Genomic DNA, 57,271 nt, shown 5'->3' on the forward strand with positions numbered 1-57,271 from the left:
CGAGTCAGTGTTGTCCTGTATGTGGTCACATTGAAAAAGCTAACCGTAACAAGAAGATACATCTGTTTGCTTGTAAGAACTGTGGCTATAAATCAAACGATGACCGCATTGGAGCTATGAATCTGTACCGCATGGGAATCAACTATCTTGAAGATAGTCAAGTACCTGATACAGTTACGGCAGAGTAAATCTTTGTCGTAAGGGGCGGTGTCAACCGTCCCATGATGCGACCCCACGGAAGTTCCACCGACAAAATGTAGGAGTTATTGCAACGAACTACAGGGGAGTCGCAAGCCACGTACCTTTAGGTGCGTGGTAGTTGACAACCTGGCCTCAATATCTTTAATTCCTCTGCCCATCTCTTCATCGTTATGATCCATGATGTGCCCGTAAAACTCGCCCTTAGAGATCTCTGCTGGACAACGTATCTTCCTTCTCCCTTCCCAGGAGCAGGGCTGTCCTTTGTTTTCATGATTATAAGGACATGCCTGAAATATTCCCCGGAAAGCTTTTTCTCATGTTTTTCAATTGTTTTCCCTGTAGGTTTACCTTCCCTTGTAAACACTTCAATATATTCCATCGTAAAGCCCTGCCTTATTTCTCACTACTACAAATATTCATCTACATATTGCTTTTCTATGTATTCAATCACGTCTTTCCTGTTCTGAAATTCCATATATCTTGGCTCACCGTTTGAATACGTAAGATGATATATGCGATAGACTTTGTTATTCAGCAAAAATAACACATCATCATTGGAATAACACTTTGCCAAAGCTTTCACTTCCTGATAAGGCGTCAGATCAGCTTCCCTGGCAAGCTGATTCTGGAAAAAATCACAATTTAAATCTGTGCCCCAGTTGAAGTCATCACCATATTTCTCCTCAAGCCTGTTAATTTCATATATTATATCAAACATATTTTTATTAACCCTATAAACATGAATTGTTCTTCTACGTCAGATACGATGCAATCTCTTTTTCTGGCCGAATCGCTACAGAAACATTTCCCTGTAATTTGAATTTCTTGAACATGCTTTTCCCCAATAAACTGTATTATTATTTTTTCCTTGTTCGAGTCTGAAATTCTTTTGTGCTGAATATTACACTATCAAACCATAGAAAGCTTTCACTTTATCAGAAAGAGTTGGACACTCTGGATAAACATCCTTCCACTTACCATGTAAAAGCGTTCCTCCTCAAAAACTTTGATTTATCTATACTCTTTCCCAGTGATAGAATCTATAAAAACCCTTCTTTGTGAATCAAATACTAAGTCTGTTCCTACTGGCATGTCATATATTGCCAAAACTGCAGGTTCAATTTCAACAAGCCTGTCAAAATCAACCACTAGATTATTTTCTGGTACATTAATATATTCTTCTGTATCTGAATCACCAAGCGCCCTCCATCCATTATCGGCAGAATTGGCGGATTTTTCTCTGAATATCCACTTTAGTTTGGACGTCCCTTCATATAACGATCTTGTAATAATACAACCACCCAGATTATGTGTCCTCTGCGTTTCTATTTTTTCTACCTTTTTGAACTTATCGAATAATCCCATGATTCTTTACCTCACAACCTTAGGTTTAGCGATTTCTTATGCCAAAAATATTACTACACCAAACATTTAAAATCCAATATACTCAGCACTCGGAACCATATATCAAAATAAAAAAAACACTGAGTAAAGCATAGTTTTAAATATACAGTATCAATAAATAATTATGATAGAAAGAATAAAAGAAGAGGAAGAACTGATTCTATGCTAAAATATTTATCCATAAGAATTATATATAAGGAGAAATAACAATGAAAAAAGCGTATAAATCTATATTCATGCTCTTATGCGTACTGATCGTAGCAGTAGGCCTGAAATGCTCATTGAAAGCAAAGGCATTTCATAATTCTGATTCTTCTACGGGATATAACGTTAGTTATAAAGAATCATCTAATGATAACTATGAACCCGATGATCCAGTTGAAAATTTCTACTATACATTGGGATACATATCAGTACCTATTGTGATAATTGTGCTGATTGTCGTAGCTATTATCAGCTCTTCAAAGAAAAAGAAGAATCCATATTCCCAGCAGTATATGGGATATCAAGCTGGTTATGGAGCGAGTCCTTCGGCCCATCAAAATACCTATGGCCCAGCTTCCGCATCACAGCATATGAGTCCATATGGACAACCGGCGAATTCATCAGCACCAGGGGCTGCTCAACAAAGATTCTGCACAAAATGCGGATCCAGGATTGTTGGAGGTGCAGTTTTCTGCGTTAACTGCGGAACAAAAGTATAAATTAATCCTATGATGTGGGTGTTTCTATACTTTTGACACCCACATCATTTTATTGTTTTTACATGAAAGAGAGATAATCAAAATGCGAAAATCATTACTATTACTTGTCATCACTTTGCTTGGATGCGTGGTATTAGCAGGATGTAGCATCAAGGCCAAAGTAGCAAAACCTGAGTTATCAGGGGATAACCAATACGAAGCAAATCAGGCTTCTGAGCAGAATGAGGAAGACGCTACAGCACCGGATATGGCAGACTCAACAGAACCGGAAGAGGACGAGGAGAATGTGTGGGATGGAGGACCTGATTTTTCATCCCTGGCAGATGAGTTTTATGGCCTGTCCTATACTATGCAGACGGAGGATATTTTGGAAAAATATGCCATTAATTTTGTGGATGGTGGCAAGTATGCTGATTTTGAAGGCGATATCGGCGATGTGATATCGGAATATAAGAATAAAGATCTTGACGGCGACCATAAGCCGGATGTGATAAAAAGAGAAGGAAAACATTACGTATTTGAATGTACTAAGAAAGGCATATTTACAACGGATGATTACTCTGCACTTCCGAATGAGGGAGAAGTGATAGAGTTCCAGGACTTAGGAAACAGAAATGTTTGCGAGATTCTTATAACGCATTACACCTATGGAACTGCAGGTATTACTGCATGGGATACGACTCTGTATACCAGTATGTCCGGTGAGTGGACTCCGTACACTATTATTGATAAAGAAGGAATCATCAATTCAAAAGAGTTGCAGGAAGCTATTGCTGAGAAGACAGGACATCCTTACGAAGCAAATTCAGTAAGGATAGCAGGAGTGGAACTTGAAGGCGGAGTATGCCTGTTGCTGGACTTTGGTTCTAAGGACGGAGCGCTCCAGACAACAGAGTATACAGGAGCTTACCTTGACGTCTGTGATGATGGTCTTAAATCTTACGGCCTTTCAAATTACACACTGAAAACGGTATGGCCTCTTGAAACCACGGGAGAGCCCGTGGAGATGTCAAAAGAGCTTCAGCATGACCTTAACATTTTTCTGTCCAATTTTTCAGAGCAGGGTTATAACTGCGTTGGATACAATCCCGCTGAGTGGGCGCATTTTACTCTGGATTGGAAAATTCTAAATAATCCATCAGGTCTGAAATATGAGAATGGCCGCACCTGGATCGATCAGAGCAGCGTAAATCAGATACTTGGCAGGTATTTCGGGAGCAACCTGGAGGAAGGGGATTTCTTCGGCGCAGGAGAGAATAATCCATATAACGGCACTATAGAGATAAGCGAGGACAACAAAGCCTGGTATACGGAGCCTTCAGTGGACGGGGAAACCTATCTGGGAAATGCATTTTCTGTGGTGACAGATCTTCAGAGAATTCCGGGCGACAACTATGATTTCTTGCGCGCAGAGTTCACCATATATGCCGTGAATGATTTGGAATACGAGGATTACGGAGTAAGCAATACATATTATTCTCTTACTGCAGCTGAAGCAGAAAAGCTCGTAGGTGAGGGTAGGATAATACCTAAAGAGACAGGTGTAGCAATAATAGATGATGTGGTTTCGAAGCATTATGATGATGGCTACTGGCTTGATTACTATAATTTATTTGAATGAAATCACCTTAAAACCAAGATCTATGAACAAAATCGATCTATCCAGAAAAAGTGCCGCTTTATTAATAAGTTCGTCAAGTGGCGCATTTCTTGTAAAGCTCTCCTTAAGCTTTGCAAATCTCTTCTCTGTATCTGAAATTCTGAAAAACGCTGAAGTCAGGACATTCATGAGCTGGATAAAAACGGTGCGTCAAAGACAGATCTTATAACCGGATGGGTTTGCGGAAGCCCTGATGAGACTTTTGATGATTTTGAGGAATATTCTTATATAACACCTCTGATCACTGATCCGGCCTATTTTCATATGGCAGTTACAACATGGTTGTTGTCCACTACTGATGTCGTTATGGAGTACCAGATCACAGATGAGGGAAAGTTTAAGAGTCTGTCTGACAGGGGGACGATATTAGAGGGTGACAGGTACGAGATATCCCTGAAAATGCCAATGAAAAGGGTTCCTGCTGTTAATACCACAACAGGTGAAGAGACGAAGGAAACAGTAAATCTTAACTCAGGCGATACGCTTAAATTGATGTATTCAGATACTCAAAGCTACGTGGATTGTCTTACAAAGGACAATAAGCTTGTCAGGATTTATGTTTTAATGGATGAGGACATTGGCGGCTGTGTCAATACAAATGGCAAAAATATGAGTTTAAATGAAATGTTTGATGGCATGGTATATGCGGGTTAAGAGAAATAATTCTTTTTAAAGCATTAGTCCCACCAATAACTTCCGTAAATTCTATCTACGTGATCACCTGTTATCGCCACATCAAATATACCCAAAAGTGCCGGACCACCGCTAGAATAGCTGTCAGGATCAAGCTTTGCCAGTTCATCATTTTTTAGGAACCACTCAAGCACTGACTGCCCCTTTTCATAATTTCCAAAAAAGCTCATATTACATGAAGGATGAAAGGTTGTATCCTTATCAATAATAAGAGTCATCTCTTTTTCATCATCTCCCATCATTGACGTGGTACTGACGCCGCTAATAACAACTTGATCCTTTGAAAAATCCATTACATCATGGGAATACACTGTGTAGTAAATGCGATGCATCACTCTTTTTCCGGAAAACTTGATATATGCGCTGTCATAGCCCGATGTCTTAGCATTAACAAGAGCACCTTCTGCAGCTGACTCCGTCTCCGAAGTATCCTCAATTACCTCTGACATCGCTTCAAAATCACCCTTAGTCACTGCATCTGCAGCGCCCTTAGAGCAACCGGATGTGATCATAAGTGTCACCATAAGAAACGGTAATACAGCATTTTTCTTCATATATCCCCCTTCTTGAAAATACTATAATTTATAAATGTCGGTAAATATTAATTTACAGTCACGTTGACTTTCTTTGCCAGTCCGTTTTTTGCATACACATAAACCGTGCATGTTCCGGGGGCTATCCCTTTGATGTTTCCTTTCTTGTCAACAGTTGCAATAGAATCCTTTGTTGATCTGTAACGGAATTTTGCGGCATGCTTTTTAGGAAGCTCCTTACGCTTCTTATCTTCCAGCTTTATAGTTGCATTTACCTTTACGCTCGATCCGACTGCTACAGATACATTACTATTAGAAACCTTTATGGATTTAGGATTTGTGTACTTGTCACTATTCTTCCCTGCAAAATAGGCAGTAGGTGTTTTGCCAATCTCGTTACCATTATTATCATATGCCACAAGATAAAGCTTGAAATTCTTCTTGAGATCCAGCTTCTTACCTTTTAGTTTCTTTATCTTTACGGAATTTCCTTTTGTGGTCTTTACCGGTTTTGAAGGAAATTTTTTTCCAGTGTATGTTGCATATACCTTTACCTCTGATACACCGTTTACCTTGTCCCAGCTGACTTTTATCTTCCCTTCAGATTGCTTGATTTTTATGGAAGTGTTAAACCCCAGCTCCTCTTTGTTTGTGTTTTCATCAGAGTATGCCAGAGCATAAGTTGAGAAGTCACCGGCGGAAAAAGGTATGTCAGTCGCCGTTGTCCTGGCAAGAATTGATATTTTCCCTCTGTGATTCTGAAGAATAAAGAAGGTTCTCCTTATACCTGCAGGTGCATGAAATTTCTTTGGTACCTTTATGTTAAATGTTACAGTTTTACCATTTAAACTATTGAGCTCCCTCTTTCGCATATTTTCTACCTGGAAAAATGCCTTCAGATCCATGAACATTCCAATAATTGCATTTGGCGCTTCTCTTCTTACTGCATTTTCAAGTGACTGTTTTTCTGCAGCAGGTACAGTATTATCTGCATTTGTCAGTTCAAAAATAAAAGTAGCATCTGCACCGGTTGCAACTGCATCCTTCTCATCAGGGTCTGCGACTTCATAAGCCAGTTCAAATGATATTCCGCTTACGCTTGTCTCAGGGGTATCTGCATGCTGCTCAACCTTCTCATCTGTTTTTCCCTTGTTTATGGGGTTATATTCTTCTATCGAAACAACAACGCATCCATAATCACTATCTTGATAATTTCCATTGCCTACTGCTTTATACCATACATAGTAGGTGTCGGCAATCGTCCCTTTGGGTATGGCTGTGCTAAACGCTCCCCTGGCAGGAGGCGTGTTACTATCTGAACCTAAGGCATAGTACATCGTTCCATTTTCCGCGGTGCCCGCTGTCACAAGCTCCCGGGCCTGGCCATTATCTACCATGCCAGCTTTGGCCTGCGGCCATGCAGTGATTTTTGCCTTCTGCGCTTCTTCTCTCTGGAGTATCTTAACAAGAACAAACTCTGCTTTGGAATCCTCATAATAACTCACCCCATCCCTTGTTCCCTTTGCCTTAAAACAAACATAATACGTCTTTGCTTCATTGCCTTGTGGGAAATTTGTGGTCCAGGCACTATCTGCCAGGGCATCTAATTCCTGATATGTGGGCTCATCCGTAACAAGAGTATAGACCATCGTACCGTTTTCTACCTCGCCATCTCGTAGCAACAGATCCTGATACTGACCATTGTCTATCAAGTCGTAATTCGGGGTCGGGAATTTCTTGATCACTGCCTTGGGAGCTTCTACGGGATCCGGAGGATCGGGCGGCATAAAAAATGCCTTCCTTTCCTCGTCATAATTTACCTTTGACAGATCCAGCTGTATGGCGGGGCGCATACCCTGTACCGCCATACTGGGATGACCGCCACTAAGTTCCTGCACATCGCCTCGTCCTCCATGGACGCCTATCACAAGAATGTTCTGAAAGTCCGGATTACTCGATCTCGAGGCAGACTGGGTCCACCACCAGTGATACTCTCCACATTTCAATATATTACGTTTTTTCCTACGGATCTCCAGTGCTTCATCTACTGTCAAAAGACGCGGGGCTTCGACAAGTGCCGTTTTTATGCTGGCTAAATCCCTGGACATCAGATTCCTCAACTCATTTTTAATAACAGATGAAGAATACCTGCTTGAGGCACCGAACCTGCTATTCTTAAAGCAACTTGTTGAAAACAGTGTCACTGTAGTGTTGTCCTGATTGATCACATACCACTCCCTGCCGGACACTCCATCGATAGTAACGCGGTCACCTAAGTTGAATGTCTTTTGAACTGTTGCCTTTGCCGTCATCTGCGTTCCGGGCGTAAGCCCCAGCAGCAATGCGAGGGTGAGCAGGATACTCAAAAATCGTTTCTTTGTTTTCATAAGCAATTTCTCCTTGTTGGAGCTTAATTAATACCCCTTAAGTTTCATCAAATGAGCGAAAACAATTTGCGGTTTTAGTAAAGTAAATATGTAACATTATCTATTTGGCGTGAAAAATTCAGATTGACACACATAATAATTATCGCAATTATGTGTAAAGATACCATCATCCAAGCAGTGCTTTTAGATTAAAATTTCATTAAAAAATTATTAAATAGGCAACTTGATTTTATGAGTTAAAATACGTTTATTTTCGGAATCAATTGGAAAAAGAAATAAATACCTTCACTTAACACAAAAACCAGACTTCGAAAAGCCTGGTTTCTGCGGTAAAATATACAAAAAATGCCCCTATTTACTAAATCACAGTAAATAGGGGTTTTAAATACTATTCATTTATGCTATCAATTTCCACCAAGAAACTTTTCTATCTTTTCTGCGGCATCCCTGCCCTTCTGTTCCCAGTCAGTAGACCAAAGATACTCATCCACCTCCGCAACTTTTTTATTCAAGTTGCGTCATCATTTTCCAAGGTACTTATTAAGTTCCCTGACCTGCTTTTTCCATATCAGATACTCAGTAAGCCAGATCATAAGGTATCCGATAGAAAGTATAATAATGGCAATAAGAATAACATCCTGCCCAAACCAGCCAAGGAGTCTGTTCACAATTACAAAAGAAATAAAAGTAGCTAAATAATGCGTTATCGTAGCACGGGCTATACTCCAGCTTTCAAACTCATAGACAATGGAACCGCCCATAGCTATTGCTCCAAATAATCCTGAACCTATGAATTGTAAAAAAAGCATTATCCCATCTGCCAGCTCATCATTGGGAATTAAAAACGAGCTGATAGTTGCTGTGATCATAAGTCCGATAGTGAACCCTAAAAGTGTCTTGAATAAAAACTTATTTTTCAGATCCATCATTTGAACCTCCCGCCAGAGCATCTTTCACATTTTTGACCCTTCTTCGGGCCACCCAGGTGCGCTCTCCGTTTTCCAATACAACCCCGATTGTTCCAACCGCCGAAAAATCAAAATTCTTCACTTTGCGAATATTAATGGTTTCAGACTGGGAAATGCGCACAAACAGACTACTATCGAGCATTGCTTCTATTTCACGTAATGGTCTTTTTACTTCGTACGTTCTCTCAGACGTTTGAACCATTACCTTTCGTCCGGATACAAACAATCTTATTATCTGCCGCTGGGGCAGCATGACCATACTGTCCTTGAAGTATGCAGGTATCATAGGTACTTTTCTGTCCTCATATGACTGAACGGCAGCTATAATACCCTCAACATCCTCGTTTCTTTCATTATTCCTAATAGTTACAGTCAGTTTCTGACACTCTTTATCTATTATCAGCTTTAAATCAAGTAAATCAGACATTCGCTCCCACCTTCAACAGACTTATTTTCATCACATTCTTACTTTACAGAATATCATACATATTCATGAACGTGGCATCTCTAAAGCTGAACATTAGCCGGAGGATTGTTGATCACAATCCCTGGTGCCAGAACAAACAGATCTATCAGCAACAGAATTATCGTTATAATCCAAAGAATATATTCCGGTTTCTTCGTAAGTTCATATTTAAATCTTCCCTCCTTGGGCGGCTTTACCAATGTCCATGTATAGAGAAACGCCCAGAAAAGCGGAATAAATATGAATCTTACAGCTATTGAAAAGAAAATATTATTATCAAAATATCCGGCTTTCATAAGATATGAGTTCATATCTACAATGACAGAGAAAACAGATGTTGCTATAAAAGGCAGTAGATGGAGTCCCAATCCTACATGGAATCTTTCCTTTTTATCTGTCGTATCTTTTATGAAATAATATGAAAAATAGTTCAATGAAAACATAGTGAACAGAATTCCGGCACTTCCCAAGGTTCCAAGCACAATTCGCATGATCATTACAGTGCTATCAGGGAAAAGTCCAAAAACATTACCCCAGTCGCCAAAGGCCCCAAAAATACCATTAACCATGAAGTAGCCAAAGCCAAGGCACATATGCATAGCGTAATATTGGATCATAAACATCCTCATCACCGGCCCCATATTTACCTTTATGATGATAAAGAAAAGGATTATCGCGATCATCACATTGATTATGGAAGCACTTCCTCCTGCGGCCATAGCTCTGTGAAACGGAGTAAGCGCCATAAAATCAAAGTCATCAGAATTTGAAACTGCATTTGCACAAAAAACATATACCTCATGTCCGTAAATAATGTCAGTCAGAAAGTGAGTAAATTCATGAAATGGAACTGAAAGCACCATTGCCAATAACCCTGAAATAGTACAGTTTAGTAATGACAGATCTTTCTTATCACTCATGCTTTGCCCTCCAATAAGAAATCACTTCGCCATATACATCATACATAGCGCCTCCTATGAAAAACGGTCATTCAGTCTGGTCAACATACTTTATGGTTGCCATTATTTCTTCGGTAAGCTCTTCTGCATCGTCTCCGTCAAGCCAAAAAGCAAGCTCTCCAAAATCCTCATCTGTCTCAAATATGTAGTTTGCCACCCTATACTCTATACCGTCATATTTCTCTTCGGAATAATAGAGTGTAATATCTATATCATTTATCGATATTTCTTCAAATTTCTCAGCTCCATATTCTTTTGACTCAATCTCAGTATATTCTTTAAGGGTTCTGCCGTCTTTTGCATATTGGTAAACATCGAAGTCCATGAGATGCTTATCGCTTTTATAATATGCTATCATGTCATCCCTACGCTCCACGTCAGTAACATCAGCGCTATAATAATCTGAAGGAACTGAAATAACGTATCCTGTCGTTCCTATGGCAATGTCTGTTGTACCATTTTTTTCTGAAGCCTTAACATCTACTCCATGACTGAATACTGCTATTGTTGTTAATGTCAAAGCCATAATTCCTGATATCATTGAATGTTTCATAATATTACCCTCGCTTTCTGTAAATGTGGTAAGTTTTAATGATTGAACTATAACATTCAACCAAAAACCATTCAATGAATCCTGCGTATTCGGTCGTTTTAAGTGTCTATTCGGTTTTTTGTAAAAGATGAAAAAAAGAAAGCCCATATTTCAGGACTTTCTCGTGATATACTATTTCTTATGCTGCTGCCTCTGCTTTTGCTGCTGCGCCCTGTGCAATAGGAATAAAGATCATTGCTACTACATAGCACAGAATGTACATAGGAATGAATGTTCCAAGGAATGCAAAGATAAATGCCGGGAAAGGCGCTCCTGCAAATACCTGAACATTAAGAAAATTCATAACAAGACCGATGATGATTACAAAGATGAACACCACAGGTACATTTCCAAGGAATCTTCCGGGAACTGCTTCAGGATCAACCTTAAAAAGCTTGGGGAATCCCATTGCAATAAGCGGGATCGGAACAAGTGCATTTACTATGCATGCAAGCACAAAGCCTACAAGAATGTTCACAATAAGTGAAGGTGTAGTAAACATCTTGTCCGCATTTCCTGAAAAAAACATACCCCCAATAGACATTGCTGTTGCCAGCGGAATATTCATTACCAGATTAAATACAATAAAGAATTTTAAGCTTGGTTTACCCATGTTTTTCTCCTCCCAATAAATATGCTATTTTCTAATAATTCAAGCCTTTGACGGTGAAGGTGTAGGTGCACAAACAGCTGTGTAGTGCTCCTTACGAGCCTTGAACTCAGGATCCTTGAACAGGTTCATAAGTCTTCCTTCATTCTGGAAGATGTCATCCCCATGCATCTTTTTACCAGAAATTGTATCGTGTGCCTTAGGCTCGTCTGCAGGATCAAACTTGAATTTGAATGCGCCATCAACGACTTCAAGAGTTCCATGAAGACCGCAAAGCTCACATTCGCAATCTGTTGTACCGGGATGAATGTAGAAGTTGTTACCGTTGCAGTGAGGGCATGCACCAGGCTTACCCATCCACTTAGCGTGCTCGATATCACCAGCTGCTTCTACAAGGTTACGGCCAATCTGTTTCATGCGCTCAATCTTGTCATCCTGCATGATAACGTCCTTTGACCATGAGAAGTAATCATTATCAATTACAGTCCATGCAGGGCTCATTGCAAGCATTGCATGATCTGTCTCTACGCGGCATGCCCAGTCAGAACCACCGATTCCAACGAATGAAATTGCCTTCTTCTTAAGATACTTGGGATCAAGTCCGGGAAGACCCTGCTCCTTAAGCTTTCCATCAGCCATATAGAGCATTCCGATGTCATGTCCGGGACCCATTCTGTCACAAAGTACGTGGAAGAGTCCTGATCCGCCTGACTCATAAATAGGATCAACGATGAGAACACCGTCAGCCTCAGCCATCTTATCGAAAAGTGCTGCATAATCGTCCTTTTGAGAACAAATCATACCTTTGCCCATTACAAGACCTCTTGAGCAAGCTACACATCCTGAGCAATACTTAATATCCCAGTCAAATACGTGGATGAACTCGATCTCCGCCCCCATCTCTTTGGCAGCCTCAAGGGCAACGCGGCACATTGTATCGTTGTTACCGTTTTTTGTCCCACAGGACAGTCCTAAAATTTTCATGAAAACCTCCTACATTTGCATTAAAAGCTTTTTGTTATTTATTTCCATAAACTAGATAGTTTATTGGTTTTTCAATTATCAGACTCGTGATGAGCCCTACTACATGCAGTATTGGATATGTTGACCACCAGGCAGGGATCAGATTTTCCCCGATTCCCACACCTATAAGTGCCATGCAGAAGCTGACAATCGTTACGTAAATGGCGTTAATGATCAGATTTCTGCAAAACATCTCTCCAAAGCTGCCAGATTTTTGTTTACATTTATCTTCTGCAAACCATTTTCCGATTAGCCCCACCGGGATGACGATTGCAGCCACTGTGTTTATGGTGAAAGCACAGCAGCAGCCTCTTACCCAGCCTTGAAGCGTATCACCACCTGCAAGAATTGTTGCGGCGGTATTGATGGACAACGCCATACACACATTTGTTATGATGTTCCATCTAAAAAACTTCTCTTTATTCATATATTTTTTGAAAGGTGTTATTTTGTTATGTTTGTTTAGTTACTGCTTTGGGGTCTCTTGATAAGAAGCGTACATACCGTAGATATCGCAATGACTACAAGCATGATTCCGAAAATACTCATATAAGAGCCCTGTTTATCATAGATGGCACCTGCCAGAGTTCCTCCAAATGAAGCAATGAGCAAATTCAGATTTATTATTGAGAAGTTCACAGGATAGTTCTTTACTCCAAAGAAATCCATGATAAATGCTGAATTTGTAGGTGTTACACCACCATATGAAAGGCCAAAGAATATGAAGCCTGTAACTACAAGGGGAAGACTCTTTGCATTAAGTCCAGCCATTGTTATAAGCACTGAAATAAGGTACAAACCATTGTTTAGAAGCATAGTATTTTTCTGGCCGAGTCTGTCATACAGGCCTCCGAAAATTACTCTTCCGATTCCGTTAAATACAGATATCAATCCAACTATTGTTGCTATGGTTCCTGCACCAAGTCCGTCAGCGCTTTCAGTAACAATTCCGCTCGCCTGTGCGATCAGTGCAAGTGCAGCTGCACTCATAAGAATTGCCCAGATAAAATAAAGCCAGAATGATACCTTGGAAACCATCTCCTTTGTTGAAAAATCCATTCCATTCTTATTGGATGCTTCTTCTTTAGCAGGAATAAAATCTTTGATTTCTTCTGCAGCCGGCTTTCTTACTATGAAGCCACCGATGAAAATCACGATAAATACTACAATTCCCAGCGCCACAAAAAGAGTTCTCCAGTTATAGGAAGACAAAAGCCCAGCGTAGATCTTGCCTACTATGAATGCGCCAATTCCAAATCCCATCAAAAGAATTCCGGAAATTAGGCCCTTCTTATCAGGAAACCATTTTGTTACGCTTCCCATAACTGTGTTGTAGGAAAAGCCGGAACCAAGACCTGCTAAAACTCCAAATCCAAGGTATAAAAGACCAACATTCTGAATCCTGCTTACAAGCAGAAAACCGATAAGCATAAATGCTGCAGATACGATAAACAGGACTTTTTCCTTCACTTTTCCTGCAAGCAGTCCCGCAATCAGTCCACCAAGGCAGAAAAAGCTCATAGCCATGGTAAAGGTAAGAGAAATTGATCCTTTACTCCATTCTGAAAACTCTGCTGCAATTGGGCTTGATAATACGCTCCAGGCATAGATAAGTCCGGCAAAAAGAAGTATCAAAACTCCTGCTATTACATATATCCATCTGTTAGTCTGTTTCATTTGTGTCATCCTTACTCATAAATTCTTGCTTTTTCTTCGCCTCTAAGAACTCTGAGAGTTCCCTCAGCCAAAGCCTTCATCTCGTTTTCCCCGGGAATAATCTCGATAGGGCCGATGAATCCAGCGTGTTTTTTAATTGAATCAACAAAGATATCTGAATATGCAAGTCCGCCTGTAAGTACGATGTAATCAACTTTTCCATCTACTGAAGGGGCAATTCTTGCGATAGTTTTTGCAGTATTAAGTGCCATTGCCTCAAATACCAGCTCAGCTTCCTTGTTTCCTTCGTTAACCATCTTTTCAACTTCACGCATATCAGCAGTTCCGAAATACGAAATCACTCCGCCTTTACGCTGAAGCTGCTTCATCATTTCCTCTTTGGTGTACTTTCCGCTGTAGCACATATCTACAAGTGCATAAGTGGGAAGACCGCCTGCTCTCTCAGGAGCAAAGGTTCCGATTTCATCATTGAAAAAGTCGATGATCTGACCATTGGAATGAAGGTTAACTGTAATTCCACCACCAAGGTGAGCAACTATGATATTTACTTTGTTGTAGTCAATTCCTTTATCAGCACAAAGCTTAAGTGCTGCGGCTCTGGTGTTAAGGTTGTGGCCCTTTGCAGGAACACGAACACCCTTAAGACCTGTGATCTTGTTAACCTCTGTCATTTCATCAACAGTAATCGCATCATAGATATAAGCCTTTACGCCTATCTGCTTAGCAAGCTCATAAGCAATACCTGCTCCAAGATTGCTTGCATGCTGATCAACGGGATGGAATCTTAAAGTATCGACCATTCTGTCATTTACTTCATAAGCACCGGTCTTTACCGGAGGAAGTGCTCCACCTCTTCCAACAATCGCTGCAAAGGATGAAAGCTCATCTCCATGGGCAGCAAGGGAAGCTTCAATCAGATTTTTTCTCATATCAAGCTGATCATAAATTGTTGCATAAGCCTTAAGTTCATCAAGACTATGACTTATGCTCTCAATCCACTGTTGCTCATCTGCGATGTAAACAGCGATTTTTGTTGAAGTGGATCCTGGGTTTATGACCAGAATTTTTTCGTTTGCCATATCCTTCTCCTTACTGAGCTGCAGCTGCTGAAACAACGATTGAAAGATACTTTTCTTCAGCAGTAGAGCCTCTTGAAACCATTACGATAGGGCACTTTGCACCTACGATGAAGCCTGCCATCTTTCCGCCACAGCTGATTGAGTACATTTTTCCCATGATGTTTCCTGCGTGAATGTTTGGAGCAATGAGAATGTCAGGATCTCCGGCTATCTGTGACTTAAGTCCCTTGAAATCTGCTAGGTCTTTTCTCATAACACAGTCATACTGAATAGGACCTTCTACGATACAGTTTCTGATCTCACCCTTTTCATTCATCTCCTGGAGTTGAGCTGCTTCTACAGATTCGGGCATCTTAGGATTTACCTTTTCTACACATGCAAGAACACCGACTTTAGGGCAGTCATATCCCATGGAACGAAGTGTTTCTACAGTGTTCTCGATGATCTGCTTTTTCTGTTCAAGATCAGGATATGTAACCATTCCGCCATCCACAGGGAGAATCAGCTTGTGATAAGTGGGAATCTGGAACATGGTGAAGTGGCTCATAAGCTTGCCAGTACCAAGTCCATACTCCTTATTTACTACTTCCTTAAGGATTATCTTTGTATCAACCTTGCCCTTCATAAGGAAGTTTGCTCTACCCTCGCGAACGAGCTTAACTGCTGTCTCACAAGCCTTCTGGAGATCATCTTCAGGTACATCAAAGATGTTTTCCTCAGGGATGCTCTCACCAAGCTTCTCCAGAATCTCGTGGATTATCTTTTTATCACCAACAAGCAAAGGCTCAATGATGCCTTCTCTTCTGGCATTAACAACTGCCTCAAGAGTATGATCATCATTTGCGCAGGCTACAGCCATGATTTTCTTATCCGGTGCGCCTTTAACTTTTGCTATCAGTTCGTCAAAATTATGAAAAACCATTGTTTATTCCTTTCTTGCAGCACGACCAATTTCAAGTCCCTTATCAAAAGCTGCCTTGTTAAGGGGAAGAAGCTTGGGCTTTCCGCCAAGTTTGTGCTCTACTGTTCCCCATACTATCTCCGGAGCAACAACCTCTGTATATCCAACATAAACACCAAGCATGATAACGTTCAGTACCTTGGAATTGCCCATCTCAAGAGCCAGCTCTGTTACAGGAGCTTCGATGATCTCAATATCTGTTCTCTCAATATTGTCCTTTACGATTGAGCTGTTAATGAAAAGTCTTCCACCACTTTTAAGTGTTCCGATGAATTTGTTGAGTGAAGGGCCATTCATAACGATCAGGTCATCCATCACATCTCCCAAAGGAGCACCAATCATATCATCTGAAATAACCACGTAGCAGTTAGCTGTACCACCGCGCTGCTCCGCACCATAGGAAGGAAAGAACGTTACATTCTTATCTGTAGAATCACATGTTGCAGAAGCAAGAAATTTTCCAAGGGTCATAACACCCTGTCCGCCGAATCCGGCTACACATAAATTAGTTTCCATCTGTCACCTCCATGCCTCTGTCTCTGATAACACCGAGAGGGTATTCTTTAAGCATGTTTTCCTCAAGGAAATCCAATGCTTTAAGTGAATCCATTCCCCAGTTTGTAGGACAGCTTGTAACGATTTCTACAAGTGAAAATCCTTTTCCGGCAATCTGATATTCAAAAGCCTTTTTAATAGCCTGCTTTGTCTTTAAGACATTGCCAGGAGTGTTACAGCTTGTTCTTACGAGGTACTGAGGAGCTGTGAGCTTATCAAGAAGCTCGCATACATGCATAGGATAGCCATGTTCTTCTGCAATTCTTCCATTAGGAGCTGTAGAAGCCTTCATTCCAAAAAGTGTTGTAGGTGCAAGCTGTCCGCCTGTCATACCATAAATTCCGTTATTAACGAAAATAACTGTGAAATTCTCTCCTCTGTTAGCTGCAGATACTGTTTCTGCAAGACCGATGGAAGCAAGATCGCCATCACCCTGATATGTATAGTAGATAGTGTCAGGATTTGCTCTCTTGAGGCCTGTCGCTACAGCGCAGGCTCTTCCATGAGGAGCTGTTGTATTGTCATAAGCCATGTAATCCATCTGAAGTCCGCAGCATCCGATACCAAGAACCGCAGCTGTTTTATCAATAATTCCCATCTCATCGATTACTTCACCGATGAGCTTCATTACTGTGGAATGCATGCATCCAGGGCAAAAGCCGGATACCTTGTCTTCCTGAATAGTTTTTGTTCTGCTATATAATAATTCCGCCATGTTAAGCCTCCTGTCCCGCTATCTTCATTACAGCCTCAAGCACAGCCTCTCTTGACATCACATTTCCGCCTGAGCACAGACACTTTTCAACAGGGCAGCGCTTTCTTACAACTGCCTCAACATCTTCAGCGTACTGAGCAGGTATTGACATCTCGATGTCGAGGATTGCCTTTACCTTTGAATAATCAAGCTTCTCGAAGCTTTCTGTAGGAAAAGGATTAAGTGTTATAGGTCTGATAAGGCCAACCTTGATTCCCTTGTTTCTGAGAATATCTACAGCGGATTTTGCAATTCTTCCAGAGATACCGTATGCTGTCATAACAATCTCAGCGTCATCTACCTTGTATTCTTCAACCATTACATCCTTTGTTTTCCAGGATTCATACATAGCTGCAGCTTCTTCATTGCATTCCTGCATCTTTGTTGTCTGCCACTGACCAGGCTGGATCCATGAGCGGTTCTTATAATCAAGAGGATGACCTACAAGTGCCCATTTTTTCTTGTTTTCTCTGATCTCATTCACCTTTTCCTCAGGCATCATCTCAGGAAGCTCCACAGGCTCCATCATTGTTGCGATAACACCATCAGCAAGGAGATGTACGGGATTTCTGTCTCTGTCTGCAAGCTCAAAGGCCTTAACTGTGAGATCTACTGCTTCCTGAACTGTTGAAGGAGCAAGTACGATCATCTGAAAACCACCATTTCCTGCGGCTTTTGTTGCCTCAAAGTAATCCATCTGAGCAGGCTGGATTGAACCAACGCCCGGGCCTCCTCTTGCGAAGTTTGCATACACCATAGGAATACGTGCTGATGCACAATATGAAATACCTTCGCTCTTAAGTGCTATTCCAGGGCTACTTGAAGATGTCATAGCTCTGACACCTGCTGATGCAGCACCATAAACCATGTTGATGGATGCTACTTCAGACTCACCCTGTACGAAATTGCCACCAACCTCAGGGAGACGTCTTGAGAAATACTCAGGAACCTCATTCTGAGGTGTGATGGGATATCCTGCAAAAAATCTGCATCCGGCTCTAACAGCTGCTTCTGCTACTGCTTCTGAACCCTTCATAAATGTTCTTGCCATATTATTCACCCTCCTTATAAATCTCAATTGCTCCGTCAGGGCAAATTCTGCCGCAGGTAAGACAACCCACGCAGTCATCTGTTCTTGCTGCCACTACGTATTCGTAGCCTTTAGCGTTTACTTCGCTGCCAATTTCCAATACGTTTTTGGGGCAGTACTTTATACAATAACCACAGCTCTTGCAACGCTCGGCAACAACGTTAATCTTAAATTTTGCCATTTGAAACCTCCTAGTTTTTTAACCATTCATATGTCAAATAAAGATGAAGCGGCATTGGATCATCCGCGCCTGAATGAGTGAATTCATCCACCATATCTTCCCTTATACAAAGCATTTCTATGGGCCGGTAGGTAGAAATAAGACCATTCATTTCCTCAGCGCCGGATATGACTTCTTCCAAGGTTGTTGTGATTCCGGCGTTGGGGTTGTCTATGAAATGGACATCATCCAAGGTAAGCCTTGAAACCGTCAATATTTCTGACAGGAATTGATTAATATGATCTATATCCTGGCAGAATGGGCGAAAATAATTGAGAACATACATTACGCAGAGCGCATCTTTGTCTGCTCCCATCATGAATCCGCCAATTGATCTTGCTCCGATATCATCACCACCTACATCCATCACCACGATGCAGTCAGGATCATTCATTAGCCTTCTGACACCGCCTGTCACAGTCGGTGCGTCATAAAACTGCTCTTCAAAATGAAAGTGAATTCCTGCAAATTCTTCTGATCGTAGTAAATCTCTTGATCTGAAAAGTGGCTTTGTCATATCCATATCAAATAGATGAACTTCTTTTTGCTGAGTTTCTGCGAAGTATTTCGCAAGATTCAGAGCAATCTCACTTTTTCCGCAACCAGCTTCGCCTATCAATATGTAATTGGTTTTTCCACTTTTAATTGCTTCTTCTATAAATTTCATAAAAGCCTCTTATCTGAGAGTCAGATATCCTCTGTACTGTGAAAGATTGTCAGATGTGCATCTGTCACCAAGGAATACTGAAGCGATATTGTGCTGAGGCTTTAAGAATGGGAATTCATCCTGCTGGGCCCACTCAGGCTTCTTCAGTTTTTCCTTTGCAAGGTTTACACAAAGCTCATGCCATTCTTCAGGACCATCAAACCAAACCTCCACAACTCTGTCGAACTGTGCTGTAGGAGCACCATAATTAACTGCAACCTTACTACTTACAAGGCGGTTTACTCGTACACTTCCTGTAAAGAAAGGAACGATTTCCTCATGGAACCATCTCTCACCCTCTTCCTTTGAGCATCCTTCGGGATACTGAATAAGGAACTGCCAGCGATAGTTAGCACCATCTTCAGGTGTTCTGTCTTTTCCTTTGAAATCCTCTTCCCAGTTGATCGGGATAAATGCAAATATGAAAGGCGGGAAATCACCACCGCCAACAGCTCTTCCTGCATCACCTGACTCTGCATTATTATGTACAGTCGCAGAATCTACATCAGGAATGCATCCCTGCCATCTGAGAACATCCATAGGCATATATTCCTGGAAAATGTTATTAGCCATTTCAGGAAGATGCTCATTTACAAGCCAGTAATGCTCTGTGAGCTGCATCTTTCTGGCACCAAATCTGTCTCCTTCAGGCGGAGTGGGATAGGCCTGGTAAAATGCGTATTTTGTTACATAAGGGGAAAACTTACTGATGCTCTCCGGAACATGGTATTTATAGAGCCAGTTCTCGAGCTTAGATCTGTATTCTTCTTTTGCAAGTCCTACATAGATAAGACTTCTCATCAAGCTAAAATCGTATGCCATACAAAACCTCCTAAATTGTTTGTTTCTTGCCAAAAAAATTATAGGCACAGGATTCGATCAATAAAAAATGCCAAAAATGAATGATTTTGATATCAAATTTGGCATTGGACTGTTTTGCTTTTTAAGAATTACTATTGTGGAAACATATCGTTCTTTTGAAGGAGGTTAGCAAATGAGTGAAAAATTCTATGCGAAAAGTCCCGGTAATGAGGGTTATATAAAGAATATGGAAGTCCTGTCACATCACGACTGCGACAATCACTACTTATTCCAGTCACAGCTCTACAAAACTGCTGACGGAAAATACTACTTATATGGTGGATGTTTTTACGGAAATGGTGTTGAGATTCTTGACGTAACTGATCCTGCAAATCCCAGACATGTACAGTATATGCCTGTTATGGATCCGGAGAAGTACACATATATGTCCACTCCCAAGATTCAGATTGCAGATGATCTTATGATAGTTTCCAATGGAAATTGTCTTGAATTCCTTCATGGTCCTGCACCTGAGAATTTCACACCTGCTCCTGGCGGAGTTCATATCTTCTCTTTAAAGGAAGATCCTGAGCACCCTAAGAAGCTTTCATTCTGGTCAACAGGAGAACCTGAGGGAACACCGGGGTCAGGCGTACACCGCTTCACCTATAATGGTGGAAAATATATGCATTTGTCTGCTACAGCAGTAGGTTTCAAGGATTTTATCTATAGAATTGTAGATATTTCAGATCCGACAAATCCCACTGAAGTTGGACGCTGGTGGAATCCCGGACAGTTCTTTGGAAATCAGACTGAAAAGACAAGAAATAAGGAATGGAACGGCTGGCAGGGCTACAATACCTACCCTGGTTTTGTTCACTTCCCTTATGTTGGTGATGATGAGAAAACCGCTTATCTTAGCTGTGCCGGTGGTGGATTTAAGATTCTTGATATCTCAAATCCCGCATGGCCTCAGGTCATCGGTGAATGCAAGATGACACCTCCTTTTGCAACAAAATTTGGTGGTGCTCTTTGTCATACATTCATGCCCGTTTTAGGCACAAACTATGCTATCGGTATGCAGGAAGGTGAGCGTCAGTGGACCTACGGGCGCGAGCAGTATGAGCATTTTGGTGTTCATTCCTTCTGCGGAATCGAGATGTTTGATATAAGCAACAAGGAAGATCCGGTACTTATCTCCATTCTTCCTTATCCTGAAGTTCCTGAGGATTTCCCTTACAAGAACTTCAATCAGCTTGGGGATGATTTCCCTACTTCATTTGGACCTCACAATCTGCATGAGCCAATGACTGGCAAACCATGGATTGAGAATAATAAAGACCGCGCATACGACTGCTACTTCCATGCAGGGCTCAGAGTTTATGATATCTCTGATCCTTACGTACCCAAGGAAATCGCATACTTCATTCCTCCGAATCCGGAGAAGCTTTGCTTCGATGTGAAGATGCCTAATAAACCGCTTGGTACAGCTGAGGATGTTGTAGTTGATGATAGAGGTTATATCTACTTAAATGCAATGCATGATGGTGTATATATCCTTAAGAGTCTTGTTTGAGGTCGCCATTTACTATCTCTGTAGTAATAAACCACATAACAACCTACCTTTACAGAAAAAGCGTCTTTTAAGCCGCTTTTTTCTTTGGTATTATACTGATATGAATGATAAACAGATTGAATGCTTTTTAGAAACAGGTAAACATTTAAGCTTTACAAAGGCAGCATAGAATCTATATCTGCCGCAGCCAGCAGTGAGCCGCTATATCTCCGCTCTTGAACAGGAGCTGGGGACTACTTTATTTGTCCGCGAAAACAGCCGTAATATAGCTTTATCAGAATCTGGGAAAATCTATTTTAATCTTTTTCAGAGATTCAATGCGGAGCTTACCAATATAAGACGTATGCTTTCAACATCTACAACCATCCTTCGCCTTGGATATAACGTAGGCTGGAATGTATCCTATTTCCTTCCGGAAGTGGTCAAAAGATGCAAAAGCATTGATCCAGATTTTCAGATTACATTTGAGTGTCTGGGCTTTAAAGAATTAACTCATTCTCTTGAGGATAAGCGTCTCGATGCGATAATTACAACCGATGATTATCTTGAGAACAGAACTGAATTTGTAAGAAGAAAATTCACTTCTATCGATAGAATCATTGTATATTCAGAGCTTATCCCGAATTGTGAAACGATAAATAGTCCAAAGGATCTTTGCAATTATACATTTTATATGGTGGATGATCCCAGAATAGGCGAATTATGTCAGGATATAGAAATCCTCTTCCGCCCCTATGGATTTATTCCCAAATTCACAGCAGTACCAAATATTTCTACTGTGTTTGCCAATGTAGAAAATGGACTTGGAGTTGCTGTACTGGATGGCTGGTATCAGGGCATCCACCATCCAGGCATACATACCTTGAATTTATGCGAAAATCTGCCTATATCAATGGCTTGGCATAGAAGTACAACATCACAGGCCATTGAGCTTTTATATAGTCAGCTTGCTTCGTATTTTACAACTGAATAAATGCGTCATGATTTTCTATTGCGATTAATCCATTCAACAGAAAAATCTACAAGTATCTTCCAGTAGGCAAAATTTTTCATACTTTTTAGTTACATACCTTTCTTATTACTTCAGATATCCATTCAGCACTGCCAAATGCTTCTTCCTGCAAAAGTGTTTTTTCCTGATCAGATTTGTTCCAATGGTTACACTCTTAAGCTTCTTGCTATTCTTGAAAGCTCCGGATGCAATCTCAGTAACCTTGAATACCTTATTCTTCAAACCCAAAAATATTGTGATTAAGCCATAATGTTTGATATAATGGCTCCTTGAGGGGACAATGCAATATTGCAGATTGAAGAAAAGTTAAAGGGGAATATCAAAAATGAAGAAATATTTGGGAAATCTTTTATTCTTCATCACAGCTTTTGTGATGATTCTTTTTGGATGTACATCCATGACTTCAAAAGCAGCAACCACAATGAAACCTGCAGAAGATGTAAAGTTTGTTAAGGATCATGTTCATTTCAAAGCAGCTGAAGATGGCTACTACACTGTAATCCTTGAGTGCTTTCATGAAAAGGGTGAGTACGGAAAAGCCGGATATTTTAAAGGTGTTACATGTGAAGCAAGAAAAGTGAACCAATTTTACAAAGCAAACGAAATTGTGGATTACTCTACACTTTTGTTTAATGAGCGTAATTACAACGTTTATCAAATCAACCTCCATGTAGTTTCCAGCAAAGAAAAAAAAGTAGGTTATGAATATATCAATAAATACAAAAATAATCCAAATTATGTTATTTCCACTTATACTACTCCAATTATCTCAAAAAGAATGGCAAAGCCACAAAATGTTGAGGTGAAATATTTAGACCCGGTGCAACATACCGACTATTTTAGATATAAAGTAAGTTGGAAAAATGACGGATGTTATCATATTGTAGAGACACCATACAACAGATGCAGTGTTGACCCCAGATTTAATTCTGTAAACGTCATAACAAAAACACCTATCTTTAGGGTAAGAACTTGTTCCGGTGATTTTAATGTATATAAGACTTCAGATCCTGCCATAGTTGATTTTACAGCTCCTTCTAAAAACAGTGATCCCGATGAGGCTGCTCCAAAAGCGGAAAGTAAGCCAGCCATTCCGGCCCTTCCAACAACAGTAACTGTCGATGACATCACCTATTATATTGATGTTAACGGACAGGCCACAGCAACAAAAATAGATTCCAAAAAGAAGGCTTCGCTTGATACCGTTACAGTCGACGGAAAAAACTATCCTGTTGTAGCCATTGCTGAAAGCGCATGCAAGAACAACAAGAAGATAAAGACCGTAACAATCGGCTCAAACGTTTCTTCTATTGGTAAAAAGGCATTTTTCAAATGTAAAAAGCTGAAAAAGATTATCATAAAGGCAAATAAGAACCTTAAGATAGGCAAGAGCGCTTTTAAAAAGATTAACAAAGGCGCCACCATTAAGATCAAAGGTGTAAAAGGTAATGCTAAGAAAAAGCTTATAAAAGCTATCAACAAATAATTATGATTTGAGGAGACAAACTACACGTATATAGTAGAATGTGCAGATGCCACATCATTACAAAAAATGCCCCTATTTACTCATTTGAAGTAAATAGGGGTTTTACATGTCTGTAGAACTTATCATGCAAACAGATCATCTAAAGTTATTACATTAACAAATACTTTCATCTAACAATGTACCTCCCGACTTCCAAGATATATTCTCTGATAATCTGTATCCACTGCAAATAGTCGGCAGTCGCTACATGCTCATTAGCCTGGTGACATTGATCAGTCTTCCATGGGGCCTGTATTCCAAAAGCTATCGTGTTTGGGATATGCCTTGCATATGTACCTACACCTACCGTCCTTGGCTCAGTGTGCATATTTAGGTATTCATTCTTGAATTCTGTGAATTTATCAATGTGTCTTTTCCATATTTCAGAAAGCATTCTGACCTCCGGAGATTCTTTATCCTTAAGAAGCGGTGGCATATTTATCGTCACATCAGTTTCAAGACCGTATTCTGAAGCCTTTTTTGTAAGCTTATCTATAAAAGACTCCTGATTGGCGTCATAGGGAATTCTGAAATCCATCCACAGTTCACAGCCTTTTTCTCCTGCTTTAAGCATACCTATATTATAAGTCAGATCACCATAATCCCCCGATATTGTACAGCCAGTATAGTTTGAAACATCGAAATCTCTCACAAACTTAATGACAGGATAATCGCTAATATCTACTCCCTGCTCTTCCATTTTTTTGACCAGCAGCTCTATGGCATTCTCTCCAAGATACGGTTTGGAAGCATGTGCTGCTTTTCCTTTCGCAGTTATTGTTTTGCCATTAATATCACATAAAGCTGATGCAGGAACTATGTTGACAGCACTTCCTCCACAAGCTTTCAGATTATGTGTATTCTTTCCAAATACTTTTAGCTGTATAATACCCTTTTCGCAGTATATTACGGGGAATATCGAATCCGGAGTGATAGAAAAGGCCGGTATCTCAGCATGCTTTGCATAGTACTGTATACATGAGCAGCCACGCTCCTCATCCGTCCCCAAAATAAGTCTAACTCTGTAATTTTGGGGAATCCTGTTTTCTTCTGCCAGTTCCACCATGGCAAAAAAAGCAGCACAGGCAGGCCCTTTATCGTCGACAATGCCTCTTGCATACAGAGCCTCCTGACCAGTTTCATCGGTCCTTATAGTAAGAGTAAATGGATCTGAGTCCCAGCCGTCTCCTACAGGCACAACATCAAGATGACATATGATCCCAATGAGATCTTCTCCTTCGCCAAACTCTGCCCATCCGACTCTTTCACCTTCAATTCCTGTTCGAAAACCTTTTTCTTCTGCCTCATCCAGAAAGGTCTGCAACACTCTTCTGGGTTCTACTCCATAAGGAGCTCCTTCTTCTGGAAGTCCTCCAACTGAAGGAATAGCAATGATTTTCGAAAGAAACTCACTCTGAGATACTGATAAAGAAATTTTGTCATTCATACTGACCCCCATCAAAATCAGGTTTTTACCACATATGAATCCCTGTAAACAGCTCTTTGTATTGTCTGTAGAATGATTCTTTCCAGGTAATCTTTCCTTCCATTACATGACAGATATCATCATGGACATGGGATTTAACCAGCATTTCCTGCTTATTTTTATCTTGAAGCTTAAGAAAGAAATCAATCACACTTGCAACTATGCCCATGTCTGCATGTTCTTTGTCAAGTGCTATGCTTACGCACTGACGGTAATGATAATCCCTGCCTATAATATCTGAATCCCATACCGCTTCGTTTTCGTAATTTATCAAGTATATACCAAATAAAAGATTCTCTCCTGCCTGTGCTTCCATATATACAGTACTGCCAAATCGTTCTGAAACTCTCAACTTGCATGAAAAATAGTTTTCTACAGCTTTATCCAACGTATCTTCGTTATAGTATTCACTTGTTAATAAGCAATCGTAATCAATAGACGACATCGTTTTCATCTCCAGTAGATATCAAAGTACTGTTGGGGTCCTTTAAACAGAGTAAAAGTCCGCCACATATTAGTCAAACCTCTTTCAAAACAGTCTCTACGCATATCTGAATCCCCCTGGCGATTTCATCTATGCCAAGCTCAGCTTTTGTTTCCGCATCAGATTCAGCTGGATTAGGTACATGGATAAATCCTGCAGAGATATCAAGAGTCTTTGCTTTTAAGTGATTCATTATCCTATAAAAGAGATCATTGCATACATAAGCTCCTGCTGAATATGAAAGCTCAGAAGGTATTCCTTCTTTTGTCATGTTCTCTACCATCTTTGTTACAGGAAGCGTTGAAAAAATGCCATCTGAACCTACAGACTCTATTTTCTTCACCAATGAGTCTGCAGCCTTTTTGTGAGCCATATATCCGGGATGCGATCTTGCACCATACTCTGTATCAAGCGTTGGTGGCAGCTGATGATAAAATACCTTACTGTCTTCTTCCTCCTCTAAAAATTCAGCTACTGCCACTGACAGAAGTCTGGGCATCTGTTCATTAATAGAATCTGAGTCTTGAAGGAGCATTCCGTAAGCCCATATAATCACAGCTTCTGGACGCTTTTCCCTAATCTTTTTCAAAAATAATTTTGCACCTTTTTTTAGCATTATCACATCATCAGCAGATATTTCACCCATTTCATTCAGGTAATGCGTATTGTCAACCCCCATGTCCCTTGCACATTCATGTCCGGTAAGAGTGTAAGCACCCGCATCATTTGTCCCGAGATTTACCACAACCACATCAGCAGCAAAAGAAGAAAAATCATACTTATCGTGAGCACCAAGCTCAGATGCTTTACCAATTGACACAAGCCCGCATATCTGATCATAGAAACGTGGCATGCTTTCCTTAGGATTTCCATACCATGACCACATAAATCCATATCCACTCTGGCTAAATGCCTCATAATCTGCACCAAGTGCATTGGCAGTCATATATGCATAATTATCCACAGCATCAAAGCAGGCGCTGTTCCAGTCCTGCTCACAGACAGGACCCATGCAGCCTTCCCCTGAGGTAATGCTGTCTCCGATGAATTCAATCTTAAGCTTTGGTTCAGCAACCCTTTCAAAGAATCCATCCATAATAACTGCTTCAATCTGTAAAAGGTTATCACCATCGCCTCCCATGGCAGGAGTATCCCTTATAATTCTTATATTCCTTAATGGTATTTCTCCGCCATCCGCTGCAGCTGCCCCTCTCCAAACGGTTATCTCGTGAGTTCCCTTTTCAAGTGGTCTTTTCTGATATCTTACACCACCTATAACAACATCAATCCATGGCTCAAATACTGAGTAATCAGCATGGTAGCGTATTCTCACTTCAGAAGCCCTTATATTCATCTCTATCCCTGAGCCTGTCCAAAACAGAGTTACTGCGCCAGAGGACACAGTTGTCCTGCCATGTATTTTTATTTCTTCTACTTCAGTAATTTTGTATTCTTTAAGCATAATCTTTCTTCTGTCTCCGTGATTCCGTTTTGCCCGTCTCAGTTATATTTCAAAATGTTTTTAATTACACCTTCCACCGCCTTCATGAACACTCCGCGATATACTGGATTTTTTCAAAGTCCAATGCCTTGAGGTCTTCTTTTTTTATGAAGAAATGTATATTCCCGTCTACGCATATAACATCATCATACTCAGATGAACCCGGATCTATCTGAAGAAGCTGAACCCAGTTTTCAACCTCTCCGTACATTGCTTTTTCATCTTCTTTAGTTATTACCTGGCCATCAGGGAATGTTGCATCAAGTCCGCGGTGGAGCATTTCGCAGTAATACTCGGCGCAGTGCTGTACATAATCTGCATGTCCCAAAAGCTTCTGAGTACAATAGTCTTCGTCATCAAAGAAGCCGTTTTCTTCCATGCACTCATGGTAATCATCCCAGTTAAAACCTTCATATCTGTCAAATAAAACTTCTGATGTAGGATAGCTTGTTCCTTCCTTAAAAGAAACAGCCTTTTCAGAAATCCTGAATTCTTCAGAAAGTTCTTCAGGAAATTCTGCCGGAACAAGGCTTTCTGTATCTTCAAAATAAAACACCCTGGCAGACCCTTTATCACGCGGATCTGTTCCATAGAAAAGATCTTCATCAGTCACACAATAGAAAAAGCTAAGCATTCCCTTCTTGGGGAAAATACCATCCTTGTCATATTGAGCAAGTTCCTCCATATTAAACTGGGCAAAGAAAGTCAGCGGTACATATTCATCTTCCTCAAACCAATCAGCATGGTATGTGGGCCATTCAAACCCAGCAGGAACAGAAGGGTTCCCGCCAACCTTACTTGATGAAACGGATACTCCCTTACTGTTGTCTTTAATATCCAGTGCTATCTGGCTCCTGATATTATCCTTAATTATTTTTAGCATTTCCTCTTTTTCCATACTTGTTCCCTCCGTTATATAAGCGGTTATTTTTAGCCAAGCATCTCTGCAAAATCAGGGGCCCCTGTTTTTGAGCATACAACCATTATGCTGTGGCCCCAGAACATGTCATCATCGTCATACCATAAGGTGAGACCGTCGACATCAAACTCTGCTCTTTTAAGCTCAAGGCGGTCAGCAAAAGTCTGACGGTCCAATGGCTCTTCATCTTCTTCAAGCCAGGAATCATTCTTGATCTCAAGAAGTTCATCTGCTGCGCAGCTTCTGCAAGATGAATCTATCTCAGAAAGGTTTGGTATAAGTGCTTCCATCAAAGCTTTAGCATTTTCGATATCTTTGGCTTCTCCATCTACGCTGAATACAGGCAGGTTTTCTAAGTCACATTCATATCTCTTGTTTTCATTGCTGTATCTGATTTCCATTGTCAGTACTCCTTTATGTGTTGTTTTATAATGTAATGGTCTTGCATGACTGAATATTTCAGACTGTGAGCCCACCCAAATTCTCGATATGTCTTACTCATTTATATTAAGATAATCAGGCTTCAACTTTGATAAACAGAATATTGTTAACGCGTTCCGTGATATGCAGCTCCGTATCCGTCTCCACAAGATCATAGCTTTCTATTACTGCTTTATCATGATTCTTCAAAACCTCTTTGTATCCGTAAGCTGTATCCTTTTTCTTCGGGAATCTTATCTTACTCTCAAAGCTATCCGTCAGTTGTAATCCGCACTCAGAACATATATCCTGCCATTCAGTCTTCGTGTAGAATTTAATATGTCCGTCTTTTTTTAGCCGCATATAGTCATCAACAAATCGCTCTGTATCACAATCATTTGGACACGGATCGGATATAAATAATGTTCCTCCTGCTTTAAGAACTCGGCTTACCTCTCCGATACTGTGCTTTATATCCGGAAAATGGTGAAGTGCGTATCTTGTTACTACCAGATCAAAGGTTCCAACTTCAAATGGAAAATCTATACCGTCATAGCTGACAAATGACAGATTACTCAGACCCGCCTCTTGTGCTTTGCTTCGATTCACACCAAGTCCATGCCGGCAGCCATGTTATCTTCAATCTGGTCTTCTATATGTGCTATTATTTCTTCTGCAATTCCTCTGTGAGCCTTCTTGAAGCGCACCTGTTCAAGAAGTTTTTTGATATACTCCTCCATTGTCACACCTCCAGCGCCAGTACATTCATTATTGCCCCTGAATATACATTCCACTCTTCAGTTTTGCTTTTTAAAAGCTTTTTTCCCTCTTTTGTAATGCTGTAGTATTTTCTTGTTTTCCCCAAAAACTCCTGCTCGTATACCGTGAGCATCCCCTTATCTTCCAGTCCGTGAAGAAGCGGATACAAAGTACCGGCTTTAAGCTCAAAGACATTCTGGGACTTTTGCCTTAAAGTATCGATCATCTCATATCCGTACATATCTTTCTCTGACAAAAGCTTTAATATCAGCATGGTCATGCTTCCTGTTAGTAGAGATTTATCAACAGCCATGGTTGTCCTCCTTTATATAGATTGTCTATATATTGCTTACCTATATGCTATATCGATAATCTATATATGTCAACATAAAATAAGAGCCAAGAAAATTTTCCTGGCTCAGTTCTGGGCAACAGTGTCGCTATTGCTAAAGCAAGAGAATTTGTATTCATTGGACAAACAAGTTTAATAAGTGCCTTTTTCTCGAAGAATACTCTTCAATCTGGAATTATTATCAAATATGTCTTCTGTTTGATCATTCATCTCCAATAGACTTCGAATACACCATTCAGGATCTTGTGTGTGAAAGGTATAGTAAACATCATTCATCTGTTTATATGAAAAAAAACTTATTACAAATTTAGTCGATACTTCCCTTGTATAAGATATATATCTATATATATATCCTATCCAAAACATGGCACTTTTTGAGTATTTGACCTTTCCATAATCTGTATCACCGAACTGGTCAAGAATACTGTTAACCCCATCATTTACATCCAATATAATCTCTGCCGGATTATTATGATCCAGTTTTTTTACCAAATCCGAATGCAAAAATCTTCTAATAAATATCCCGGTAGAGCAGTTTAAATTTGTGGAAGCTTCAAACAGTTTTCCTTGATATTCTGCTAATAACAGCCCACTGTGATCAAATTCTCTCATTTAACAGTTCCTCAATATATAAACCATCTTTAAATTCCCGCTTTGCCAATTTTAGTTTTGTATCTATTTCATAGCTTCTATTATTCAGCGCATTTCTGCAATCCATTCGTTCAGCCTGACATAGATAATATTTTTCAATGGGTATTATATTGCTTAATGCTTTATCTGTTTTAAAAATATATTGAAATCCCAATTTAGATGCTGATAAAGAATGAAGTGCTACATCAGCGTTAATTTCACCTTCCGTAAATTGAGCCATTATGTAAAACATTTTATTATCAGCTATAGGTGCTATGACTATGTCTGCCGTTTCAATCTCTTCAACTACTTTTCTAACCATCTTGTTCCCCGAATATTCACCTAATGTTCCTCTAAAAAAGCAAATTCCCAGCATCCAATCTAATGTACACTCAAAACGAGCTATTTTCAGATTGTCGAGAGAATATTTGAACGAATACACCGATGATTTTTCGTAATCGCAAACAAATGACAATGCCTGGTTATATGTTTCCCCTAAATAAAAGCCATTTCCAAAATCACAGTTATTCCTTGATCCGGACACAGTTATCTCAGAAAGTCCCAATTTTGAACCATGGAAAAGCACATTGCCATACTTCTCCTTAATCAGTTCCTCTTTTACTGAATTAATTCTATAATTTCTTTTATAAATGTATGAATAGAGCTTTTCACATACATCATCCGTTGTATTACCCCTTTTTTCTATTGCATCAAGAGTCATTCGTGAAATCTTAGTTGCTTCTGACAAATCTGACTTATTTATATTTTCAGCTTCAATAATAAAACCTATGTCCTCTTTTATTTTATATTCACAGTCTACTTTAATCATAATGCCTCCTATAACTTGATTATAACAGGCAAAACTTGTTTGTACAAGTTATACAATGTTGTTCTACCATCTGTAGAAGAGACAATTCTGCAGAAAAAACTACAACATGACCATTCCAAAATAATCCATTATCCAGTTTCTGTCATCCGGATTTTTTAAAGGAATACCATTACTGTTCAGATAATTGTGAAGCCTGGCTTTCCCTTCTCTTAGCGAGTTGTCATAATGACTATTCCGTTGTAACTCAGTTACCAAGGCATGATTGCCGTTGCTTTCACCCTTACGAATATTTTTTGAGACATACCCCTCAATAATAGCCTTTAGGTCATCAAGATTTGAGTATCCCCTAAGATCAGCCCTTGCCTCGCAGAATAAAAATGACCTTGATGGTACAAAATCATTTGCAATAACTCCGGAGTCATCCAGACCCCTGTAGATATTTATTGTCTTCTGATTCCATACACCATTGTATGTAATTCCTCCATCTATAAACGTACCGCTCTTATCAATTGCGTCATAGTCAGGTCTATCTATTCCGTACTGATCGGCCAGTTCGTTCAATGTATTCTTTACTAAGCTCTGCATATCGGAATAAGCGTAGTAATAATCAGCATTGTAGTACATACCACCCTTGAGATTACTGTAGTAATCCCCTGCGTCCTGCCTCAATCCAGTTTTGATATACAATTGCTCTGCTTCCCGGTAATTGTTTTCAGCTGCATATTGGGCATTGGCTCTTGAAATATGCTCATACATTGTAGATAACGCTTTTGAAATTCTTTCTTTGCTGACATTATTGAAGCTACAGGTTTTCTTTACATACGCTACGACTTCATCAGCAGTTCTGCAACCGGAATAGTATTCCTTCATCACATCATCTGTTTCATGAAAAAGCTTATTCCAGCTTAAAAGTGGCATTTCAGCCATTCTGCTCTTGATATCATTATAGTTTTCACAGGGAATGGGGGCTGAAGACACTACGGAAGCCTCATATCTATATAAAGATGTTTCTGTACCATCTTCATTAATCCTGTTAAGGCCACCGTCATCTCCCTTTCTAAGAGTAACAGTTTCATAACTGTTCTTCTGATAATAGCTTAATTCGTATGTATCTGTCAGCCCCGTTTTCTGAATCATAATAATTCTCCTGTATCATCCTGCGTCATACATTACTCATGGCATCATAAATTCATTTTACGTCCTCATTTTTGGGAATTGCACATCAAAAATATCGATTCCATATGGGATATCTATTGTTCTATCTTCCTTTAATTCATATTCTTGCCCAGCAAAGGTGAATTTTGATCCTACAGGATAGTCTTTGAATAATGCACTTCCCCTTTTGTTGTACATTTCATAAGTGGCATCATACTCAAATTTTCTTACACACACCCCTGCATTTCCGTTGGAATAATAGTATTCTTGTTTTCTTGACCCTGATTCCACGCAAAAGAATCCTTCTTTTATGCCAGCGTCACCAAGCATCTGTTTCTGTTCTTCTGCACTGAAATAAAGTCCCAAGTATGTCCCATCACCAGAAAGCATATTCCAAAATTTAGTAATCTGGTAACTATTATTATTTTGTCTTCCAGCCAGCTGATCTGAATAAGGCTGATTAATCCTGTCATGATCACAGGCAAAAGTATGTGTATACCCGCTACGGTCCGTATACTTGTAATAATTTCCATTCTCAAACCGAACTGTGTTGTTAATTGCCTGAATTGGGGAACACCAATCAGTATCAATCGAAGGAAGGTCTTTTTTTAATAGTTTTTTTCCATTGACTGTAATCGAATCAACAGATTCACCATGATTCCTATGAATGTCCATGTAATTGAAATTAATCGCATCCATGACAGATCTTGATAATTTCGATTTATTCATCAACTTTTTGGAATAGGTAATAGAAGGCGATATTAGTCCATGAACATATTCATCACGTTGAGTTCTGTTTCCCTTACTACGAGCTATTGTTGCATTTGAACCTTTGTATAGTAGCATTTGCGTCAAACTCAAATTAGGTTTCCTTTGTACCCTCACTAATATCGCCTCCTAACCCTAATTGAAGTATAGTAGTTTATCAAGCATTCTTTTTCTTCTGTAAAACTGCCCAGTTAGCCAGGTCAAGGAAATCATTTCTGGGTGTTCTTGCATTAGCACGCTGCTCAGCCCACATATTATCCATGAAGTTACAGAACTCATCGAAAGAATAACGTTTGCTGCCATTGCCGTACATGTACCATCTGCTCGCCGCATTGGGATCTTGCTCAAGCAGTCGTTCTCTGGTGGACTTCCAGTTTTTGTTAAGCTCCTGCTGGTTACTGGCAACCTTTTCGCCCATCATTCTTATGAACTCGTATCCATCCATAGCCTTCTGAATCTTGCCATTCTTCCAGTTTTCTTCGATGATGTTCTTTACTCTTTCTGCCTCTTTCTCTCTGCTTTCCTGCGCTTTGCTAGCAGCCTCTTTTGACTCCTCTACGTTTTTATCGGTATCTCCAAGAAGTTTCTCCCATTCTTCATCAGTCAGGTCGCCCAGATCCTTGTCACCGCCCTGTGATAAAAAGAGATTACGGGTCTCTTCAAGCATCTTTAGAACAACTGACGCGTCAATGGTCTCACCAGTCCTCTCCTTAGTGAAAGAAACTTTGGAATCTGACAGGGCACTATTCCAATTCTGCTTCTTTGTCATAGCCTCATCAAAGTTTGAGTAACTGTTTTCTGAAAGAGGGTCTATAACGCTTTTCATGGAATGGAAACTGCCAAAAGAGTCCGAGGTGCCTGTTCCATGTGCATCGGCATACTGACAATATGCAAACATCTCTATTACAGTAGCATTCTTGGGATCAACTTCATCAACGTTCACATCAATATCATGATCATGTACATGAACCCTGACTATCTTGTCATCAGAACCTGGCTTAATGACCTCTGAAGCAGTCATGACATAGCTGTTATTATTTCCTACCGGAATTGTTCCCATTCCATGAAGTGGTCTTACTTCCAGTTCTCCCAGATACTCTTCGCTCTCTTCTGGGTTATTTTCTGTTTTTTCAGCACCACCAATTTCTCTTGTTCCTTCAAAGGTTATTGACTGGAACCTAAAGCTGGTGCTCCCAAATGTACCAAAACCTCCTGTATCTCCCCAGACTTTTGCACCATTAAAGCTTGTTGCTGTAGCAGCAGGGTCCGGTGAGATGCCGATTCCGATACCCGATGTCATCATAACTTCCATAAGCCTGTTTATATGCGACAGAAGCTGCTCTGCTCCAAGTGTACTTACACCCATAAGCTGATAGTTTTTGATTGAACCATCAAGCTCAGACATATAGTTCTTTTTCTCAAAAATATCATTAGGTGCAACACTATCCACAGCTCCCATAGCCTCATCTGCCAGACCTTCTGTATCCCGGATATATGAGCAAAGTGCTGCAAACTCCGTAAAGTCAGAATCTGTTGGATCTACATTATACGGGTCGATCTCCTTTGAAAACTCATTTCCGTTTTCATCAGTGCCTGTGGCGGTATATTTTCTGGTATCACCATCCACATCTATCCTGATCTGGAACTGCTGCATTACTCTCTGATAGGAATAAGCCGTTTTTCCATCTGCAAGCTGCGTCGCACCAAATCCGGAGTTCCAGATATTAGCAGTTATAATGCGAGTATAGCCCTTCTTCGCTGGTGTATCTTCCTTAGCTACTGCGTCAGTAAGCTCCGGCGTTTCCTCATCCTTATCAAGAACCGCACTCTGAAAATCTCCGCTGCCAATAGTCTGGTTTGAATAATAGTGGGCACTCTGCACATACGCACTCTGGGTGTAATAATAATTTCCGTTTGTAATGGTATTTGACATAAGTGTTCCTTTCTGCGGCTCATCTGTCATTCAAAGCCGCTCCACTCTCCTGAAAGGCCCGAGCGGATGCTATTAACATTCTTTCCATAAATCATATTGCTCTTTTACCCATTTATATCTGGCTCGTGGTATAGTAAACGTTTCACCGGTCTTTAGCGTCAGCAGATAATTCGATACCTTAGTCACATATCTCAGATTTATCAGATAACTCCTGTGACATCGAATAAATCCATACGGCAAAAGAGATTCTTCAATTTCATCAAGTTTTTTATATAACCTGTATTGCACCTCCTTTTTGTCCTCACTAACATGAAACACATTAAGTCTTCGGTCTGTCTGGACATAGATAATGTTTTCTGGTTCAATCTCATGCTCCCCTCCGACAAATGGGAATGTAATCAAGAATTATCACCTTCCTTCAAGCTATTCTCACAATGGTCACAAATCTTAGATCCCCGACAAAAACAAATGCCGAATACCATGAATTTTCAATCCATTGATATCCGGCAAATCCTTTGCTTTTATTATTATCGGAATATGCTTTTCACAAATTTATAAGGATGTCATGAATAGACGGTTATAATACTTGAAGGGCATATTAACAGATGAAACTATTTGCACCTTTTGACGGATATACCTTATGTTCCATATAGCATTTTCCTACGCTCAATTGCTTTTTCAGTCAGTTCCTTTTGCATATCCTGCCGTTTCTGATACTCCTGGAGCTGTTTTTTCTGTCTTGCAGTCTTCTGTGCTCTGCGCTGGGCATTTGTATTGTTATTATTACGCTGTCTGTTTTGAGTACTCTGGCTTCTTATCTGGTTCATGAGTTCTTCCAGTTTTTCATCCTCTGTCAGCAGTTCTGCCTCTCGACCCTTTATAGCCATGTCAACATGCTGGATTGTTCCGGCTTCGCCGTTTTCTTTAAGGAACACACCTGTTTTTCTCACTTTGCCGTCAAGAACCTGATCTGCCCCGTCCATACGGAATTCTGTCTCTTCTGCTCCAAGGAAAATAGCACCAACTCCGGCATCCTTAAGGCTCTTTAATTCATCACCCTCTTCACTTTTTTTGCATACATAGTTCATCCTCCGAATTATTATTCCTATTTATATAACGCACGAAGTACCCATTTCGTGACATAAAATATAGAAAAAATTGAAATTTTTCATAAAAAAGTAGGTACCAGCAAAACACTGGTACCCACCACTATGCAACAATTTCTTAATCAGAAACCTGCTCCGTTTCCTGAGTCCGGCATAAAGGAAAACTCCCAATTTTCACTCTGCCCGCCTGTAATATATGCCGTCTAAAAAGCCTTATAAATACAGCTTTCAATCTGCCCAAAGAGTATTTTTCCCTCTTCTTAACATCCGCATCCCCCATTTGCCACATTTCAGCATACGATACAGTGCGTTCCAATCGTTCATTTTTCGCCCATGTTGGAACAGTATGCAAATCTCTTTTACTTATTCCATATTTTGCTTCTATTATTGTCTGGGTATCCATGATGATTTCCTCCATTAACTTCCTCATGAAATACCCTTCGGCCGAAAGGTTTTATATCCTTTAATACTATTTTATCTTGTCTATCAGTCTTCTCTTTTCCTCGCAAAGAGCGTCAACATCCGCGCCTTCAGTGATGTTCCATTCTTCTTCCAGATACTTGATCTGAAGCTCAACATACCTGATGGCATCTTCATATTTTCCAAGTATTTCATAAATCCTTGCCTGTGCCTGGAGATGATCCATGCAAATATGTTCCTTGTGGTTAGTTATATATATTTCCTCAGCCTTGTGATATCTTTCCAAAGCCTCCTCATGTTTTGCATTGGATGCATATATGCCTGCTACTTCAAACATCGCATCGTAGTTGTCATGGAACTTTTCCTCAATATCAGAAACTATTTTCCATGCATCCTCAGCACGATACTCAGCAAAAGCAATATATGCTTCATATACCGGAACTAAAACATCCTTATGATCAGGCAATTTTGAATAAGAATCCAAATATACAGCAGCCTCCTTAGTGCGATGATCAGCGATCAGGTTATTCATAAGGAACAGATAATTCCTGCCTATTTCAGGATGTTTTTCTACTAAATCCTTGAAAAACTCTATAGTACTGTTATGCTGTCTTGCGTTCCAGTCCCAGACTACTGCCCCTTCACTTTTTTGCAGGAGCCACTGATCCTCCTTTGCATTAGGATGAAAATTCATAGCTTTTCTTGCATACAAGCTAACATATCTGCTGTCACTAACTATTCTGTGATGATAAAGATGGGCCAGGAACGTGTAAATCCTGCCATCCATCCTGTCCGGATGGTTCTCATCATACTCATCTTTTATATCCAGCAGGAACTCCTTTGTATTATTAAACGCTTCATCCGTGAGCTCATTTTCATAATCAAGCATGTTTTCGATACGGTGGAGCTTTAGCTCTACTGATACGACAATATTCTACAATTATTCTTGTAAGAACTGAAATGAAGCTTCGTTTCTTCAAAATCATATAAGGAGACGCGAAAATGAATATTGGAAACAAGATAAAGGCACTTCGTTTAAAATCTAGTACAACGCAGGAGGCTCTTGCAGACGCATTAGGAGTAAGCAGTCAGTCTATATCTAAGTGGGAGAACAATGTGTGTGCCCCGGATATATCACTGCTCCCGTCCATATCGGAATTCTTTGGTGTTACAATTGATGAGCTGTTTGATCTATCGCCCACAATGACGCAGTTTTCTAGTCGGTACAACCTGAGGTTGATTATTTATTCTTGTATTTTGTCATTCTTCCCCGGTCTTTTTAATATCTTCAGGGATATATACAAGCCCCACCTCGTCCAGTCTCACATCATATTTGAGACTATGATACTTTAGCGTGCGAAAGTTTATTGCTCTCACATGCCTATTTTATGGCATTCCTGCGATGATATGCTTTTTAAACAAAAACTCAGTCTCACGGTAGTCTCAAAATTTCATGAGACTACCATGAGACTAACTTGAGACCACATCAGTTCAAATTGTCCATGTTCAATCCAATCATCTATATATTGTAGTCGATTGGTTCTTTTGATGGAATATCTTGTATAAATATTCCAATTATTCCACTCATTCCACGGCTTTTTAGAAGTTTTTGTTGACATTTTGTTGATATTATCCGGTAGCAACCACTTGTTATGAATGTGGTTACATAAGTCATTTTTTCAAAAACTTATCTGCTATCTTCTCTAACTCTGTAAACTTAGAAGATCTCTTCACCAAATTTCTATTTTTATCTGGCTTGTTTGTCACCAGATCATACACTTTGTTTGCCCTATTCTCGATCGTATCAGCATGATCTCTGCACCATTTTAGCTGCTTTTGCATAAGTTCTTTATGATTTTTTATCTCGATAACATCATTCTTGTGTATTGTTAAATCCACTTTCTGTATAACGCTATCTATAACAGGAATCATATTATTGATGTTAAGAACACCTATAAGTTTACTTGTTCCATCCTCATTTTTCTTACTATCATCAAAAATTTTGATAAAATCAACCTGACTTTTCTTGTTCTGGAATTTAGGCTTTGGCGAAGTAAGTGGTATACAGTAATGCCTGCCATTGAGAAGTACAACAACTCCAACAAATGGTCTGTTCTCCTTTCCTCTCTGCGGAGATATAGACATAACATTATCATCCGCATTGGACAAATCCCTGATATATTTTAAGTCAATGTAGTAAAAGTTCAGTTTCTTCAAGTAACCATGCTCCTTAATAAATCGAGTAGGCTGACTCCTACTCGATTTCGCACACGAACATTCCGCACTTCGTGCTCCATGTTCTTACAACCGGCAAATGAATTTGTATGCAAGCATCCATTCGCTTGCCGGTCTTGTGCAACAAATAACGAGCTACGTCGCATGACGCAGCTCGTAAAATTCCTTTTCGCCGGTAGGGCTCCCATCTTAATAAAGTTCCCATTTGTTTTATATGGTAGGGCTCCCATCTGATAAAGCTCCCGATTATTTTATATGGTGGGGCTCCCATCTGATAAAGTTCCCATTTCGCTTGGTAAGGAAACCAATACATCTATTCGATGTAACTAAATACTAACATCTCCAAACATATGTTGCAATATCAAAAATACACAAATAATTTTCATTATAGTTAGACGTGATTACATTCCCCTATTGTCGTTAAACGGCTATGTGCTAACTTTGTGTAATCGCCGGTCCTTTGGAGTTCCTGGGCTCGGATTAGTATGTCTGGAATATCTTTATTCATATTTCTTTCCACGCTATTTACCATTATTTCTTCGAATATTAGCTGTGTCCTGAACTGCTTCAGGCAACCAATCTGCTTTGACATAATCAAGCGGAATAACCAACTCTTGAATTTTGTCATCCTTGCCAGGCCTCTTGATATCGTCTGGCAAATAATCCAGCCCGACCTCCCTTAAGCTCATGACACTATCATAAATCCAGCCAACAGCCTGATTATCACAATACAAACAATAACACCCAAACATCTTTTTTACTTTTACATCAAGCTTTATGAGTGCGTCTAACCATTCTTGAACTATTTGCGGATCTTCATAAGCCATCTTATTCCCTCCGTAATGGTAACGCTATTACAGTTCCTATTTTATTTTTCATCCAAATAGATCTGCACCCTGCTATTCATCACGTTTGCAGCTTCTTCTGCTGTTCTTTCTCCCGCAAAGAACGGGGCCAGTTCCTCGGAGATGATATCACCAATATAAAACAGTTCGTAATTTATGGGACTAGCTTCCTCTGCCATTTTCTTTAACTTATTTGCATTTTCTTCAGATAAACCTTCTGTTTTATAGCTTATTCCATTCATATAGCTGGAAGTTCCCTCAGATACCTCATTTGCCTGAGCAAGCTCCAGTTCCCTATAAAAAGCTTCTTTTTCTACCGGGAAATGACCACCATACTTCTGCTCATTAGTTTTCGAATACTTACTCTGCGCATTCTTCATCTGGGCATCGTGAGAAATGATAAACTTAAGGAACTCTTTTGCACCTTCAGGGCAGGTCGCCTTTGCATTAAGATACAGCATATTGCAAAAGGCATACGCACCGCTGCCTTCATTTCTCGGATATCCGGCAAGAGATACATTTCCATCAAAACAGGCATCAAGGTAATTCATCACTTCTGGACTACCTACGCTCAGATTTTCAGATATTATCTTCCCTGCGTCGATTTTTTCCTTATAGTTGTTTTCATTGATGTTATCTGGACAAGCATATTTTGAGGCAAACTTTATCAGTTCTACAAATTCAGGGCTATCAAGATGGCTTTTCCTGTTATTCCAGTCAATAAAGGAAGGATTAGTTTCGTCCAAAAGTCCATAATAGAAAACGATATCTTCCCCTGATGTATTAAGTGCTACTGCCTCTGCATCAGCTTCTTTGGTTATCTCCAACAGTTCATTAAGTGAGACGGAAGCTCTGTCACCAAGAATTCTACCAGGATATGCTGCAGTTTCCATGTAGAATTCATAAGGGATTCCATATTGTTCACCCTCGAACTGTCCGTTCTGGAGTACAGCACCAAAATATTTTGATTTATCCTGAATCAGATCACCCACAGAATTTATCAGTCCATTTTGAACCATGTCCTTCTGTTCCATTATTCCATTGACAATGAGGTCAGGTCCTGTGCCAGTAAGAAATGCTTTCTTAAGATCCGTCTGATATTTCTCCATATCCTCAGGATCTTCAGGAAGACTAACATTTATGTGATAATCTGCATTAGTCCGGTTAAACATGGCTATATAGTAATCAAGACTGGCAATCTTAAAGGGCATGGAAATAACAACTTCCTGCTTTTCCGCTTCTCTTTTTGAGTCGAGATCAGCCTCCAGTACATAATGGCTGCCTTCAAAGTCAGTAAGCACTTTAAGAGTGTTATCCTGTTTTTCAATCTTACTGATATTACTTAGGAAGTATCCCCTGTTTTTCCAGTCTATAAGCTTATCCTCACTGCCGTCCTCTTTCAGAAGCATTAGTGATTCAGTATCAGTAACGTACCAGCCATCTGTTGTTTTAGCCATAGCCTGAATAGCAGATATATCACCATCGACTTTATAGGAAAAAGCGCTTTCCTTTTCGTCCACCGCACCTGCACAAAATGTCTCTTCGTTATTACCATACCAAATCGCAGAAGCATCTTCTGACAAGTCTATTCCTTCAATTTTACCGGAATAATTGTCCTGACGGATTTCTTTTGTGCTGAGATTATATGAGATAATCCTGTTTTCAGCAGGATAGTTCTTATAGGAATAAACAGTATCTTTCCCATCAAAAAAGAACTGGTTGTCAGACCATTGGTTTTCCGGTTCTTTTTCCGTGACAGGATACTCTGAGATCAGTGAAAAAGCACCATCAGCATCCATTTTTCCAAATGCATAGTAGTTCTTATCACCATCCAGATATCCTGATGAGACAAAGTAAACCGCATCTTCATAGATTCCTGCTATCCTGCAAGGTTTATAGCCATGGCGGATATCTACAGATTCGTATTCTCCATCCAGGTTCAAATATGGGGCCTCATAATTCTTCCACTCATCGAACGGATACTCAGAAATCTGGATATAATATCCCAAATCCATTTCATCATTATATTCCGTATCCTGTCCCCAAAGCTGAGCAAGGCGATAAACCTTATTCCCAGCCATTTTTATATCAAGTTCCTTAATCCAGTCGCCACTATTCTTGATCAGACCGGAATCCGCATCCGGTAATTCATGCTCTTTTATCTGGCATTCAAATATCTTTTTGCTTTCGGCTGGTTCCAAGCCACCTATAGCATTCTTATCTCCACAAGCACTGCACAATACCACAGCAGCACATAATAATCCTATGCCTCTTACTTTTTTCATACCCTATAGAATCCTCCAAACATTTCCCCCACGCCATATTATACCCATAAAAAAACAGTACACTAATCAAATATGACTCATGTACTGCTCAGATACTGCTAACTTTTAATGCTAATACTCTAATAAACCTATGGCGCAAAAATAGCTCCTGCTCCAGAAAAGAGCATCTCCCTACAGAAATTTTTCCAGATGCTCACGATATTTGATCCTGACTTCTTTAGAGAGCTGTGACTTTAATAATAATGACACGTCTGAAACCCAGACAGAAAGGAGCTTCTGGCACCGTCTTCTGAGAGGGCCCCCTGTACTATACATGTTTAATTAAGCTTGCAAATGAAAATATGTCCTGTGCAAATCAATCATACCTCAAAGGCCTGTTCTGCACATGATCCTGCATGCGCAAGTAGTCATCGCCCAATAGTGCTATTGCCTCTTTTAGATACAAACCAGCTGTTTTATTCGCTTTACGGATATAACTTATAGACTTTATAACCTTGTTATTCTCCAGATCGATTTTTTCAGAAGCTTTACCGCTTATTGTATTATCACAGTAGTCCACGTCCCTGTATATGCAGGAACAAAGGTACATCAGCTCACAAGCCCTAAATGACACCGTATTTCTGTTTAATTCCACATCAAACAAATGCCCCTGAATTCGATCGATACCGGAATTGTATATTTCATATTCCTCACTGTTTATACGGCCATTTCCAATAATGCACAAGCAGCTTTCAATTGTATCTTCAAGTATCTGATCAGAGCTTATAGACAGATTTCTGTATGTCATCTCGGTATTAGCAACTACTCTGAATGTATCCTTAACATAACCGAAATTATCCATCACTCTGAACAGTGTAGTACAGTCATGGAACTGCTTGATTATTTCCATATCCTTGTCTATGAGAAAAGGTATTCCTGTAGTGTGTGGCGCAAATGCTGTAAGCTTATCGCCAAGGATACAGTTCACGTCAGGCATTCTCACATATAACGGATCTCCGGAAGTCAGGATAAGACTGCTTTCTATAGGTTTATCAATTACAGAGGCATAATGCTCATTTTCATACAATACATCCAGCAGGATTGTTATCGTATCATTCATTATCGGCGACTGGTAAAAGAATCTGAAATGCCGTTTCTCTATGTTGCCATGTCCAGGTCTGATACTTTCCTGATAATCGACAAAAGGAAATATCTTTCCTGCCTCTTCAATATAGCTTTCAACATCCGTTCCCGGAGCTACCATAATATCGATGTCTGTGGACAGTCTTTTAGGGCTATCCAGAAGCAGCATCAGACAGCTTCCACCCTTAAAGACAAACTTAAGCCCTGTCCTGCTGATGGCTTCTAATAGTCCAAAAGCATACATTGCTCTTTCAGCTATAAATCTGTCACTTCCGTACTTCTTGGCAAGTCCGTCTATGTGTTCAAGCAAGTAATTCTCAGGTATTATCAATTTCTATTCCTCCTTCAGCCATTGCTGACTGTATTTCAGGCAGTTTGCCTCTTCTTCGGGCATATCGGAACATTTTATTATTATCTAGATGGTATTTTTCATAAGCTATCCGGAGCGCTTCAGGATACTCACTCTTACTGAACATATACATAAGTGACTGATCAGAGAGCATATCAACAAAAACTTTTTCTAGGGGAGTATCATACTTATGTGCTTTTCCCCTTGGAGCCTCGCTGATTCGATCTAGCACTATAACAGAATCAGCTTTCCAATACCTACGAAGGTCATCCTTTCTGGGTTTGTACAACACAGTCCTTTTGCTCATGCTCTCTGTATCCCTAAAGACAAACTCACTTAGTTCTTTTTCAACATACAGAAAAATGGTATTCTTAGCTATCTGATGATTCAAGAACTCGTTGAGCATTGTAGTCTCAAAAATGGAGTACTCTGTATCCGGGAAGAATTTCTCCATGAAATCTATTATTATTTCTGACTGTTCAGAGTATTGGGGAGAGTAGTCTCTTTTATATGTTCTGCCTATCCTGTATGTGTTCCGGCCACTTCTGTAAACCTCCCCGTTTGCCAGCATTTTCTGCATTTGCCAGTTAAAGGAGTTATATGAGAACCCATTCACATTTTCACATAAATACTCATAAAGCTCTCGTCTGGAATAATCCTTTTCGCTATCAAGTTTTTCTATAAGCGTAGTAGTATCCATATCTGTCACCTAATCTCCCTGTACTTTAATTATAAACAAAAGCAGATTAGCAATCAATATATATCGGCAATATTTTAAAATATTGCCGATATATATTATCGTTATATGGTCACAAAAAGACCTGGTCAAAATCACCTACCGCACAAATCCCTGGAAAAAGAATTATATATTTTCCTTTGTATGTTTGACATCAACTAGATATTTTCCATCATTGACATCTATAGTGTCGGTTATCCTAAGCATTACTATACTTCCATACACTTTTCATCTGTGATACCAAAGAATCAACATCCCAATGCTTGCTACTATTTTTAGGACTGTTAGGATCGTTCACTATTATTTTTCCTTCTGCATCAATTCCTGTCAGCACTATGAAATGTCCTGTTTTTGTAAAATCTCCGGGTGACATTGAACAGATCATCGGCGCCTTACTGGATAAATTAGCCAAGATGTAATCTGATGAAACATCGCCGGTAACTACATTTAATCCATAGTGTTTGGCACCTTCTGTCATTATAGACCAGGATGTACCTTCTCCATATGTGTAAAAACCTTCATTTGATGCATACGTTGCAACAACGAATGGATTAAGCTCCGAATCATTCTTAAGGCCGCATGCCACCATAGCTAAACAAGTAGGCCCGCAACCGGCAACGCCTACATAATTTGCGCCATAGTTTCTATATCCCCATCGCTTGTCCCACTGAATAAAAAGTGGAATATCAGATGCAGCCATTTCCGCTGTGACATCCATATCTAAATCTTTATCAACGTATTCCGTGAAATTTTGGACGTATTCTCTTGCTTCCGGATATTTTTCACCGAACTCAATTACATTTTCCGGAACATCTTTATGAGTATCTTGATTAAAAAAATTGTAACCACCAAACCCTAGCCCAACCAGAAGTAATACAATCAATGTAAAAGTTAAAGCAGGCTTTCTGGGTACTCTTTGTTTTTTGACGGATTTTTGGCCGTTTTTGTTCGTGTTGCCGTTCTCAAGACGCCCAGACACATTCACTGTAGATTTATTATTTCTTTTGATTCTAATTATTCCTATCCCGCAGTGGATTATTGCTGCAAAAATAAGAATAGAGAATGCCGCTTTATCGGTTAACCAGGATGGAGCAAAAAGATAGTCCAATGCTATAAGACCTACAAATATCAAGATTAACAGAAAAATGCCACGTAAAATCCATAACAATACTCGTTTCATACCCACTTACGTCCCCTTTTAAGTATCCCCTATAATTGTATGAAAACTCTGATCATCTGTAAAATAAAAAGTTGAAAGCCACAAAACTTTTCATCTTTCATTTTTCATAATAATTCGTGTCATATTTTACTCTTATATTCCGATAACTGATATTTAATTGTAGTTTTTGCCACCATAATAGTTTTGTATAGACTATATCGAAACAATATTATCCCTTGACTTATATCGATTATCGATATAGTATATAGATAATCAATATAAAGATATTCGATATATAAGGAGGGACTGTAATGAATACCATAGATAAGACTTTACTTTCCGGTAGTATGAGCACAATGTTGTTAAAGTTACTCTCAGAAAACGATATGTATGGTTACGAAATGATTGAAGCTCTTCGGGCACGATCACAAAATGTTTTCGAATTAAAAGCCGGCACGCTATATCCTCTTTTGCATACGCTGGAATCCAAAAAATATCTCATATCCTACGAAAAGTCCGGGAATGGAAAAATAAGAAAATATTATTCCATAACCAAAGAAGGCAGGAAATACCTAAAAAGCAAGTTGGAAGAATGGGAGACCTATAGTACAGCGGTTGCAAGTGTGCTTGCATTCAGCATTTAAGGGAGGAGACCGGCATAATGAACTTAGAAGAATACCTTAATGAACTGAAAAATCAGATCAGAGATAAACACGCTAAAGAATTTGTTGTCAACGAATTTCTTGCCCATATCGAGGATCAGGCTGCTGATCTGCAGCAGGATGGAATGGACCATGAGCAGGCACTTACAAAAGCAGTTGAGGAAATGGGGGACCCTGTGAGTGTCGGCGTCAGTCTTGACCGTATCCACAGGCCTCATATGGAGTGGAAATTCCTGATATTTACAATTTTTATAAGTGTGCTGAGCATTGGTGCATTATATGTAATTTGTGCTGCAATGCCATTAGAAATCACTGGTAATATATTTTTTAAGCACATAGCCTCTATAGCAATAGGATTAGTAGCCATGCTTATTGCTTACAGGCTTGATTATACTATTCTCGCAGAAAAAAGCCGTATAATCGCAGCTCTGTTTTTGCTTATTATGACGCTCCTTCCCATTCCGTTTGGTCAGACGATAAACGGAAGCAATAGGTGGCTTTGCATCGGAGGAATCACTCTTTCAATCCAGGCTCTGTTTTTATTGTATTTGCCACTTTTTGCAGGGATACTATATGAGTACCGAAATAAAGGTATTTCCGCTGTCATAAAGATCTTTGGCTGGATGATTGCACCGCTCCTATCTCGCTTACTGTACAGTGATGCCCGCGGTCCCTTTGCACTGTTCATGCTGTTTGCAGAATTCATCCTCTTTATACTTGCTCTGCGTAAAAACTGGTATGCTGTGAAAAAACGCGCTTTACTTCTCGGAGGCGGTTTCATTTTTTCAGTTATAGCTGCAGCAGTTGCTATTTTATGCATCAATTTAAGAAGTTATCAAGTTGCACGTTTACAAAATTGGATTTCTCACATAGGTCTTTTCACCAGAAGTATGGATGAAGACGGTATGTTGTACGTGAACTCCAGGCTGGATTATACATTCCTTCACAGCAATTTCATCGGGAAAAGCGACAGCGCCATAAATATCATGAAAGACATGGCAGGAATGACCGGAGACCTCATATTAGGCTCAGTTGCCGCTACATGTGGCATTGCTGCAGTAGTCGTAATAATGATAAGCCTTGTCGTTTTATCGATATATATATTTAACATTTCTCTTAAACAGAGAAACAGCCTCGGATATATCGTTGGGTGTTCCAGCGGCATTCTGATAGCTGTAGAAAGCATATCAAACATCCTGATTGTGTTTGGACTACTTCCGCTTACATCAACTACGCTGCCCTTTTTCACAAGTAGTATGAGTTATATTATTGTGGATTATATTCTCTTGGGATTAGTGCTATCAATTTACAGATATAAGGATATCCGTATAGAAAAGGAACCTGTTGGTTCGACGGTCGTAAAAGCAGAATAACAATATAACTGCTTACAAACAATCATTAGAACATAAAGTTATAAAGTCCGGTTGGAATTCCAATCGGACTTACTTTTACTCATATATTTTATCCCATTCATCGTCGAGAATACTACCAAAATATGATCCATGATTCTCTAGACTATTGTTATTTATTAAATTACATAACAATAGCATCTGATATCATCACGGAAGCAATATTTTCATAAAAAAGTAGGTACCAGCATAACACTGGTACCCACCACTATGCGCCTATTTCTTAATCAGAAGCCTGCTCCGTTTCATGAGTCTGACCTAAAGGAAAACTTCTAATTTTCACTCTGTTCGCCTGGAATATATGCTGTCTGAAAAGTCCTTTAAATATAGCTTTCAAGCTGCCCAGAGAGTACTTGTCCCACTTCTTTACATCTGCATCTCCCATCTGCCACATTTCCGTGAGTGGCACAGTGCGCTCCAACCGTTCATTTTTCGCCCATGTTGGAACAGTATGCAAATCTCTTTTACTTATTCCATATTTTGCTTCTATTATTGTCTGGGTATCCATGATGATTTCCTCCATTAACTTCCTCATGAAATACCCTTCGGCCGAAAGGTTTTATATCCTTTAATACTATTTTATCTTGTCTATCAGTCTTCTCTTTTCCTCGCAAAGAGCGTCAACATCCGCGCCTTCAGTGATGTTCCATTCTTCTTCCAGATACTTGATCTGAAGCTCAACATACCTGATGGCATCTTCATATTTTCCAAGTATTTCATAAATTCTTGCCTGTGCCTGGAGATGATCCATGCAAATATGCTCCTTGTGGTTAGTTACATATATTTCCTCAGCTTTGTGATATCTTTCCAAAGCCTCCTCATATCTTGCATTGGATGCATAAATGCCTGCTACTTCAAATATCGCATCATAGCTGTCACGGAACTCTTCCTCAATATCAGATACTTTTTTCCATGCATCCTCAGCACGATACTCAGCAAAAGCAATATATGCTTCATATACAGGAACAAGTACATCCTTATGATCCGGAAGCTCTGAATATGAAGTCAGATAATCTGCAGCCTCTTTAGTGCGATGATCCGCGATCAGGTTATCCATAAGAAACAGATAATTCCTGCCGATTTCAGGATACTTTTCTACCAATTCCTTGAAAAACTCTATAGTACTGTTATGCTGCCTTGCGTTCCAGTCCCAAACAACTGCACTTTCACTCTTTTGCAGAAGCCACTGATCCTCCTTCGCATCAGGATGAAAAATCATGGCTTTTCTTGCATACAGGCTAACATATCTGCTGTCACTAACTATTCTGTGATGATAAAGATGAGCCAGGAACGTGTAAATCCTGCCATCCATCCTGTCAGGATGACTCTCATCATACTCATCTTTTATATCCAGCAGGAACTCCTTTGTATTATTAAACGCTTCATCCGTGAGCTCATTTTCATAATCAAGCATGTTTTCGATACGATGCAGCTTCTGCTCTACAGATAGATCAAACAGTTCATCAATCGTAACCCCAAAGAATTCCGATATGGACGGGAGCAGTGATATATCCGGAGCACACACATTGTTCTCCCACTTAGATATAGACTGACTGCTTACTCCTAGCGCATCTGCAAGAGCCTCCTGCGTTGTACTAGACTTTAAACGAAGTGCCTTAATTTTGTTCCCAATATTCATTTTCGCGTCTCCTTATATGATTTTGAAGAAACGAAGCTTCATTTCAGTTCTTACAACAATAATTGTAGAATATTGTCTTATCAGCCACAATGACGCAGTTTTCAAGTCGGTACAACCTGAGGTTGATTATTTATTCTTGTATTTTGTCATTCTTCCCCGGTCTTTTTAATATCTTCAGGGATATATACAAGCCCACCTCGTCCAGTCTCACATCATATTTGAGACTATGATACTTTAGTGTGCGAAAGTTCATTGCTCTCACATGCCTATTTTATGGCATTCCCGCGATGATATGCTCTTTAAACAAAAACTCAGTCTCACGGTAGTCTCAAAATCTCATGAGACTACCATGAGACTAACTTGAGACCACATCAGTTCAAATTGTCCATGTTCCATCTTTCTTGTTATAATTTGCCCCAGTGACCTGTTTAATCTTAGCGTATTCTCTGAACACAGTCGCTCTCGAAAGAGATAAATCCGACATAACCTGTTCTACAGAAAGGTGCTTGTTCTCACAGATCATGTCGTAAATCTTCTGCTGGCGCTCAGTTAATGTCTTATTATCCTCTGCCTCAGCTGCAGCAGATTTATTCAACGGAATTGAAATCCTAAACACATCATCCTCAAACAATTCCGGTTTTCCCCCATCTACATATATTGGAGTATACATATATAGGTTTCTAACACCGGATCCAATTGAGTCAGTCCTACCTATATTTGCAAAAAAGCTCTGAATAAGCGGATTTTTTGGATATGGTGTAAATTCATCACTCATGATGTTTCCATAGATATTACAACTTTTTTACAGACTGATATTTAAAGAATAAGTACTTATAGAAATAATAGGAGCTGCGCACTGTCATTGTGCAACAGCCCCTACTCTGATTATGATACTTTCTTAAAGCGTGTTTTTTGAGCACCAGCCTTTTTCATAAGCTGTTTGAGTTTTGAGAATTGCCTTGAATTCATATCTCTGACTTCAACCTTCATCTTCTGAGGTGTGCCACCAAATGCATCTTTGCCTATGCGGCTTAGCTTGCCTTCCGATATGGATAATTCTTTTAATGACGAGCAGTTAAAGAAGGCTCGTGTCTTTATTTTCGAGAAATTCTCAGCTCTTGTAATGTAAACATTCTTAATGTTGGAGCAGCCTTCAAATGCACTTTTACCAATGTATCTGATATTTCCTTCATAAAGCATTATTGAAGTAATATTCTGATTGTCTTTAAATGCATTATTTGCAATACCTACTATATCGTAGCGTTCATAACCAATGCCATCAACGTATGACATTGGATCCACGCCTTCCATTTCACCTGGTGTAGCAGAAGGACTAAATCCTGTGATTTCTACTTCACCGCGATGCTTCTTAGTTGCAGGTTTGATGACTTTGTAAGAAAATTCACCGGAAGTAAAGGCTGCGCCCTTAGGAAGCTTTAGCATTACATCAGACTCATCAGGTAATCTTTTCTTTTTGCTCTCCTTCTTAGGTTCCTCTATTTTGAAATAAACCTTTTGAGCACCGGCTTTTTTGAAAAGTTTATTTATCTTTGATGCATGCTTGGTACTCATTTTGTAGGTATCTATTCTTATTATTGGACTTGTGTTTCTTAAAGCATCTGTTCCTACAGATTTTAATGTGTCCTCAGTTAAGTAAAAATTATTTAAACTTTTGCAATTATAGAAAGCGCGATCCTTAATTGTTGTTATTTTCTCATTTGAACTAAAGTACTGAAGGTTAGTACAGCCTTCGAAGGCACTTATGCCTACATACTGGACGTTAGTTCCGCCGATAGAAAAATGTCGAATGGTCTTATCATCTTTAAATGCATTATCTGCAATTCCGATTATCTTATATGGGGCGTACTCCTCCATATCTTCACTATCAAGCATAATATATAAGTTATTGCGGTCAAAATATTTGGGATTTTTTTGGGACCAATCATAATTCTGGTTGATTCCTGCAACTTCAATCTCGATTTTCTTGTTTTTCTTTGAAGCGGTCTTTACAACCCTATAGAATAGTGGTTCGCTGTCTTCGTCATCAATAACCAGATCACCAACCTTAAGCTTGCCATCTTCTATATATTCATTAGACGGATATAGAGTTGCGGCATCAGCCTTAATAGAATGAACATTAAATGCAGCTGCAATAGAAACTGCAGCAAATAGTGTAAAACAAAATCTCTTTTTCATACCTTCTTATCTCCTATATATATTTTTAATAGTTACATACTAATAACGTTTGAACATATCATTTCGTGACACAAAAAATAAAAAAAGAAAAAATTTTTTTCATAATAAACGCAAGATGCATATTTCATCAGAAATACGCCCAACGCTTTTCTATATTGTGAAATAAATGTATTCTTGACTATTGTAAAAAGTTATGCACGGAAATCTTTTAGGCCATCATATTTCGAAATGGCACCGAGCGTCTTGAAAAAATCTCTTGTGCAAATTCCTCTGCGGCAGCCCCATTTTGAGTAAAACATTACAAAAAGATCAAAAACTACCGTCCCCAAGAAGGTGTAAAATAATTATTTTCCAAAAGCTTTTATTGCCTCACAACCCCTTCAGCAATCCTGATAAATTCTTCTTTACTTGCCTTTCCGGTTACATAAAGTGCGTATCCATCTATGCTTGTCGCGAGACTTCCATGTGTTCCGTCATGATATAAGTATCCTGATGAGCCATTTATCTCTATACTCTCTTTAGTCATATTTTCAGTATTTAAATAGGCATTGGCCTCAGGCATACATATGCTTACATCTAATAAATCCCCATTTGCATCCGAATATGTATAAGTTGCAAAACCAGTCACAACGTCATAGGAATACAAGTGATATCTTTCCGGAATGAACGTGGGTTTATATGATCCCAAACTCGGAGCACCATCATTACTCCCATTAATATGAAACAGAGTATACTGTCTTGTGCTTTCAATGAACCAGTTTACAACATTTTCCCTGAACTGCGCATTTACACCCATCGCTGTTACAAATGAAATGATTCCTATTAAAAGAACGGCTGCAACTGCATTCCCTATTGTCCTTAAAGCACCTCTCCAGGTATATTTTTCTGCTTCCTTCATCATTTTACTGATGTTTCTTCTGCACGCTTTTTCCATCGAAGAATCGCTTATTCGACAGTTTTCCGCAAGTCCCAAATGTCTTGCCAGCATGCGTTCAAAAAACTGTTGTTTCTCTTTTACATCGCTGATCCCGTAAAATATCTCTATCCCTTCTTCTGAGAGATTGAATACATAGTTACCTGTGAGGATGTTCTGTTCCTCATCAGGAAGTTTTGATATCATCTTTGTTAACTTGCGTATTTCTATTATCCCTAGCTTTTTTTCCTTAGAATTCTCACCCCATGAAGATAATGTCGTTTCCATAGATGATAATATGTCTTCTACTCTGATTTTGCTCAGTATGCTATCAAAAACCGCTTCCATCTTTATCCTCCATGTACGATTTCCTGAGTTTATCTATAATTCTCTGATTTCGCTTTCGCACGGTTTCCTCCGAGATGTCAAAAATTACAGCGATTTCCTTATATTTCATTCCATAAGCATATTTTAAGGAAACAAATTCTTTTTCTTCATCTGATAAAACTGATAACAATTTACTAACAGCCAGCTTTTCTTCTGAATTCAGCATTTCCTGTTCAGGTTCACTCTGCCCCGTACTCTCTAGTTGCAGCTGTTCCTCGGCACCATATACATACCTCTCGTTCTTTCTTAAAATGTCCATTGAACAGTTCTTCACTATAACAACGCAGAATGGTCTTAAATCGTGACATGGTAAATCAGAAATTTTTTTGATGTTTTTGATAATTCTAAGATAAGCCTCGCTCACAGCGTCTTCCGCCATGGTCTGTGAACCGGTAATATTCCGGGAAATATTCATGAAAAAAGCATGATAGTCTTTATATATTTTTTTGACAAGATCCTGCTGTTCTTCTTCAAGCAGGGTAAAGAGTAAGATTAGCACTTAATTTTTCCTCACGGCTGATTTATATTTTGTGCATAAAACGGCATCTATAAAAATAGCACATATGAATACCACCAAATAGTATATAGTCACCACTGTAAGCGGCCACAGCTTAAATGTAAGTGCATAAAACAGCCACTCTCTGTAACAAACGCTAAGAAAAATGACTAATACGGTTATAAAAGGTGTTATACCAAACGGAATATCTTTTGTTTGAAGCTGATATAAAGCGAATATCGTCATTAAAATGTTAATAAAGGCAATAATCCCAAATATACAGGTATATAGAGGGCCGACATCGGATGTTTTTAATGAAAACAGATGTATATCCTTATCCAATAACCAGTATCCTCCAAACATAAGGACAGTCATGATGATCCATGACACTATAGCAATAGCCCTGAAAATATGAGAATAACCAGCCTGAGCATCAAACAAACTTGAACGATTCTTTACCGAAAGCATTATCAGAATTATATAGCATACTGCCATAAGAGCCAGGTCAGCCCTTTCGTCCCAGTTATAGCCTGCACCTGATAATACAAATAAAATAAAAAAGCGCCCCACCAAAATGAACATAAGGATAATCCCAGCTACTACAGCCCACTTTTTTCTTGCTGCCTCTTTGATAAGCTGCCCGGTTTTTTCTTTGTCCATGATAAGCCCTCCTATGAAAAGGATGCTATATCTCTTCTAGTAATGCAATCTATTGTAGCGAGACTCCTTAAATAGCGATTCAAAAGCATTTTAATTTCAAATTTTCTTCTACGTATTATTCCTCTAGCTAAAATTTTGCCTTCTTCTGCATAACTAATGATAAGCAGAAATATTCTAACATCTTTATCTCAACTTAAATTTGCAGCCATAAAATGCGCCTTTCCCAACTCTTTTCACACCTTTAATCCCTTTAACTTCTGATAATTTGGAGCATCTGTAAAACGAACGCGCGCCAATATTATGACAGGTTTTAGGTAAAACAATGGTCTTTACTTTACTGTATGCAAAAGCTCTGTCCATAATAGTTGTTACGCCCTTAGGGATTGTGTATTTTTTCTGCAGAGTAATCGTTCCATAAAGCTTTTTCCCATCCTTAGAAAGCAGCGCTCCTTTTTTATATATAAAATATTCGTTATTAGGATCAACTTTGATTTCCTTTAGATTAGTGAAGTTGGAAAAGGTTCCCTTTTGTACTCTTGCTATGGTCTTCGGAAGAGTGATTATCTGTGTCACTTTATTTTTTATGTTTTTATATGCATCCTGCTTAAGGTTTTTATCCGCAATGTCAGGATAGCATAACCCACTTATCTCCGTGACGGAATACATTTTTCCGTTAATAGTTACTTCCTCAGGAATAATGATCTCATTTTCCTTGTTTTGCAATTTTGCGCTCACTTTACCTTTTACCTCAGCTGAAGGTTCACTTATTATGTAATAATCAGCGGCAGATGTCTTTAAATCAGGCTCTGCTATTTTGGCGCTTACTGGCATACATATTGCCCCGAACATGATTATTGCTGCTAAAAACAATGCTACTTTTTTCATTACATTTCCTCCTAAAACATAATTATTCTTTCCGTTTAGTTCATTCATCATTACATGCATTTCATATTTTTTGTGATTACACTACTCAAACTTGCACTTAATTGGAATCAATAATGCCGTGATAATGAATCCATATAGTAGTGGAACAAAAATCAAAAAGAACTTGAATATAAAAGATTCTAGATCTTCGCTAAACACTGAAAGGCATATTCCATAGATAGCTGCACCTATTAAACTTGAAATAATAACTCCTGCTATAGCACAGTTAACAGCAACCACACATTCATGCCTTGTTGCATTATCTTCTATTTTAGTTTCCTTTGAAAGCACCCTAAAAAAGCTACCAGCTTTTCCGCTTGCTGCTAATATAATAAGAGTAATTCCTATAATGCAAAATAGTGATGGAAAGTCTAATATACGTATAAATATGATCTGTGAAGCCCCCTCAATGCCACTGCTGACATCTATGGTCCATAAAAAGCAAACCAGTAATATTACGCCAACAATTAAACACCCCACATTAGTTTTTTTCATTGTCAAAATCCTCCCTTAAGCACCTTAAAAACAATCTACCCATCCACAGCTTTTAACATCTTCAAAAGTAATCTGTTGTTCAACTTCCTGCATAGTATCAGTAAAAGGCTCTGGTCTTGGCCTTAAGCTGAAAAATATCGCTGTCACAATAATTGCAGTTACAACTACCCCAAAATAGATTATTATTCTCTTTTTTGCATACATAGTTCACCCTCCGAATTCATTATTCCTATATATATAACGCGCGAGATGCCCATTTCGGGACACAAAAATTGGAAATTTCTGATTACATAATAATAATGTTTGATGACTTGCTCTTTGTGACATGCTTTGCCTGATTTTTCTCCCCCTTGTTTTTCAATATGATGTCAGCTTATAAGCATATTTGCCCTTTCCAAATTCTTTTTACTTACAAATACGTGATATACATATGAAACAGGTCCTGCTGACTGTGAAAAAGTAAAGGCTCCCCCACCACCTACACTAGCTCCCATTGAACCATGCACCATAGTTCCAATTGAAGATTCATTCTTTTTTGTAACACACTCATATTCAATATTGTTCTGCTTTAAGATCTCTGTAATTCTGGCAATTTCCATTGCTGATGAATCTGTTAAAAGCTTTGCTTTATCCCATGGCATTAACATACTCATAATCTCCCGTAAACACGTACTAATTGTTTTTCTAATTCAGTCCCATAGGCTCATTTTTTCCGCTTTTTCAGATAAGCTTCTGCCTTTCTGATCAAGGCCGCTACTATCTCTTCTTTTCTTCTAATAAATGGAACAATCAATAATACTATTAAGACTTGTAATGTGAAATTAATTATTTGAGTAAATAATATCATTTCTCCGTACCTCCACTCATAATCTGCAAGAAACTAATAGTAAAATTCAATCGTTCCGGATTCATAATTCTCATCATTTCCGAAAGCAGCTTCTCCTTCGCACCATCCACTCATGAAAAATAAAACATTTTCAAATTCAAATGTGCTATCCGCAAGGTATTGCTTTGTATCATATACATATTCTATGGCATAATCCTGCTTCGCTTCTGAAACAGTCTCATCCTCTATCATAGTCTCAAGTTTTTTCAGCTGATGGAACCCTGATTTTCTTTGTAATCTTTTCAAATTGAGATGACCCTTCATCATAGTGCTCAATACTTCCATCCTTATAAACAACATGATCCGGCATTGGTAAAACCGGCTCTTCTTTTGATGCTTTTACTAATACACATAATAATGAAGTACCAATAATGCATATAAAAGCTACTATAATTATTATTTTCTTCATTTGTTCTCCGCTTTTGCTGAATTTTTTCGTATTTCCTCAAGGCACCTAGCAAGCGGTGTTTCACCTTTCTTGCATGATATATCAGGTATTGTACCGTTTACAGCGTTGATGCTACCATCAGGGTTTTCTCCAACACCATCGGAAAAGCGTATTATAATCCCTGAGTCTGGAAGCATTATCAAAATCGGTGTGGTATGTAAACTATCTCCCGATGTCTTTGTTCCTACTGCTGTAGCCCAACCCGTAGTCTTGCAAAAGCTCGCAAATGCTTCTGATGCTGAATAGACAGTACCACTTGTCAAAACCCATCGCTTTATATTCGGATTGCATTTAGTGCCTTCATAGTTTTCATCTGAAAGGTCAAATACTGTTGTAATACATAGATCAAGCCCTAGCGTTGATATCCAGTCCGGCAAATCTGAAAGGTCTGATACGGGCACTGCCTCAAGGTCACCATGATATGTTTCAAATAGAGAAGATTTCTTATAAAAAGTACGATAAGTAAACTGGTAATGTCCGCCGAATGGTGGAATCAAATTATTCATC

The 57,271-nt window shown here is 39.3% G+C and carries 70 protein-coding genes (1 of these 70 cut by a window edge); 10 read left to right on the forward strand and 60 right to left on the reverse strand.

The genetic code is table 11. The features are described 5' to 3' along the window. On the forward strand, positions 1–188 hold a 188-nt coding region (locus G601_RS0111500), incomplete at its 5' end, for a zinc ribbon domain-containing protein (RefSeq protein ID WP_026665441.1). Positions 189–304: 116 nt separating this feature from the next. Here G601_RS0111500 and G601_RS0111505 read toward each other — a convergent pair. From G601_RS0111505 to G601_RS0111515, 3 genes are all read right to left on the reverse strand, one after another. Further along, complete coding sequence (locus G601_RS0111505; RefSeq protein ID WP_026665442.1) at positions 305–580, reverse strand: hypothetical protein; 276 nt, start codon at positions 578–580, stop codon at positions 305–307. A 27-nt stretch (positions 581–607) separates the two neighbouring features. After that, positions 608–919, reverse strand: coding sequence for a hypothetical protein (locus G601_RS0111510; RefSeq protein WP_026665443.1), 312 nt, complete (start codon positions 917–919; stop codon positions 608–610). A gap of 293 nt (positions 920–1,212) precedes the next feature. Further along, complete coding sequence (locus G601_RS0111515) at positions 1,213–1,566, reverse strand: immunity protein Imm33 domain-containing protein (RefSeq protein WP_051205777.1); 354 nt, start codon at positions 1,564–1,566, stop codon at positions 1,213–1,215. A gap of 248 nt (positions 1,567–1,814) precedes the next feature. On the opposite strand from G601_RS0111515, the gene G601_RS0111520 reads away from it, so the two are divergent. Continuing rightward, the gene (locus tag G601_RS0111520; protein WP_026665445.1) at positions 1,815–2,309 is read left to right on the forward strand and encodes a zinc-ribbon domain-containing protein; all 495 of its coding nucleotides are present in this window, start codon (positions 1,815–1,817) and stop codon (positions 2,307–2,309) included. 82 nt (positions 2,310–2,391) lie between these two features. Next, the gene (locus G601_RS0111525) at positions 2,392–3,930 is read left to right on the forward strand and encodes a hypothetical protein (RefSeq protein WP_026665446.1); all 1,539 of its coding nucleotides are present in this window, start codon (positions 2,392–2,394) and stop codon (positions 3,928–3,930) included. Here the strand turns inward: G601_RS0111525 and G601_RS26645 are convergent. Beyond that, positions 3,919–4,098, reverse strand: coding sequence for a hypothetical protein (locus G601_RS26645; RefSeq protein WP_026665447.1), 180 nt, complete (start codon positions 4,096–4,098; stop codon positions 3,919–3,921). The genes G601_RS0111525 and G601_RS26645 overlap by 12 nt on opposite strands. A gap of 135 nt (positions 4,099–4,233) precedes the next feature. Between G601_RS26645 and G601_RS0111535 the strand changes: the two genes are divergently transcribed. Then, positions 4,234–4,623, forward strand: a complete 390-nt coding sequence (locus G601_RS0111535; RefSeq protein ID WP_155834521.1) for a hypothetical protein — start codon at positions 4,234–4,236, stop codon at positions 4,621–4,623. Positions 4,624–4,646: 23 nt separating this feature from the next. Here G601_RS0111535 and G601_RS0111540 read toward each other — a convergent pair whose 3' ends face one another. The 18 genes from G601_RS0111540 to G601_RS0111630 form a co-directional block, all read right to left on the reverse strand. After that, the gene (locus tag G601_RS0111540; protein ID WP_026665449.1) at positions 4,647–5,216 is read right to left on the reverse strand and encodes a hypothetical protein; all 570 of its coding nucleotides are present in this window, start codon (positions 5,214–5,216) and stop codon (positions 4,647–4,649) included. Between the two features lie 47 nt (positions 5,217–5,263). After that, positions 5,264–7,582 carry an Ig-like domain-containing protein gene (locus G601_RS0111545; protein WP_026665450.1) on the reverse strand — a complete coding sequence of 773 codons (2,319 nt, stop codon included), beginning with the start codon at positions 7,580–7,582 and terminating at the stop codon, positions 5,264–5,266. Between the two features lie 521 nt (positions 7,583–8,103). Beyond that, a complete protein-coding gene (locus G601_RS0111555) occupies positions 8,104–8,511 on the reverse strand; it encodes a DUF3021 domain-containing protein (RefSeq protein ID WP_196808876.1) in 408 nt (135 codons plus the stop codon). Continuing rightward, the gene (locus G601_RS25070; protein ID WP_051205779.1) at positions 8,492–8,977 is read right to left on the reverse strand and encodes a LytTR family DNA-binding domain-containing protein; all 486 of its coding nucleotides are present in this window, start codon (positions 8,975–8,977) and stop codon (positions 8,492–8,494) included. Before G601_RS25070 ends, G601_RS0111555 begins: the two co-directional genes overlap by 20 nt. 80 nt (positions 8,978–9,057) lie before the next feature. Continuing rightward, complete coding sequence (locus G601_RS0111565) at positions 9,058–9,936, reverse strand: hypothetical protein (protein WP_026665452.1); 879 nt, start codon at positions 9,934–9,936, stop codon at positions 9,058–9,060. Positions 9,937–10,003: 67 nt separating this feature from the next. After that, positions 10,004–10,528, reverse strand: a complete 525-nt coding sequence (locus tag G601_RS0111570; RefSeq protein ID WP_026665453.1) for a hypothetical protein — start codon at positions 10,526–10,528, stop codon at positions 10,004–10,006. Positions 10,529–10,706: 178 nt separating this feature from the next. Next, positions 10,707–11,180 (reverse strand): hypothetical protein, encoded by a 474-nt coding sequence (locus G601_RS0111575; protein ID WP_026665454.1) that lies wholly within the window; start codon positions 11,178–11,180, stop codon positions 10,707–10,709. A 39-nt stretch (positions 11,181–11,219) separates the two neighbouring features. Then, positions 11,220–12,161: a flavodoxin family protein gene (locus G601_RS0111580; RefSeq protein WP_026665455.1), complete on the reverse strand. Its 942-nt coding sequence runs from the start codon at positions 12,159–12,161 to the stop codon at positions 11,220–11,222. A gap of 34 nt (positions 12,162–12,195) precedes the next feature. Continuing rightward, positions 12,196–12,627 carry a hypothetical protein gene (locus tag G601_RS23005; protein WP_155834522.1) on the reverse strand — a complete coding sequence of 144 codons (432 nt, stop codon included), beginning with the start codon at positions 12,625–12,627 and terminating at the stop codon, positions 12,196–12,198. 35 nt (positions 12,628–12,662) lie between these two features. Next, complete coding sequence (locus G601_RS0111590) at positions 12,663–13,877, reverse strand: MFS transporter (protein ID WP_026665456.1); 1,215 nt, start codon at positions 13,875–13,877, stop codon at positions 12,663–12,665. Between the two features lie 11 nt (positions 13,878–13,888). After that, positions 13,889–14,956, reverse strand: coding sequence for a butyrate kinase (gene buk, locus G601_RS0111595; protein WP_026665457.1), 1,068 nt, complete (start codon positions 14,954–14,956; stop codon positions 13,889–13,891). A gap of 10 nt (positions 14,957–14,966) precedes the next feature. Next, on the reverse strand, positions 14,967–15,878 hold the full coding sequence (locus G601_RS0111600; protein WP_026665458.1) for a phosphate acyltransferase: 912 nt from the start codon (positions 15,876–15,878) through the stop codon (positions 14,967–14,969). Positions 15,879–15,881: 3 nt separating this feature from the next. Beyond that, positions 15,882–16,433, reverse strand: coding sequence for a 2-oxoacid:acceptor oxidoreductase family protein (locus tag G601_RS0111605; RefSeq protein ID WP_026665459.1), 552 nt, complete (start codon positions 16,431–16,433; stop codon positions 15,882–15,884). Further along, a complete protein-coding gene (locus tag G601_RS0111610; RefSeq protein ID WP_026665460.1) occupies positions 16,423–17,187 on the reverse strand; it encodes a thiamine pyrophosphate-dependent enzyme in 765 nt (254 codons plus the stop codon). Before G601_RS0111610 ends, G601_RS0111605 begins: the two co-directional genes overlap by 11 nt. Before the next feature lies 1 nt (position 17,188). Beyond that, positions 17,189–18,277 (reverse strand): 3-methyl-2-oxobutanoate dehydrogenase subunit VorB, encoded by a 1,089-nt coding sequence (vorB, locus tag G601_RS0111615; RefSeq protein ID WP_026665461.1) that lies wholly within the window; start codon positions 18,275–18,277, stop codon positions 17,189–17,191. Position 18,278: 1 nt separating this feature from the next. Continuing rightward, positions 18,279–18,497, reverse strand: coding sequence for a 4Fe-4S dicluster domain-containing protein (locus G601_RS0111620; protein ID WP_026665462.1), 219 nt, complete (start codon positions 18,495–18,497; stop codon positions 18,279–18,281). A 10-nt stretch (positions 18,498–18,507) separates the two neighbouring features. Next, on the reverse strand, positions 18,508–19,203 hold the full coding sequence (locus G601_RS0111625) for an ATP-binding protein (protein WP_035790709.1): 696 nt from the start codon (positions 19,201–19,203) through the stop codon (positions 18,508–18,510). A 9-nt stretch (positions 19,204–19,212) separates the two neighbouring features. After that, the gene (locus G601_RS0111630) at positions 19,213–20,064 is read right to left on the reverse strand and encodes a hypothetical protein (RefSeq protein ID WP_026665464.1); all 852 of its coding nucleotides are present in this window, start codon (positions 20,062–20,064) and stop codon (positions 19,213–19,215) included. A gap of 172 nt (positions 20,065–20,236) precedes the next feature. On the opposite strand from G601_RS0111630, the gene G601_RS0111635 reads away from it, so the two are divergent. Beyond that, the gene (locus G601_RS0111635) at positions 20,237–21,619 is read left to right on the forward strand and encodes an LVIVD repeat-containing protein (protein ID WP_026665465.1); all 1,383 of its coding nucleotides are present in this window, start codon (positions 20,237–20,239) and stop codon (positions 21,617–21,619) included. Positions 21,620–21,797: 178 nt separating this feature from the next. Beyond that, positions 21,798–22,592 (forward strand): LysR family transcriptional regulator, encoded by a 795-nt coding sequence (locus tag G601_RS0111640; protein WP_255346202.1) that lies wholly within the window; start codon positions 21,798–21,800, stop codon positions 22,590–22,592. Between the two features lie 105 nt (positions 22,593–22,697). Here the strand turns inward: G601_RS0111640 and G601_RS26140 are convergent, their stop codons facing one another. Beyond that, a complete protein-coding gene (locus G601_RS26140) occupies positions 22,698–22,853 on the reverse strand; it encodes a hypothetical protein (RefSeq protein WP_155834523.1) in 156 nt (51 codons plus the stop codon). A gap of 151 nt (positions 22,854–23,004) precedes the next feature. Between G601_RS26140 and G601_RS0111650 the strand changes: the two genes are divergently transcribed. Then, positions 23,005–24,117 carry a leucine-rich repeat protein gene (locus G601_RS0111650; RefSeq protein WP_207638048.1) on the forward strand — a complete coding sequence of 371 codons (1,113 nt, stop codon included), beginning with the start codon at positions 23,005–23,007 and terminating at the stop codon, positions 24,115–24,117. Between the two features lie 166 nt (positions 24,118–24,283). On the opposite strand, the gene G601_RS0111655 is transcribed toward G601_RS0111650, so the two are convergent. From G601_RS0111655 to G601_RS0111740, 17 genes are all read right to left on the reverse strand, one after another. Beyond that, positions 24,284–25,603, reverse strand: a complete 1,320-nt coding sequence (locus tag G601_RS0111655; protein WP_026665468.1) for a Sapep family Mn(2+)-dependent dipeptidase — start codon at positions 25,601–25,603, stop codon at positions 24,284–24,286. Positions 25,604–25,628: 25 nt separating this feature from the next. After that, positions 25,629–26,087 carry a hypothetical protein gene (locus G601_RS0111660; protein ID WP_026665469.1) on the reverse strand — a complete coding sequence of 153 codons (459 nt, stop codon included), beginning with the start codon at positions 26,085–26,087 and terminating at the stop codon, positions 25,629–25,631. 73 nt (positions 26,088–26,160) lie between these two features. Beyond that, positions 26,161–27,588 (reverse strand): pyroglutamyl-peptidase I family protein, encoded by a 1,428-nt coding sequence (locus G601_RS23010; protein ID WP_051205782.1) that lies wholly within the window; start codon positions 27,586–27,588, stop codon positions 26,161–26,163. 82 nt (positions 27,589–27,670) lie between these two features. Beyond that, a complete protein-coding gene (locus tag G601_RS0111670) occupies positions 27,671–28,525 on the reverse strand; it encodes a DUF1963 domain-containing protein (RefSeq protein ID WP_026665470.1) in 855 nt (284 codons plus the stop codon). Positions 28,526–28,557: 32 nt separating this feature from the next. After that, a complete protein-coding gene (locus G601_RS0111675) occupies positions 28,558–28,947 on the reverse strand; it encodes a DUF2262 domain-containing protein (RefSeq protein WP_026665471.1) in 390 nt (129 codons plus the stop codon). Between the two features lie 115 nt (positions 28,948–29,062). Next, a complete protein-coding gene (locus G601_RS25075; protein ID WP_051205784.1) occupies positions 29,063–29,575 on the reverse strand; it encodes a class I SAM-dependent methyltransferase in 513 nt (170 codons plus the stop codon). Then, positions 29,572–29,706 (reverse strand): permease prefix domain 1-containing protein, encoded by a 135-nt coding sequence (locus G601_RS26870; RefSeq protein ID WP_242834416.1) that lies wholly within the window; start codon positions 29,704–29,706, stop codon positions 29,572–29,574. Before G601_RS26870 ends, G601_RS25075 begins: the two co-directional genes overlap by 4 nt. A gap of 2 nt (positions 29,707–29,708) precedes the next feature. Next, positions 29,709–30,038: a PadR family transcriptional regulator gene (locus G601_RS0111690; protein ID WP_026492124.1), complete on the reverse strand. Its 330-nt coding sequence runs from the start codon at positions 30,036–30,038 to the stop codon at positions 29,709–29,711. Between the two features lie 171 nt (positions 30,039–30,209). Further along, positions 30,210–30,689 carry a hypothetical protein gene (locus G601_RS23015; RefSeq protein WP_051205786.1) on the reverse strand — a complete coding sequence of 160 codons (480 nt, stop codon included), beginning with the start codon at positions 30,687–30,689 and terminating at the stop codon, positions 30,210–30,212. Then, complete coding sequence (locus G601_RS0111705; RefSeq protein ID WP_051205787.1) at positions 30,676–31,536, reverse strand: DUF3990 domain-containing protein; 861 nt, start codon at positions 31,534–31,536, stop codon at positions 30,676–30,678. Before G601_RS0111705 ends, G601_RS23015 begins: the two co-directional genes overlap by 14 nt. A gap of 99 nt (positions 31,537–31,635) precedes the next feature. Further along, the gene (locus G601_RS0111710; protein ID WP_026665474.1) at positions 31,636–32,673 is read right to left on the reverse strand and encodes a hypothetical protein; all 1,038 of its coding nucleotides are present in this window, start codon (positions 32,671–32,673) and stop codon (positions 31,636–31,638) included. Positions 32,674–32,730: 57 nt separating this feature from the next. Continuing rightward, complete coding sequence (locus tag G601_RS0111715) at positions 32,731–33,576, reverse strand: hypothetical protein (protein WP_026665475.1); 846 nt, start codon at positions 33,574–33,576, stop codon at positions 32,731–32,733. A 40-nt stretch (positions 33,577–33,616) separates the two neighbouring features. Beyond that, a complete protein-coding gene (locus G601_RS0111720; RefSeq protein ID WP_026665476.1) occupies positions 33,617–35,422 on the reverse strand; it encodes a hypothetical protein in 1,806 nt (601 codons plus the stop codon). A gap of 42 nt (positions 35,423–35,464) precedes the next feature. Next, positions 35,465–35,794 (reverse strand): LytTR family DNA-binding domain-containing protein, encoded by a 330-nt coding sequence (locus tag G601_RS27440; RefSeq protein ID WP_051205789.1) that lies wholly within the window; start codon positions 35,792–35,794, stop codon positions 35,465–35,467. A 236-nt stretch (positions 35,795–36,030) separates the two neighbouring features. After that, the gene (locus G601_RS0111730) at positions 36,031–36,480 is read right to left on the reverse strand and encodes a hypothetical protein (protein ID WP_026492125.1); all 450 of its coding nucleotides are present in this window, start codon (positions 36,478–36,480) and stop codon (positions 36,031–36,033) included. Between the two features lie 136 nt (positions 36,481–36,616). Beyond that, positions 36,617–36,928 (reverse strand): hypothetical protein, encoded by a 312-nt coding sequence (locus G601_RS0111735; protein WP_155834525.1) that lies wholly within the window; start codon positions 36,926–36,928, stop codon positions 36,617–36,619. 39 nt (positions 36,929–36,967) lie between these two features. Beyond that, a complete protein-coding gene (locus G601_RS0111740; protein ID WP_026665478.1) occupies positions 36,968–37,807 on the reverse strand; it encodes a tetratricopeptide repeat protein in 840 nt (279 codons plus the stop codon). 113 nt (positions 37,808–37,920) lie between these two features. On the opposite strand from G601_RS0111740, the gene G601_RS0111745 reads away from it, so the two are divergent. Next, complete coding sequence (locus tag G601_RS0111745) at positions 37,921–38,271, forward strand: helix-turn-helix transcriptional regulator (protein ID WP_026665479.1); 351 nt, start codon at positions 37,921–37,923, stop codon at positions 38,269–38,271. Positions 38,272–38,589: 318 nt separating this feature from the next. On the opposite strand, the gene G601_RS0111750 is transcribed toward G601_RS0111745, so the two are convergent. The 6 genes from G601_RS0111750 to G601_RS23040 form a co-directional block, all read right to left on the reverse strand. Next, positions 38,590–39,135, reverse strand: a complete 546-nt coding sequence (locus G601_RS0111750; protein ID WP_026665480.1) for a type III toxin-antitoxin system ToxN/AbiQ family toxin — start codon at positions 39,133–39,135, stop codon at positions 38,590–38,592. Positions 39,136–39,674: 539 nt separating this feature from the next. Continuing rightward, a complete protein-coding gene (locus G601_RS0111760) occupies positions 39,675–39,980 on the reverse strand; it encodes a hypothetical protein (protein WP_026665482.1) in 306 nt (101 codons plus the stop codon). Positions 39,981–40,021: 41 nt separating this feature from the next. Further along, positions 40,022–42,283, reverse strand: coding sequence for an extracellular solute-binding protein (locus G601_RS0111765; RefSeq protein ID WP_026665483.1), 2,262 nt, complete (start codon positions 42,281–42,283; stop codon positions 40,022–40,024). Positions 42,284–42,638: 355 nt separating this feature from the next. Beyond that, positions 42,639–43,736, reverse strand: coding sequence for a nucleotidyl transferase AbiEii/AbiGii toxin family protein (locus tag G601_RS23030; RefSeq protein WP_081673510.1), 1,098 nt, complete (start codon positions 43,734–43,736; stop codon positions 42,639–42,641). Beyond that, complete coding sequence (locus tag G601_RS23035) at positions 43,723–44,454, reverse strand: DUF6577 family protein (RefSeq protein WP_051205791.1); 732 nt, start codon at positions 44,452–44,454, stop codon at positions 43,723–43,725. Before G601_RS23035 ends, G601_RS23030 begins: the two co-directional genes overlap by 14 nt. Positions 44,455–44,689: 235 nt before the next feature. Further along, entirely contained in the window at positions 44,690–45,670 is a 981-nt protein-coding gene (locus tag G601_RS23040; protein WP_051205792.1) for a C39 family peptidase, read from the reverse strand. Between the two features lie 290 nt (positions 45,671–45,960). On the opposite strand from G601_RS23040, the gene G601_RS0111785 reads away from it, so the two are divergent. After that, complete coding sequence (locus G601_RS0111785; protein ID WP_026528441.1) at positions 45,961–46,293, forward strand: PadR family transcriptional regulator; 333 nt, start codon at positions 45,961–45,963, stop codon at positions 46,291–46,293. A 17-nt stretch (positions 46,294–46,310) separates the two neighbouring features. Then, positions 46,311–47,684 carry an FtsW/RodA/SpoVE family cell cycle protein gene (locus G601_RS0111790; protein WP_026665484.1) on the forward strand — a complete coding sequence of 458 codons (1,374 nt, stop codon included), beginning with the start codon at positions 46,311–46,313 and terminating at the stop codon, positions 47,682–47,684. 259 nt (positions 47,685–47,943) lie between these two features. Here G601_RS0111790 and G601_RS0111795 read toward each other — a convergent pair whose 3' ends face one another. From G601_RS0111795 to G601_RS0111865, 14 genes are all read right to left on the reverse strand, one after another. Beyond that, the gene (locus G601_RS0111795) at positions 47,944–48,255 is read right to left on the reverse strand and encodes a hypothetical protein (protein ID WP_155834526.1); all 312 of its coding nucleotides are present in this window, start codon (positions 48,253–48,255) and stop codon (positions 47,944–47,946) included. A gap of 39 nt (positions 48,256–48,294) precedes the next feature. Then, positions 48,295–49,359, reverse strand: a complete 1,065-nt coding sequence (locus G601_RS0111800; RefSeq protein ID WP_026665486.1) for a helix-turn-helix domain-containing protein — start codon at positions 49,357–49,359, stop codon at positions 48,295–48,297. 376 nt (positions 49,360–49,735) lie between these two features. Beyond that, on the reverse strand, positions 49,736–50,134 hold the full coding sequence (locus G601_RS0111805) for a hypothetical protein (RefSeq protein WP_026665487.1): 399 nt from the start codon (positions 50,132–50,134) through the stop codon (positions 49,736–49,738). Positions 50,135–50,244: 110 nt separating this feature from the next. Next, positions 50,245–51,555, reverse strand: coding sequence for a leucine-rich repeat domain-containing protein (locus G601_RS0111810; protein ID WP_026665488.1), 1,311 nt, complete (start codon positions 51,553–51,555; stop codon positions 50,245–50,247). A 361-nt stretch (positions 51,556–51,916) separates the two neighbouring features. Then, the gene (locus G601_RS0111815; RefSeq protein ID WP_026665489.1) at positions 51,917–52,816 is read right to left on the reverse strand and encodes a DUF4367 domain-containing protein; all 900 of its coding nucleotides are present in this window, start codon (positions 52,814–52,816) and stop codon (positions 51,917–51,919) included. Continuing rightward, complete coding sequence (locus tag G601_RS25080; protein ID WP_051205794.1) at positions 52,800–53,354, reverse strand: RNA polymerase sigma factor; 555 nt, start codon at positions 53,352–53,354, stop codon at positions 52,800–52,802. The genes G601_RS0111815 and G601_RS25080 overlap by 17 nt, the downstream gene beginning before the upstream one ends. Continuing rightward, complete coding sequence (locus G601_RS0111825) at positions 53,355–54,011, reverse strand: hypothetical protein (RefSeq protein WP_026665490.1); 657 nt, start codon at positions 54,009–54,011, stop codon at positions 53,355–53,357. Positions 54,012–54,194: 183 nt separating this feature from the next. Next, positions 54,195–54,947, reverse strand: coding sequence for a leucine-rich repeat domain-containing protein (locus tag G601_RS0111830; protein ID WP_207638049.1), 753 nt, complete (start codon positions 54,945–54,947; stop codon positions 54,195–54,197). 30 nt (positions 54,948–54,977) lie between these two features. Then, the gene (locus G601_RS0111835; RefSeq protein WP_026665492.1) at positions 54,978–55,430 is read right to left on the reverse strand and encodes a hypothetical protein; all 453 of its coding nucleotides are present in this window, start codon (positions 55,428–55,430) and stop codon (positions 54,978–54,980) included. 24 nt (positions 55,431–55,454) lie between these two features. After that, positions 55,455–55,634 carry a hypothetical protein gene (locus G601_RS0111840; RefSeq protein ID WP_026665493.1) on the reverse strand — a complete coding sequence of 60 codons (180 nt, stop codon included), beginning with the start codon at positions 55,632–55,634 and terminating at the stop codon, positions 55,455–55,457. Between the two features lie 164 nt (positions 55,635–55,798). Next, entirely contained in the window at positions 55,799–56,083 is a 285-nt protein-coding gene (locus G601_RS0111845) for a hypothetical protein (protein ID WP_196814225.1), read from the reverse strand. A gap of 227 nt (positions 56,084–56,310) precedes the next feature. Further along, positions 56,311–56,562, reverse strand: coding sequence for a hypothetical protein (locus G601_RS0111855; RefSeq protein WP_196808881.1), 252 nt, complete (start codon positions 56,560–56,562; stop codon positions 56,311–56,313). After that, positions 56,513–56,725 (reverse strand): hypothetical protein, encoded by a 213-nt coding sequence (locus G601_RS0111860; RefSeq protein WP_026665495.1) that lies wholly within the window; start codon positions 56,723–56,725, stop codon positions 56,513–56,515. Before G601_RS0111860 ends, G601_RS0111855 begins: the two co-directional genes overlap by 50 nt. Next, positions 56,722–57,271, reverse strand: the 3' portion of a protein-coding gene (locus G601_RS0111865) for a S41 family peptidase (RefSeq protein WP_026665496.1). 731 nt of this gene lie beyond the right edge of the window; only the last 550 of its 1,281 coding nucleotides appear in the window; its start codon lies off the right edge, out of view — the gene reads right to left on this strand; it ends in the stop codon at positions 56,722–56,724. The genes G601_RS0111860 and G601_RS0111865 overlap by 4 nt, the downstream gene beginning before the upstream one ends.

It is taken from the genome of Butyrivibrio sp. FC2001 (assembly GCF_000424125.1).
Classification (GTDB): Bacteria; Bacillota; Clostridia; order Lachnospirales; family Lachnospiraceae; genus Butyrivibrio.

Coding starts and splice junctions, on each gene's coding strand:
- G601_RS23010 (WP_051205782.1), bottom strand. CDS start 27,588: ATGCTTAAAGAATACAAAATTACTGAAGTAGAAGAAATAAAAATACAT.
- G601_RS0111580 (WP_026665455.1), bottom strand. CDS start 12,161: ATGAAAATTTTAGGACTGTCCTGTGGGACAAAAAACGGTAACAACGAT.
- G601_RS0111740 (WP_026665478.1), bottom strand. CDS start 37,807: ATGCTTGATTATGAAAATGAGCTCACGGATGAAGCGTTTAATAATACA.
- G601_RS0111840 (WP_026665493.1), bottom strand. CDS start 55,634: ATGTATGCAAAAAAGAGAATAATAATCTATTTTGGGGTAGTTGTAACT.
- G601_RS23040 (WP_051205792.1), bottom strand. CDS start 45,670: ATGAAACGAGTATTGTTATGGATTTTACGTGGCATTTTTCTGTTAATC.
- G601_RS0111765 (WP_026665483.1), bottom strand. CDS start 42,283: ATGAAAAAAGTAAGAGGCATAGGATTATTATGTGCTGCTGTGGTATTG.
- G601_RS0111860 (WP_026665495.1), bottom strand. CDS start 56,725: ATGAAGAAAATAATAATTATAGTAGCTTTTATATGCATTATTGGTACT.
- vorB (WP_026665461.1), bottom strand. CDS start 18,277: ATGGCAAGAACATTTATGAAGGGTTCAGAAGCAGTAGCAGAAGCAGCT.
- G601_RS0111600 (WP_026665458.1), bottom strand. CDS start 15,878: ATGGTTTTTCATAATTTTGACGAACTGATAGCAAAAGTTAAAGGCGCA.
- G601_RS0111555 (WP_196808876.1), bottom strand. CDS start 8,511: ATGATGGATCTGAAAAATAAGTTTTTATTCAAGACACTTTTAGGGTTC.
- G601_RS0111825 (WP_026665490.1), bottom strand. CDS start 54,011: ATGGACAAAGAAAAAACCGGGCAGCTTATCAAAGAGGCAGCAAGAAAA.
- G601_RS0111795 (WP_155834526.1), bottom strand. CDS start 48,255: ATGAGGAAGTTAATGGAGGAAATCATCATGGATACCCAGACAATAATA.
- G601_RS0111730 (WP_026492125.1), bottom strand. CDS start 36,480: ATGAACTATGTATGCAAAAAAAGTGAAGAGGGTGATGAATTAAAGAGC.
- G601_RS0111760 (WP_026665482.1), bottom strand. CDS start 39,980: ATGGCTTATGAAGATCCGCAAATAGTTCAAGAATGGTTAGACGCACTC.
- G601_RS0111835 (WP_026665492.1), bottom strand. CDS start 55,430: ATGAAAAAAACTAATGTGGGGTGTTTAATTGTTGGCGTAATATTACTG.
- G601_RS0111625 (WP_035790709.1), bottom strand. CDS start 19,203: ATGAAATTTATAGAAGAAGCAATTAAAAGTGGAAAAACCAATTACATA.
- G601_RS0111540 (WP_026665449.1), bottom strand. CDS start 5,216: ATGAAGAAAAATGCTGTATTACCGTTTCTTATGGTGACACTTATGATC.
- G601_RS0111520 (WP_026665445.1), top strand. CDS start 1,815: ATGAAAAAAGCGTATAAATCTATATTCATGCTCTTATGCGTACTGATC.
- G601_RS0111505 (WP_026665442.1), bottom strand. CDS start 580: ATGGAATATATTGAAGTGTTTACAAGGGAAGGTAAACCTACAGGGAAA.
- G601_RS0111710 (WP_026665474.1), bottom strand. CDS start 32,673: ATGATTCAGAAAACGGGGCTGACAGATACATACGAATTAAGCTATTAT.
- G601_RS25070 (WP_051205779.1), bottom strand. CDS start 8,977: ATGTCTGATTTACTTGATTTAAAGCTGATAATAGATAAAGAGTGTCAG.
- G601_RS23015 (WP_051205786.1), bottom strand. CDS start 30,689: ATGAGAGAATTTGATCACAGTGGGCTGTTATTAGCAGAATATCAAGGA.
- G601_RS0111590 (WP_026665456.1), bottom strand. CDS start 13,877: ATGAAACAGACTAACAGATGGATATATGTAATAGCAGGAGTTTTGATA.
- G601_RS0111675 (WP_026665471.1), bottom strand. CDS start 28,947: ATGGAAATCAGATACAGCAATGAAAACAAGAGATATGAATGTGACTTA.
- G601_RS0111565 (WP_026665452.1), bottom strand. CDS start 9,936: ATGAGTGATAAGAAAGATCTGTCATTACTAAACTGTACTATTTCAGGG.
- G601_RS0111635 (WP_026665465.1), top strand. CDS start 20,237: ATGAGTGAAAAATTCTATGCGAAAAGTCCCGGTAATGAGGGTTATATA.
- G601_RS0111630 (WP_026665464.1), bottom strand. CDS start 20,064: ATGGCATACGATTTTAGCTTGATGAGAAGTCTTATCTATGTAGGACTT.
- G601_RS0111790 (WP_026665484.1), top strand. CDS start 46,311: ATGAACTTAGAAGAATACCTTAATGAACTGAAAAATCAGATCAGAGAT.
- G601_RS0111815 (WP_026665489.1), bottom strand. CDS start 52,816: ATGGAAGCGGTTTTTGATAGCATACTGAGCAAAATCAGAGTAGAAGAC.
- G601_RS0111545 (WP_026665450.1), bottom strand. CDS start 7,582: ATGAAAACAAAGAAACGATTTTTGAGTATCCTGCTCACCCTCGCATTG.
- G601_RS0111655 (WP_026665468.1), bottom strand. CDS start 25,603: ATGAATGACAAAATTTCTTTATCAGTATCTCAGAGTGAGTTTCTTTCG.
- G601_RS0111650 (WP_207638048.1), top strand. CDS start 23,005: ATGATTCTTTTTGGATGTACATCCATGACTTCAAAAGCAGCAACCACA.
- G601_RS0111670 (WP_026665470.1), bottom strand. CDS start 28,525: ATGGAAAAAGAGGAAATGCTAAAAATAATTAAGGATAATATCAGGAGC.
- G601_RS0111510 (WP_026665443.1), bottom strand. CDS start 919: ATGTTTGATATAATATATGAAATTAACAGGCTTGAGGAGAAATATGGT.
- G601_RS0111605 (WP_026665459.1), bottom strand. CDS start 16,433: ATGGAAACTAATTTATGTGTAGCCGGATTCGGCGGACAGGGTGTTATG.
- G601_RS23005 (WP_155834522.1), bottom strand. CDS start 12,627: ATGAATAAAGAGAAGTTTTTTAGATGGAACATCATAACAAATGTGTGT.
- G601_RS0111705 (WP_051205787.1), bottom strand. CDS start 31,536: ATGATTAAAGTAGACTGTGAATATAAAATAAAAGAGGACATAGGTTTT.
- G601_RS0111575 (WP_026665454.1), bottom strand. CDS start 11,180: ATGGGTAAACCAAGCTTAAAATTCTTTATTGTATTTAATCTGGTAATG.
- G601_RS0111810 (WP_026665488.1), bottom strand. CDS start 51,555: ATGAAAAAGAGATTTTGTTTTACACTATTTGCTGCAGTTTCTATTGCA.
- G601_RS23035 (WP_051205791.1), bottom strand. CDS start 44,454: ATGGATACTACTACGCTTATAGAAAAACTTGATAGCGAAAAGGATTAT.
- G601_RS0111845 (WP_196814225.1), bottom strand. CDS start 56,083: ATGAGTATGTTAATGCCATGGGATAAAGCAAAGCTTTTAACAGATTCA.
- G601_RS0111570 (WP_026665453.1), bottom strand. CDS start 10,528: ATGAAACATTCAATGATATCAGGAATTATGGCTTTGACATTAACAACA.
- G601_RS0111830 (WP_207638049.1), bottom strand. CDS start 54,947: ATGATGAATGAACTAAACGGAAAGAATAATTATGTTTTAGGAGGAAAT.
- G601_RS0111805 (WP_026665487.1), bottom strand. CDS start 50,134: ATGAGTGATGAATTTACACCATATCCAAAAAATCCGCTTATTCAGAGC.
- G601_RS0111745 (WP_026665479.1), top strand. CDS start 37,921: ATGAATATTGGAAACAAGATAAAGGCACTTCGTTTAAAATCTAGTACA.
- G601_RS0111720 (WP_026665476.1), bottom strand. CDS start 35,422: ATGACAGATGAGCCGCAGAAAGGAACACTTATGTCAAATACCATTACA.
- G601_RS0111785 (WP_026528441.1), top strand. CDS start 45,961: ATGAATACCATAGATAAGACTTTACTTTCCGGTAGTATGAGCACAATG.
- G601_RS26645 (WP_026665447.1), bottom strand. CDS start 4,098: ATGAATGTCCTGACTTCAGCGTTTTTCAGAATTTCAGATACAGAGAAG.
- G601_RS0111735 (WP_155834525.1), bottom strand. CDS start 36,928: ATGAGGAAGTTAATGGAGGAAATCATCATGGATACCCAGACAATAATA.
- G601_RS0111660 (WP_026665469.1), bottom strand. CDS start 26,087: ATGTCGTCTATTGATTACGATTGCTTATTAACAAGTGAATACTATAAC.
- G601_RS0111690 (WP_026492124.1), bottom strand. CDS start 30,038: ATGGCTGTTGATAAATCTCTACTAACAGGAAGCATGACCATGCTGATA.
- buk (WP_026665457.1), bottom strand. CDS start 14,956: ATGGCAAACGAAAAAATTCTGGTCATAAACCCAGGATCCACTTCAACA.
- G601_RS0111610 (WP_026665460.1), bottom strand. CDS start 17,187: ATGGCGGAATTATTATATAGCAGAACAAAAACTATTCAGGAAGACAAG.
- G601_RS0111535 (WP_155834521.1), top strand. CDS start 4,234: ATGGCAGTTACAACATGGTTGTTGTCCACTACTGATGTCGTTATGGAG.
- G601_RS26870 (WP_242834416.1), bottom strand. CDS start 29,706: ATGGAGGAGTATATCAAAAAACTTCTTGAACAGGTGCGCTTCAAGAAG.
- G601_RS0111525 (WP_026665446.1), top strand. CDS start 2,392: ATGCGAAAATCATTACTATTACTTGTCATCACTTTGCTTGGATGCGTG.
- G601_RS0111515 (WP_051205777.1), bottom strand. CDS start 1,566: ATGGGATTATTCGATAAGTTCAAAAAGGTAGAAAAAATAGAAACGCAG.
- G601_RS0111800 (WP_026665486.1), bottom strand. CDS start 49,359: ATGAATATTGGGAACAAAATTAAGGCACTTCGTTTAAAGTCTAGTACA.
- G601_RS0111620 (WP_026665462.1), bottom strand. CDS start 18,497: ATGGCAAAATTTAAGATTAACGTTGTTGCCGAGCGTTGCAAGAGCTGT.